A 55,796-nucleotide genomic window follows, 5' to 3' on the forward strand; every position below is an offset into this window, starting at 1 on the left:
CGTTGCGTCCGTACGGTGGGCGGCTATGTCCCGCGAACCGCTGCCGGAGCGTTTCAACGTCGCGCAGCTCCAGGCGATTCACCGCCGCCTGTTCGACGAGATATACCCGTTCGCCGGTCGCCTGCGCGACGTCGACGCGCAGGCGATGGGGACCGGTATCCCGTACAGCCGGCCCGAGTTCATCCCGCCGCAGGCCCGCGCGATCGACGACGGGCTGCGCCGCGACAACTACCTCCGTGGGATGCCGCACGACCAGTTCGTCGACAGGCTCGCATACCACTGGGGCGAACTGACAGCGCTGCATCCCATGAGAGACGGCAACACCCGCAGCCAAAGTGCGTTCGTCACCCAGCTCGCCGCGGCCGCCGGCTACCGGATCGACTGGGAGCGTGTCGACGTCGACGAGCTGCGCACCGTGCGGCTCCAGGCCGTCGCCAGCTCGGAGCGGCCGTTGGCCAGTTACCTCCGCGATCGCGTGCAGAGCTTCACCGAGCACGATCGCGCCGCGCAGCACGACGCGATGTCGGGGCTGTTGTTCGAGCAGACCCCGCAGGGACAGCAGGTGCGCGCATTGATCGAGACGCAGCGACGCGCGTTCGGCCAGGACCCGGCAGGCATCCTCCGCCCGCCATCGGAAGACCGCTCTACACGGCGACGGAGGCCGCCGGAGAGCAGAAGCAGCGAGCGGGGATTGGGACGGCGATGATCGACGCTGACGAGAAGGCGATGCGGGCCAAGGTCGTGGCGGACGCTGCGCACAGCACCGCGATGTCGAGTCTCCGGACGAGCACCGAGTATCTCGCCGATGCAGCTGCCTGCGTGGACGGCCTGATCGACGTCGACGCGCTCGGCCGACGTACACGCCGACGCTACGGCCTGCCCGAGGAGGACGCTTAATGACCGTTGTCGGATATGCCCGGGTGTCCAAGCGTGAGCAGAACCCGAAGGCGCAGGAAGCCGAGCTGCAGGCGGCAGGAGCAGAGCGCGTGTTCGTCGACCACGGCGACTCCAGCCGAGTCAAGGATCGCCCGCAGTGGCTCGCGTGCATGGACTACCTCCGCGCCGGCGACGTGCTGTTGGTGCGCCGCCTGGACCGGCTCGGAGGGACCGAGCGCATCCTCATCGAGACGCTGCATGAGCTGGAGGACAAGGGCGTCGATATCAAGAGCCTCACCGAACCGGTGATCGACACCACGACCCCGATGGGCCGGGCTTTGTTCGGCATCGTCGCTGTGTTCGCGCAGCTGCGCGTGGACACGATCCGGGAGAACACCCGGCTCGGTCTGGAATACGCGCGAGCCCAGGGCCGCGTCGGCGGTCGCCCCACGGTGATGAGCGCCGAGCGGATCGAGGTCGCCCGTCAGATGCGCGCCCAGACCCCGCCGGCAACGTGGGACACGATCGCCAAGACGCTGCACGTCAGCTCCGCGTCCGTTCGTCGCGCATTGGCGCAGTCCGAGAACATCAACGCGGGTCTGCCGCGGCCGCGTTCAGCAGATCATTTGTCGGTGAGATCCACGTAGCCTTCGCGTTCGGGAGTTGCGTGGGCCGTGTTCGTTGGCGGAGCGGGGCGGGGGATTGCCGGTGCAGGGTCGGGGCTGTCGCCGTGCTTGACGACCTCGACTGCGACTGAATCCCACTCGTAGAGCACAGTTCCCGGCGCCGGGTTCTGTCTCACGATGTAGTACAGACCGGGCCATGCCAGACTGCCGATCGGTGGCCCGTCGGGGTCGGGGTTCGCGAGAGCTACGCTCGCCTTGGAGGCCACATCCCTCCCGATATGGAACGGCAACCCGACCACGTTGGGCACGACCACCTGAAGCGCTCTCCGTTCGCCCATGCATCCACGATACGAGGGTCGTCGCGGGCACCGAAGGCTTCCGAGGAAATTGTCGGGCGGATCGGGGTTCGGCTCATAGAGCCGGGCTAGCTGTTGCGGCGTCCAGCACCGAGTCGCGCCTGTATCGGATGAGCCCGCGGCCGAGGTCGTGGAAGGTTGGACCGACGTTCTGTTCGCGCCACCGTCGTAGCTCTGCCGCGTCACGGCCAAGGATCGCTGCCGCCTCATCGGGGGTGAGCAGGACGGGGGCGGGGGAGTGCTCGTGCAGCATCAGTCGTCCTCTTTCGTGAGTGTGTCGATGACGGTCACGAACTCTGTTCCAGCGACCGTCACCGTGTTCGCCAGCCGGTACCCGTGCCGGCCGTAGTCGTGCAGCTGTTGGTCGCGTTCGGCGACCTTCTGCGAGAGCCGGTAGTGGTCCTCGTCGCCGCCGGGGAGCGTGGTCTGGATCGTCGCGAAGCTCACCCTCGTGCTCATCGCTCACGCGCCCTTGACTTGACCAGCTCGTCGATCCGATCGGGGCGGAAACCCGACCATGGATCGCCGGCACCCTCGACAACGGGCGCCTGGAGGAAGCCGGCCTCCTTGACGTGTTCCAACGCCACCGGATCGCCGGCGAGGTCGACCACCCGGTATGCGATGCCGGCGGCATCCAGGGCCCGCAGCGTCGCGGTGCACTGCACACATCCGGCCTTGGAGTACACGGTGAGCGGTTCATCGTTCATGGCACTTCTCCTCCCCAAACCTCATTGCCTTTCGGCAGAAGCCGAATCACAGCGTTGGGGGCGCGGAGGCAAGGGACCGTGGAATACCGGACTGAGCGCAGCGAGGGAGGATATGCCGCGAAAGCCCTTGCCGCAGTGAAACCGGCGCGTATCATCCACAGGCCGAGAGGCAACGTAGTTGCCCCACGCAACGGCCCCCGTCAGCGCGCAGCGTGACGGGGGCCGTTGCGAAGATTAGAGCCGGAGGCTACTCCTCCGAAGAGGCGGAACCAGCACCAGTTGAGGATCGGGTGTTGGCGCTACGAGCACGGCGGGGACGGCTCGTCTGGCCGGGTGCGCGCGCGCCCGTCGCGCGCAGGCCCTTCTCCGACCAGCCCGCATCAATCGCTGCACGTCACGCGCGCTCGTGGGCAGCTGTGGCGTCCTTCCGGCGTCGCTCGGCGTCGTCCGCATCGTTCGTCGCCGCCACGACCTGATGCACGGCCTCGACCCGTGTGTTCACATCCGCTTCGATCAGTTCCCGCGCTCGTTGGGCTGCCTCATCAGGGTTCACGGTTGCGTCGCTCGTGCGACTCATCTGGATCGTGGTCGAGTCTGTCGACGAGAGAGAAAACGGCCCCAACGGGGTAGCCCTTCCGCCACTAGCGTTCTGGTCGGGGCGGAGCCGCTGGTAGAGCAAGCTATAGACTTAGGTACCCTAAGTCTGGACCCGGCGCGGTCGGCGGTGCATACTGGTCGTATGGTCCCCGCAGGAGGCGGGTTCGCTGCGCTGGGCCGATGGGACGGTGAGAACATGGCGGAGCAGAGCGAGCGACGACTGTTCGGCCGTCAGCGGCGCGCGAACTCCGAAACCCCGAGGGACGCCGGCCGGTACGTCGTGAAGACCAACGCCGAGGAAGACGCGCAGCTGCGTGCCCGCGCCATTGTCGCGGGCGTAACGGTGCCGCGGTTCCTGGTCGAGGCCGGCATGAACGCGAACGTCGAAACCAGCACAGAGCAGAAGCAGACGATCGCAGAACTGTTCGCTCTGTCGCGCACGCTCGGCACCGTGGCCAACAACGTCAACCAGCTCGCCCGGTACGCGAACACGGAGGGTCGGTTCCCGGCGGAGGCCGAGAGCGTCGTCGCGGAATACCGCCGGCTGAGCGCGCGCATCGACGAGACGATCCGCAAGCTGGCCGGCGCATGATCCCGAACATCACGCGCGGCACTCGCGTTGTCGGACTGATGACGTACCTGGCGGGGGAGGGGCGCGCCAACGAGCACACCGAGCAGCATCTTGTTGCGGGCGATCACGCGATCATGGCGCGCCACGGGTATGCGGTTCTGGACGCCGCCGCGGCACGCGAAATTGGGATCGCGCTGGACACTCCGCGGCTTGCCTACGGCGTCGATGTGACTCGTCAGGTGCGGTTCGAAGATCCTCAGACCGGCGAGCTGCACACCGGGCGAGTACCCGCGGACGTGTGGCATTGCTCGCTGTCGCTGCACGCCGACGAGGGCCAGCTCAGCGATGAGCAGTGGGGCGCGATCGCGCAGCAGTTCGTCGACCGGATGGGCTTCACCGAGGAGTCAGGAAAGGCGCCGTGCCGGTGGGTCGCGGTGCGACACGGGCTGTCGAAGAACGGCAACGATCACGTGCACATCGCCGTGTCGCTCGTGCGTGAGGACGGCACGAAGGCGAGCACGCACAACGACTTCAAACGCGCCCAGGACGTGTGCCGCGACCTGGAGCGCGAGCACTCCCTGACGCCGTTGGAATCCCGTCAGCTCGGCATGGGTGAGCGCGGTGTCAAGCCGGGCGAACGCGAGAGCGCCGACCGCCGAGGAAGGGTCGAGGTCGACGCGCACCGGCTGGAGCGCACGGTGCGCGCCGCAGCGATCGCGTCGCTGGACGAAGGAGAGTTCGTGCGGCGGATGCGCCGCGGCGGGGTGCTCATCCGCCCCCGCTACGCGGCCGGACGCGATGATGTCGTGGCCGGCTACTCCGTGGCTCTGCGCCCCACTGGGGAGGACCGTCCCGTGTGGTACGGCGGCGGCCGTCTCGCTCGCGATCTGACTCTCCCGCGGCTGCGCGAGGGGTGGCCGGACGGCCCGCAGACCGCGCAGGCCGCGGTCGAGGAGTGGCGCGCCACGAGCAAGAACCCGTGGCAGTACCGACCCGTCGCGCCGGGCCGGGAGGAGGAGACCCCGGACCCGCAACTGTGGGAGCAGTACAGCCGGGAGCTGGGGGAACTGCGCACCCGTTTGCGTGACGTGCCGGCGACCGACCGGGCGACATGGGCGCACGTCGCCCGTGAGACGGCCGGAGCGTTCGCGGCCTGGTCGCAGCGGGTCGAGACGACACCAGGCCCTCTCGCGGAGACAGCCCGCGAGCTGTCCCGCAGCGCACACATCCGCGCTCACCAGTCCGCACCCAAGCCGGTGCGGATGGGCTCGGCATCCGGCGCAGCAATGATCCTGTTGCAGGCGGCCACAGCCGGACGCGGGACCGCCGCGGAGGCGATCCTATTCCGCCAGCTCGGCCGACTGTCGGTCGCGTTGCTCGACGCGCACAAGGCCGCCGGGGACGCGCGACGCGCCGAGCAGATGACCGAATCGCTGCGCGGCAAACTCGCCGCGATTCAGGAGCGGCTACCCGCGATCGCGACGAAGGACACCGCGCAGCCGGCGGAGCCGGCGCTCACCCCGGAAGAGGAAGCGGTGCGCAGGGCGCAGCGCGGCCTCGCCGCTCCCGGCACACGCTCGCCGCTGCCCAACCCGATCACCCCACGCAAACGTTCAACGTCCGACACGTCACGCGATCGTGACGGCAACGGCAGGGGATAGAAGGGACCAACGATCATGGCCGATGAGACAGACGGCGTAGGCGAGACGTTCGATGACTCGCTGCGCATCGCCCTGACAGTGGCCTCGCAGTTCGGGGAACGTATCTCCCGGCTGCGCGAGCAACTTGCCCGCCAGCGGGAGGCGGACGCCCGTCAAGGGGCGCGCGAGCTGCAAGCACGCTTCGACGCCGAGCGCGGCGCCGCCCGTGCCCAGCTCGCCGTCGTGAACCAGCCCGAGTGGTGGACTCGCGCGAGCGTCGAGGACATTGCCGGCGTGCACGAGACAGCGACCGCGTGGCGTGACCACGACGACACCGCGGCCGCCGCGCACGACACCATCCGCCGGGAGGTCCGCGACCGCTACGGCGTCGACGTCGACCGCCCCGGCGCCGACCCCGCCGCCGTCGCTCAGGCGCTCCGAGAAGCGGAGCGCGACCGCGCAGAAGCGCGTGAGGAACGCCGCCGCTCCGGCGAGGAGCTGACCGCCAGTCAGATCCTCCTCGCCACCGCCGAGGGCCGGGACAGGGACGCCGACGACGCACGCGGCCGCGCGTGGGAGGCCGATGATCCCGACATCGCCGCACAGGCCGACAGAGAGGCCGCTGACGCCGCTCAGGACGCCCGGGCAGCCCGTAACGGCAGCACGGTGGCGTATGACAGCGCAGAGCGGCGAGACACCTTCGCGCGGTCGCTGGAAGGCACCGCGTCGGAGCAGGAGGTCCGCGGCCGCGTCCTAGCGGACACCGGCAACGCGAAGCACCCCCGCGAGGCGGTCACCACGCCGACCGGCCGCACCCCCAAGCCCCGCAAAACCCGAGCGGGGCTCACGCAGCAGCGCGACCGCGGCGGCCTCTCCCGATGACGTGTGCAATTCTCCAACAGCCTGTTGGAGAATTGGAGCAGACGACGAACCGGGGGACATGAGCGAGATCGAACCGGCAGGCTACGCCGAAACCCTGGCCCTGCTGAGACGCCAAGTCCGGGAAGCGCGGTTCTCCGTGCAGAGGGCGGCAAACACGGAGTTGCTGCGACTGTACTGGCGGATCGGCAACACGATTCTCGCCCGTCAGCGAGTGGAGAAGTGGGGCACCGGCGTCCTGGGCCGACTCGCAAACGATCTGCGAGCCGAGTTCCCGTCCATGAAGGGCTTCTCGCTCGCAAACCTGGCCTACATGCGTCGGTTCGCGGAGAACTGGACCGAGGATGCAGTTCTCCAACAACCTGTCGGAGAATTGCCGTGGGGCCACATCACACACCTTCTCGACAAGCTCGATACGGCGGATCTGCGTGATTGGTACGCAGCAAAGGACGTGCAGCACGGCTGGAGCCGTGCTGTGCTCGTGCACCAGATCCAGACCCGCCTGCACGAACGCGAGGGAGCCGCGCCGAGCAACTTCGCTGCCGCTCTGGAACCCTCCGACTCCGAACTTGCGCAACAGATCACAAAGGATCCCTTCACGCTGGACTTCCTCGCGATCGACTCGGATGCATCCGAGCGGGACCTCGAGGAACGCCTCACGAACCGGATCGTCGAAACGCTCCGAGAGCTCGGCCGAGGGTTCGCCTTCGTTGGCCGGCAGGTCCACTTCGGAGTGGACGGCGATGACTTTTACGTCGATCTGCTGTTCTTCCATGTCGAGCAGCTGCGCTACGTCGTCATCGAACTTAAGACCACCAAGTTCGACCCTCGCGACGCCGGTCAACTGAGCTTCTACGTCGCACTCGTCGACGATCGACTCCGCATAGACGACGTCCACCGGCCCACGGTGGGGATGCTCCTGGTGGCAGACAAGAACGAGACCGTAGTTCGTTACGCTCTCGCAGGCACGAGCCAGCCCGTGGCGGTGTCTCGGTATGAGCTAAGTTCTGCGGAGGCTGCGGCATTGCCGTCCGAGGAGACCTTGGCTCAGCTGGCTGCCGAGGCCGTTTACGACTCGGAGGCGCGCGAGTGAGGTGGTGTGACCGCGCTGCTCAACGAGCGGGTACAGCGAACGGTCGCAGAAGCTCGCGGAGGAGCTGGCCGAGAAGGCAGCGGGAAACCTCCGGCGCTCCGGCCGCATCGTCGAGCGCAGCGCAGCCACCGACCGTTATGTCGTCAGACGCAAGGGCGACGGTGCGACCATCCACCACGGCTGAACACAGACCTTGAGGGCCGGCGCTGCGACCCTTTCTCACCCCCACCAGGGAGTTGATGATCAGGCCCCCGCACGCGACGCTGGGCGGCCTGGACACCACAGAGGAGCGGCCACACAATCGGGAGGTCGTCGGGTGGGCGAGTAGCAGTACGGGACCAAGGCCGGGATGACGGGGCGCGTTACCGATCGGGGAAGGGCCCGTCGTAGTCCTGCCATGTGCCGGCGAGTCGCTCCATGGCTGATCGTTGGGCATCGGTCGAGACGTTGTTCTTGCCGGTGAAGTCCATGGCGATGTAGTGCACAGCGAATCCGTCGTCGACGGACGCGGCGTAGGAGGCCGCCGCGTCGCGGCTTGTGAAGCGGTAGTAGTTCGCTTCGTCGGTGCTGTATGCCTCAACGCACTTGAGGTCGTCGCCGCAGACTGTGTCGGTGATATCGACGGGGTTGGTGGTCACGTCGACGGTGTAGCCCTCGTCGTCCATCAGCATCGCGATCGTCAGCTGCGAATGGCGATCCAGCAGTGCACAGCCAGTCAGGAGACCGGCTGTGACCACGAGAGTGGTCGTGGCGGTGAGGACTCGCTGCATCGGGGTGGGTCGAGCTGCGCGATTCATCAGCTCGGGGTCGGCAGTGGGTTACCGGACGATGACAGCGCGTCGACCACATTCGAGCGCGGGCCGTGGGAGGGCTTGCCGGGTGTCCAGATGACGAACGCCGCAGCAATGAGAGGGAGACAGAACGCCAGCATCGGCGTGATGAGGATACCGAGGAAAGCCGCGTAGACCACTCCGATGAGTAGCGCGATCGTGACGCGCAATCGCACAGCTCCAGGCAGCCGCGGCGCGGTCCACCATGCGATCGCGACGCCGCCGAGCACAGAACTGACCGCGAATCCCGGTGCCATGCTGTCCCACGCGGGGGAGCCCCGGTAGGCGACAGCGACACCGCCCAGTGCGAGGCTGCTGAGCAGCAGCGGCCCCCAGGTATGCAGCGGCCGGGTACGGCCGCGCGCGACGACGCTGACGCCGATCGCTGCGAGGAGGGGTAGGGCGGCGAGCAGCGCAAGGGTGATGCCCTGTCCCATTGCCTCTGTCTGATCACGCGTACCTCCCCACTGAGATCCGGTGAGGGCGTAGGCGACGCCGATTGCTGACACGACGGCGGAGATTGCGGCGGACGTGCGCGCGACTGCGCGTGTCCGAGCGGGAATCTCGTTCGCTCCCAAGCTTTCCGACCGGTTCGACGACTCTCGAGCCTGCACGGGAGCCCGTTTCGAAACGATGATTGCCAGCGCCATCGCGACGGCAGCTGCGGCGACCGTGTAGGGAGATATCAGGCTCATTCCGATCGGTGGCGCGAGCAGAGTTCCAGCGACGACCGAGATGATGATGCCGGCGCTGGGGCGCACGCGAGTGCGGCGTAGCGCCGCGTTGACCAAGGTCACGATTGCGGCCGCTCCCACCGCCCAGGCTGTGATGAACAGCCAGGGCCAGGCGGCCGCGAGCCCGGTGATTGGCATGCCGCGGTCGGCGGCATCAAACCCCAGCGCCCACGAGAGCTGGGTGAGGGCGGCCGCCGCCAACGCGAGCACAGAGAGGATGAGAGCAAGTATGGCGCGCGGCTCGGTCACCAGGCCGCGCTCTCGGACCAGCGCGATCCCCGCGGCAACAACGAGGGTTGGACCGAGGAACACGGTGAGGGCTGGGAGCACCCAGGCTGCTCCGGTCACAGTAGGGAGGGCCCACACCGAGGCGGCGCCGGCGGCGGCGGTCAAGAGCGCCAGGATCGCCGCGACGATCGCAAACCGCCGATCCAGCCGAACTCCGAGCCCATGCGCGACTACAGAGAACCGCTCGGCGGTCGTGGGTGCGTTCCGGCCCGCCCGTTCGGCCTCGTCGAGCATGGTCGACAGCAGTACGTCGCCATTGCGAACCCGCCATGCTCGTGGGTACCAGCGCAGAAGATCTTTGAACCGCTCCTGTTCCGTCATCGTCACACCACCGCGACTCGTGGCGACACAGAAGCCGCCTGGCCTGCTGCGAGGCGCGAGCGGGTTGCCCGCGCTGATCGCTCGATCAGATCGACCTCGGCTGCCAGGCGAGCGGAGCCTTGCTCCGTGATCCGGAAGTAACGGCGCGCTCTCCCGTTGACCACCTCATCTCCGTCAGAGACCACCAGCCCGTCGCGTTCCAGCCGCTCCAGGGCCGCGTACAGGGTGGTTGCTTTGATGGTCACCTGCTCATTCGAGGCGGCGCTGGTCTCGCGCATGATCTCGTACCCGTGCCGGCGGCCGCCCGCGAGGCTGGCCAGAATCCAGTATGCGGGCTGAGTGAAGGAAGTCATGATTTAGGTATATACCCGATCATGGCATATAGCAAGTGAGGTGAGGTCCCGGCCGGGGCGACTGCATTGCCCCGGCCGGAGTTACCTCAGTAGAGGGTGGGCGTTGTCCAGTTGCAGTGGTGAATAGCGACGCCAGCGCTCCAGTGCACGGTGCGGTTCGGGCGGAACTTTTCCAGGTTCCAGGTGCCCGCGAACGGTGATCCGAGCGAGTGGCACTCGAACTGCTGGCGCTGGCTGTCCTTGTTGAGTCCCGAGCGAACGGTGCTGTTCCAGTTCCAGGCTTCGTCCCACCCCGCGGTATTCATGACGATCTGCCCGCCGATGGAAGCCCACTGCGCTGCGCCCCAGGGGCTGGGCTGCAAGTTGACGCGCGGCTGGCTGTTGTACGAATCGACGGTGATCCAGGAGAACAGGTTGATGCCGAGCCAAGGGTCAGCGACGATCGGATAGGCGTAGGAGTCGGCGTCGTGCGCTACGACCTGCACGAGCGAGGAACCATCGACCTCATACCAGGTCTTCACCGGAGTGCCTTCGGCGTCGTACGCCCACGGGGCAACGACACCGCCGAGGGTGACGCCGGCCGCGTCCTCAATAACCACGCTGCCGTCTTCGAACAGGCGCAGGCTCGTCCCACCCGCGCTACCGATGCCGTACTCGTAAGAGGTGGGGGCGTCGGCATCCTGGATGACCGTCGTAATCTGAACCGAGCCGTCAGACTTCGCGGTCGGCACCGTGCTGGAGCCGTTGCCGTTGTCGTATGCGACCGCGGAGTCCGCGATGTCCACTGCGTCGGCCGCGGTGCCGGCGAAGGGGAGTGCCACCTCAAGCGTCACCCCACGCGTGGAGTTAAGAATGAGGCCGTCGCTGGGGTCGGTGGGAATCTCGGCCGACCCGGCTGGATCTGTTGCAAGATCCTGGAGTACCCCATGCTCGGCGGGAACCGCGGCCAGAGCCGACGCAATCCCATCATCGAGCGCATCGTCCGCGAAGGCGGGCGACGCGACAAGCACGCTCGTCGCAAGCGTGGTGACGGCGAGAGCAGCCGAGATTACTCGGCGGCTGCGTCTCGCATCGGCGGTGATTGGGGGTTGAACCATGGTGATACCAGCTTTCTGTCGTTGATCCGGTCGCCTCACACTTGGGTCGACCGTCTCGTTCCTCGTCTCAGCGGCCGAATCAGCCGCGACCTGTCCAGGCCGCAAAGCGCTCCCCCGACAGACATGATCAGTCTCATACCACACATAAGTAATAGCAATGACTTACTTAAGCTGGCCGCCTGGCGATTTGTGATGTGAATGGGCTTCATGATGGCTGGCGGGCATGCGCACCAGCGGGCGACCGCTCATAGTAGGTAGACTTACTTTCTGCTGACTGCTGGCAGGCAAGCCCTACGGCATAACCCGAGCGGTGAAGGCGAGTGAGCGACATGGCAACGGAAGGCCGCAGGACTGCGCGAGCCGTGCAGGAACGCTCTATTTCGACGCGAGCAGAGCTTCTTGACGGAGCTGCACGGGTCTTCTCCCGACTTACCTACGCAGAGGCGCGCCTCAAAGACGTCGCAGACGAATCCGGTATCAGCGCGGGATCGATGTATTTCCACTTCGGCAACAAGGTCGACTTGGCGCAGGCCATCCTCCAGGTGCAGCAGGAACGCATGACCGCCGCGCTCACCGAGGCCCTGGAGCAGGAACCGACAGGGCTAGACGCCCTGCTGGCCATTGCGGACCGGCTGAGTCAGCTGATCGCCTCAGACACCATCGTTCAGGCTGGTATCAAACTGGGCCTGCAGCCGGGCACAGGCTTGGATGCAGACGTGAACGGCCCGTACTTCGAATGGATCCGGATTGCCGAGTCGCTGATTCGACAAGGTGTTGAAGACGGTTCAATCAAACCGGGCCTGAACACTGCTGCGGCGGCGGAGTACGTGAATGTGCTGTTCGTAGGGGCCCAGCTTCTTTCGGAGATCGAGGACACGTGGGCCTCGTTCCCAAAGCGGTTCCAGCGGATGAGGCCGCACATCATCGACCTCCTCAGCAATCAGCCAGACGAGTAGCCGAGGCGATGGCTGCGCGTGCCCAAAGCTCCTCCGACCCGAGCGCAGCAGCCGGAACTGGGGGCAAGGGCAGCGGTCACCAGGCCCGCAACGCCTCGCCCGTCCGGCAGTGGCGCGTCCGTGCGGAGGAAGCCCACAAGCACGATCAGCAAAACCTATGGTTGGGTACCGCACGGCTCGATGAGCTTGGGCGATTCACCGTGACCTTCTCCATCCCGGAGGGGCAAGCTGCCGTGCGCTTTGTCGACCTGATCGAGATCGAACGACAAGCCGGCATCGTGTTTGCCCACAGCTATCTCGAGGTCGCCGCCGATGCGGTCTTCGTTCTTTCCGAAATCTCTCTGAACGCTGACCCCACCTGGCGCGCCCACTCCGGATTCGCCGGCGAGATCGAGGTCTCCCGTGCCGACCCGGTAGCTCCGCGGCAAGCGTCGTCACGGAAAGTCGCGATGCGTTTCCACTTCAGGATCGACGGGAACTCGTTCGCGCATGGATTCGCCCGGGTGAGCTTCCTGCCCCCAGCGCTCTACGCCCGGGTCCGCACCCGGGCTGGCGCGAACCCCATCTGCGAGTCTCCGGGCGGACACAGGTCTCCTGGCGCGGCGATCATCGATCTCCTCGACCCACTCACTGCAGATCACCGCACAGACCACGTGCCGGGCATGGCGGTCGCGGCCGCAATTGAGAAGGCCGTCACAGGCGAGTCGGGGGGTCGTCCGCTCCGGATGCTGTCGCTCAGGTTCCAGAGCTACATCGAACACGACCCGCCGCCACTACTGCGCGTCGACCCCCTCGACGGTAATGGCATCCGAGGCCACCTCGAGCAAGGCAATGTCGTCAAGGGTACGTTCACCGCAGCATTGACAGAACCGACCTGAGAGGACACCGATGCGAAAGCTCGTCGTGATCACCGGCGCGACCGGCGGTATCGGTGCCGCGATCTGTTGGCGCCTCCACGCCGACGGGTACGGAATCATCGCCCAGTACGGCGTCAGTCACGACCGCGCCCGGATGCTGGGTGAACGCATCCGCAGCGGCGGCGGCTTCTTCGAAGCGATCCCCTGCGATCTCAGCTCGCCCGACGGGCCAGCGATTGTCACGCAGGCCGTGCAGACATTGCTCGAGGCCAACGGTGCCCCCGCTCTGCGCGCGCTGGTGAACAACGCGGCGAAGCTGCTCGGGCCAGGCTTTGGTGATGCCACCGTCGATCAGTTCGACGACTACATGGCCGTGAATGTCCGCGCGCCCTTCTTCCTCTCCCAGGGGCTCGCTCCGCTCATGCCGCCAGGAGGAAGTATCGTGAACATCTCCTCGGCCAGCGCCCACTTCTCTAGTCCTGGCGACATCGTGTACGCGATGACCAAGAGCGCCCTCGAATCCCTGACCCGCAACATGGCCGAAGCGATCGCCCGAGCCGGTCTTCGAGTCAACGCCGTTGTGCCTGGCTTCACCGACAACGGTCACCGCGCCTTCCAGGATCCAGCCGCGTACGATTACATGTCCAGCTTCTCCGTGCTGGGCGGCGTCGCCGATCCGGACGTTGTAGCGGAAGCGGTGAGCTTCCTCATCTCAGACCGAGCGCGCCGCACAACCGGAACCATCCTCGACGTCACCGGAGGGAGCACCCTCGCTGCGCGAAACCGCCGGGCGTCGTCTGTTCGCGCGCTCATTCCCGACAGTTAAGCGCTGCTACGCAGCTGCACCTCGGCTCTTGTGAATTCTCGGGAGGCGGAGCACACTTCGCTTAAGTAAGTAATGGGTATTACTTACATCGATACATGTCGAAGTGGACGATTCGCGCGGGGCGAGTCGAGATTGGGGAGTAGTCATGAAGAACCGAAGACTCGCCGCCACGCTGGCGGTGGCCGTCTTGGCTGGGGTGGGACTCATCGCGCCGACCGCGGCGTCCGCTGCGGAGACCGATGATCAGCCGACTAACACCCGCGTCGAAACGACGATGTACGTCACGGGATACGACGAGGAAGTCGCTCGAGAGAACGGCTACGAGATCATCACTTACGACGACGGGTCGTGGGAATCTGTCGCGGTCACCGAAGAAGCCAAAGCGGAGAACGCTGAGACAGGGATCATGACGCCGCAGCCTGCCGATGGCGCGGCGGCCAGAGGCACCGTGTATGGCCCCTGCGGATCGTCCTTCGTGGACGCCTCTGCGAGCGGCCGTCTCGTCAGCGCTGTGACGGGCTACACCGTGACCGGACCAGTGTCGAACCGCATCTACTGGGACGTCACGTTCTGGACGGGCTACGGTGCGACGACGCTCAGCTGGCCGTCAGGCCCCACGCCGGCAACATGGACGGGCGCGGGAAGTGTGCTCTACGCGAGCTCGACAGGCGGCACGGCAATCGCCGGCGGTGCAGTCATCCTCACCACTGGCACCGTCTGCGGCGCCGGCCTGCCTTCAGACGGCTTCTGATTCACCGGCTGTGGGGAGCCGATCGCACCAGACCGGCTCCCCACACATCACCGCAAAGCGAACTAAGCGTCTACCGTGACGGGCTTGACTTCAGTGAAGCTAGTCCGTGAACTGACGTGGGAGGAGATCTCACAATGGAACTTCTAGGGCAGTCCGTACGGGCGCCGATGGCATCCGATACCGCAGGAACAGGCCCGATGGTGGTCTGGGGGGACGATGTTCCGCATCGGCTTCTCTACCTGCGGAGAATCTGGGACCTCAGGATCACGCCGGAGGATCTGGCGCGCGCCATCGAGACTCCCGAGGGCGAACCTTCCCGGCAAGACCCTCGCGAGCAGACGTGGCTGAAAGCCTGGCAGCAGGCATGGGACTGCAACGAAATGCTCTATACGCACACACCGGTCGAGAACATCGACTTCCCCGACCAGCAACCGGCTGAGTGGTTCACCGCCGCGGGGCCGGGTGGTGTGTGGGATGAAAAGTATCGAAGCTGGCAGGTAGAGGTCGCGCGGAGAGGCAACCTCAGCGACCGGCAGACCGCGCTCGTCCTCCGTGCCGAGGCGGCAGCCGCACGAGGACTCGCATCCATCTACGTGATTCCCGTTGAAGGGCAATGGGCCGCATCAAGCGGGAACATCCTTGCGGTCTCGCCAGACACCTTCGGCTCAGATGCGGCGCTCATCACGCTTCTAGACAGCGTGTAGCGGGACCCCCGAGGGCTACGACCTCATGTGAGCCTGGCGGCCGGCGTTTGCGCGGTCGGGTATATAGCAACCGAGCAGCATGCCGGCCTGGCTGCATCCGCGTTAGCCGCGTCACGATGCGGCGCGCACATCAGGGAACCAGCCCGCGGGAGGCTCTGTGTACGGCAGCGGTTCACCGGGCTCGCAGGTGTCTTTCGATCGGGCGAAGGGGCCATCCGGACTGAGGAGAATCATCATGTGGTGGTCGGCGTGCTCGGCCCACCAGGTGCTAGAGCCCGTCGCCGGGTCGTGCCGCAGGTGCTCCCACGCACGCCACAGCCCCTCAATTCTGGCCACGGCCTCCGGATACCGCCACCATGCGGCGGCCCACCGATAGCGGGCGTTCCCGGGGCCGACCGGGCGGGTGTACATGTGGCGCAGGTACTCGCGCACGAATTCGTCGACGGAGCCGTACACGAGGTCAGGTGCCTCGTCGACGCCTTCCGGGCCGTCCTCCTCGCGGAAGTCGTCGAGCACGTCACTCATGCGCCCGGCTCCGTCCGGGTCGCGTCGTTGATCCACGCATCGGACACGTCGGGCGGGAGGGTCGCGGCGGGCGCCGCGGTGCTGTGAGAGGGATCGTGCGCGGCGATCGAGGCGCGCAGCGCGGCCGCGTGGGGGCCGTTCATCCAGGGAACCGTCTCCACGAGTGTCGCGGGCGCTCCCGAGGCGAACACGACCGCACGGCCACGGGGCAACGCGCCGAGGTCGGCAATGTCCAGGGTGCGCTCACGCTGGATGCCGTGCGAAGTCGACCGGGAGCCGCGGCCAACGCTCGTCGACGTGGTGCGGCGATCGTAATCACCGATCATCTGTGACAGCTCGTTCAGGAACTCCGGCTCCTTCACCCCGCCGCCGTACACGGCGACGTTCGAGGCGCTCCACAGCTTCCGCATGCCGTCACGCCCCCACACCTGCACCCCCTGAGACCAGGACTGCAGGATGGTCATGAGCACGATGCCGCGGGAGCCATAGTGACTGTAAAGGTCGGGGAGGTCATGCCACCGGCACACGTTCGCAGCCTCGTCGAGGACGCCGAGCATCGGCGTCTGGAGACGCCCGCCCGGCTGAGTGGTCGCGTACTCCTCCGCAGCCTCCACCGTCGCCGCGGTAAGCGCGGTGACCAGCGGACCGGCGGTGCCGCGGCCCTCCTTGGACAAGCTGTAGAGCGTGTCCGTACTGCGCACGAAAGCGTGCGGATCGAACTGGGGGCGCGGATCGTACCCGTCGCCCTGAGGAGTGACCCACTGCGCGATCGCGCGGACCTTCAAGCACGACGCCATTTGCGCAGCCGTACCGTACACGCTGTCACGGCGACGGACCTCGCCGTTGACCTGCCCCGACACGGCGTCGGCCATTTGGTCGTACCCGTGCCGGCGGAGGATGCGCACCGGGTCGTCGTCTCCCGGTGCGGTCGTCCAGGTGAACGCCTTGGTGATCGGCAGGTTCTCGAGCGCGGCCGCCAGCAGGAAGCCGGCGAGAAGATCCTGCCCGGCGCTGTCGAAATAGGCGTCTCCGCGGCTGTCGCCCGCGCGCGAGCCGGACGCGAAATGAGCCGCGAGCTTCGCGGCTTTCACGTCGTCAGTGACGTAGCTGAGCGGATTCCACCACCAGGTGGGCGACTCCAAAGCGATGCTCTGAGGATCGAACGCCCACACGCGGCCCTTCGACGCGCGCAGCTCGCGCGTCGCGTCGAGCACGTCGCGCTTGTTCGACGTGGTAAGCACCGCGCCGGGCGCATCCGCGATCGCGGGGATGACGTAGGCGGTGGACTTGCCGACCCTAGGGCCGGCGACGAGCGTCAGCATGTCCTCCGGGGAGGCGTAGATGCGCTGCCGGCCCGCCACGGTGATCCCAACGAGCACACCGACCCAGTTCTGCACGCCGAGCCGCTGCGCGGTCTGACGGGCGCCTGTGGCCGACAGTGAGCGCAGCTGCTTACCCTTGCCCATGTGCATCGCGGCGGAGTCGACGGCGCTGCGACGCCGGCGAGCTCGCGCGATCGAGACGCCGACCAGCACGGCCAAGACCGTGATGACGGCGACAATCCCCACGAGGATCCAGGTGGCGGATGCCGGCCAGGTCACCGTGCCGCGGATGACGCCGAAGAACACCTCGAACGGGTCAGATGTGCGGTCCGCATTCACCCCGTCGAGCTGCGAGCCGAGCGCGACGACCGCCCACACGCTGCCGAGGATCACGAACGCAGCGACGACCGCGATCAGCAGGGCGATCGTCGATCCGTCGATGCCCTGCCCGCGCTTGTTGGTGGCGCTCACGCTGCGCCCTCCTCTGGCTCGACGGGCGCCGCGCCGTCGACTTCGACGGCGAACTCGTGCGCGGCGTGCTCCGCATCGTCGAGGCCGATCATCGGGTTCGACTCGTCCGGGGCAGGGAACGCCGTGGTCGCGTGCCAGAGCTTGTTGGTGTCGTTGATAGCGCGTTCGGCCTCGACCAGCTCGACCTTGATTGGAATGCCGGGGTGGCCGCCGACCTTGATGAGGAACTTTCCGCGGCCTGGCGGTTCTGAGCCCGGTCCCGAATCCCAGGTGCCGGGGTCCTGCCAGGACGTGAGAAGTTCCTGCTCGGCGCGCGAGAGCGGAACAGCGCTGGTCAGCATGTGCATTTCGGCGCCGGGGAGCCCTCCGCAGACGACCATGCCGGCGCGTTCAACGAAGCCGCGCGCCTTCATCCGGTCCTCATCAGAGGGCAGCGCCAAAAGGTCGCTCATCGTGTGCGAAATCATCGCCAGGCCGACGCCGCGCTGACGGTTCAGGCGAGTCAGGGCATCGACGCGATCGACCATGCCACGACCGGCACGGAGCGCCCGCCACAGCTCGTCGAGGATGACGAAGTAGTGCCGGCGGGGCTCCAGGCCGGCATCGGCCAGCGCATTCGCGACGTTCACGGTGCCGAATCCGGCCGACCAGCAGGCCAGCAGGACTGCGGCCTGCATGTCGGTGTCGGAGTCGTCGATCGACGACACGTCGTACACAACCGGGCGGTCGCGCATCATCGGCACGTCGGTGGCGTGCGCGAACGTCTCACCGAGGCGACCGCCGGAGGTGAGGCTGATCAGAGACGCCTCCAGATTCTCGGTGATCGCCTTGTAGCGGGTGTCGTCGCCACGGTCGAGGGCGACGTCGCGGACCTCCTGAGGAGCCTCCTGGATCACGCGCAGCAGGTCCCCGAGCACCGGGACGCCCGTGTGGTGCTCGTCGAGCACCCGCAGGGCGCGGTCGATGATCGACTCTTCCCGGTCGGTCGGAGGCTCCTTGCGGAGGATCGTCAGCAGCGCCGACACCATCGTGTGCCGGCGGCCGTGAGCGTCCGCGAGGACCTGGGCGCGCTCCTTCTCCTTCCCGGCCTGGCGCAGCCGCTCGGCCGCTTCGAACGCCTCGCCGGGGTCGAGGATGTTCAGGTGCCCGCGGCCGCGGCCGAGGGTGATCACCTGGCCACCGAGCGCGCGGATCATGTCCACGTAGTCGGGTTTCAGATCACCCAGCACCAGCGGGAGGGTACCGAGGCCTGCCAGACCCGCCGCGGTGCGGCGGGTGTAGGTTGACTTCCCCAGGCCGGGCAGGCCGAGGATGAACACCGAGGGATTCGAGATGAGGTCGGCGTCCTGGAACCAGCTGATCGGGTCGGCGCACACCGTCGCGCCGGTGAACAGCTGGAGGCCCATCGGCACGCCGACCATGGGCGTGCCGGTACCGACCGAGAACGGATGCAGCCCACAGACCTGAACGGTGGTGCCACGCCACTCGTCGACGGGCTGGACCACGCTGGCCTCACCGCGGCCGCGACCGAGCCACCCGCGAGGGCCTGGCCGGCGAATCTCGGGCTTCTTCTCCTTCTCCGGGCGCGCGGCCTTCTCGGTAGGCAGTTCGCGCGGCTTGCGCTTCTGTGACCGGCGGCGCCGGTGGCTCTCGTCGATCGCGGGCATTACAGCTGCTCCCTCACCTCGCCAGGCACCCGCAGATGCTTGGGCAGAACCAGGCCCAGCGGGAGCGCCGCAGCGAACGCGGAATCCTGTGAGCCGTGCACCAGCCGCAGCCGGAGCCGCGCCGTCGCGGACAGGTTGTCGATCGCCGCTTTCGCGTCCGCCTCCTGAGAGGCATCGAGCACCGTGGCGGTGATGAGCATGCCGAACTGCACCAGGCCGGCGCCGCCGGCTTCCTCCGCCGCGGTGGCCAAAGCGGCCCGGGCCGCGGTCATGTTGCGGGCGGTCGGCTTGTTCGACGTCGTGAGGTTGAAGCTCGCCGCGCGCACATCAGACTCGACGATTGCGGCCGCCTTCGCCGCGTCGATCGGACGGTACAGCAGTGTGATCCGCTTGCGGGCGACGTCGCGGTGCGGTGCCAGCAGCCGTGACAGGACGCTGGAGGGCACGTTCCCGCGGGGCGCGCCGCTCATCATCCACGTCACGGACAGAGCCGAGTCGTGCCGGTAGGTGTCCCACCCGGCCTGATGCGCGGTCGGGCCCACTTCCGGCCAGTACAGCTCCGGCGGCTCGCCGGCGGCGTTCGCCTCGTCGATCAGCCGCGCGGCCGCCGGGTCGTAGGCAATGCGGATGACCTCGCACAGCTGTTGTGCGCTCAGCGGGCGAGACGTACCCGCCCCGGTCGCGGTGAGGCCCTGCGTGATGCCGGGCAGCCGGGATGCCAGCTCGCGCCCCATCTCATCCGGGGTGCGCTTGCGACCCCCGGTGCGGGCCGCGGCGTGGAAGGTGATCGCGACGTAGGCCTTGATCGTCGCGGACCCCGCCGGGTAACGGTCCACCAGGTCGCCCAGGAGCCGCTTGGCGAACTCCGGGGCGTTGTCGTCGATGCGGCTCGTGACCTCGCGACGCAGCCGCGTGCCGGTGTCAGGAGCCGTCTCGATCGTGACCGACACGGCCTCGATGCCGGGCTCATCGCCCAAGCGGGCCAACCACATCCCCCACTCGGCCACCCAGGCGTCGATCTGCTCGCGGTCGACGAGCGCCGCGCCGTCCGGTTCCGTGCCGATGACGACCGTGTAGTGCGACGTCGCCGGAACCTGGACCAGCGCAAACGGGCGATTGTAGGAGTCCCGCCACTCCGTGAGCCGGGAGCCGGCCGCCAACCCCGGCAGCTGCACCGTTCCCCACTCCGCCCGGCCCAGCGGGCCGGAGCGGTAGATGTGCGTGCCCTTCGCTTTGGTGGACATCCATCCCGCCCTCGTTGTGGCCCGCATCAGCAGGCTTTGTCCGTGCTTGTCTTTGGCCGCCACCGTCAGCAGGAACAAGCCGAAGATGACGCCCGTGATGACGCCGTTGACGATGTTCGAGAACATCGTCACCAGCACCGCGAATCCGGCGCCGACGAACAGGACCGCGGTGCCGAGCGCGCTCAGGCCCAGCAAGCCGGCGGTCTTCGGTTTCGTCCAGTTGCCGTAGCTGCGCGGCGCGTTGTCGTTCGTCTCGGTTGCCGTCGTGATCGTCATGAGAACCCTCCCCGCCTACTGCGACCCGCTCGGGCCGCCAGCGGAGTCATCAGTCGCGGACTGCACAGCCCCCTTGGCCGTGTTCGCGGCACCCTTGGCCACGTCCGCGGCGAGCTTCGCGCCGAGAACCACTGGAGCCGCCGGGCCTGCCGCGGCAGCACCACCCGCGGCAGCTGCGCCGCCACCAGCGGCCGCGCCGCCCGCAGCGGCACCACCACCGGCAGCAGCAGCGCCCCCGGCGCCTGCTCCCGCCCCGGCAGGGGCCGCGCGGCGCGCGGTCGCGGCCGCACCGCCGCCGGCAGAGCTGGCGCCGCTGGGCGCCGACGACGCGCCCCCACCACTACCACCGCCCGCGTAGGAGGCTCCGCCGCCCGAGCCGGAAGAACGCCGGATCGCGCCGTTAGCCATTTCGCCGCCGACCGCACCTGCCGCGCCCGCAACAGCCATGCCCGACATGCCGCCGCCGGCAACGGCACTCGTCATCGGAGCGACGAAGCGCAGCAGGGCCGGGAGGGCGATGAGAGCCATGAGCATCAGCGCGAGGCCGGTCAGGATGGACCACAGCCCGCCGCCGTCGTCCAGGAAGGCATCGGTGCCGACCAGCTGGAACGCCGCCGCGTAGATCAGCGCAGCGGCGGGCTTGTAAAGAATGAACGCGATCGTCCAGCCGACGATGCGACCGAACCACTGCTTGCCCATCTGCGTGTTAGTGAAGCTCGCGGCCAGCGGCAGAACCCCGGCGAGGATCACGAGGAGCCCGCCGCGCACCACCATGAGCGCGACCTGGACGAACACCATCAGCAACGCGATCGCACCGAGGATCAGCACGCCGATCAGCCCGATAGGCGAGGACGTGCTGAGCGCGATCATGGCCGCGACGTTCGTCCCGAAGCACTGCGATTCACCGCCCGCGGACACGTCGCAGCCGGTCGCGTTGTTCAGCACCCACACGGAGAACGAATCCGCCGCAGTCACCGCGAGAGTGAGGATCGCCAGACCCGCACCCGAGACGACGATGAGGGTCAGGAGCGACTGAATGAGATCCTTGCCCGGCTGCGCGCGCTGCTCCCACGCCATGCGGATGCCGCCGACGATCACGGAGAGCACCGCGAGGCCGCCGACGTAGAACCACAGCGAGTTCTGCAGGAAGCCGACCGCCGACGATGAGCCACCAGGTGCGCTCGAGCTGAGGATGCCGCCGACGAGCGCGGAGGCACCCGAAATCAGCATGACGGCGATGAACACGACACCGAGCGCGCCCAGGTTCCGCATCCCCTCACCGCGCCGCATCCGCAGCGCGATCAGCGCGCCGAGAGCGATGAGCGAGAGAACCGCGATCGCCAGACCGATGTAGGTGACGTAGTTGAGGATCGTCGTGAACGCCTCGCTACCGGGCGGCGTTCCCCCACCTGTCGTCGACCCGTCACCGGCCGTCAGAATCGGCGTCGGCACCGCGACCCACATGCTGCCCAGACTCGCGATCGCCTTGCCGAATCCCTCCATAACCCGGTTCGTCAGCTCTTGAATCGCATCGTTCGACGCCTGCGACACAACGTCGCCAACCCCTTGCTGGATGCACCCAAAGGGATCGGTGAGCCAGTTGCAGCTCTCGTCGGCGGCAGCCATTTTCAGACCCCCGCCCAGGGAATGTACCCGCCCAGATTCTCAAGCGGTGAGGCGGCAAATGGAGGTTGCCCGTTGTCGTCGAGCACGATCTTCCAATCGCCGTCGACCCAGTGCAGAACGACCGGCATGCTTACGAGGGCACTACCCGACGACGTGACAGTCCAAGCGATGTCGACGACCGCCTCATCTGCGCTGTACGAGTTGATCTTGAAGCCGGCGACCTGGACTCTCGTGCTCGACGACCCTCCGCCGCCGGCGGCTGGCGCCGCGTCGCGGCCCGGACCGGGCTCGACCAGCTCGGGGAGACGAGGAACGTTCCGGCTGTCGGAGGCGAGAGCCACATAGTTGACCGCGGCGAACAGTGAGCCCTCTGCCGTGTGCGCGTAGCAAGAACGGAAACCGTCGTCGACGGTACCTGGCCCTGCGCCGTTTGCGTCGGTGGGCGCGGCCACGGTGCCCACCAGCTCCCATTCGTTGTCGGGAGCGGTGTTGAGAGAGCTTGTCTTCTCGAACCCTTCCAGGCCGCACACGCTCGGGTCGGCCGAGCCCGGATCGGTCGACGCCGACGTTGTGGGCGCGGGTGTGGGGTCGGCGTTGTTGTTCCCTCCGCCGAGGAGGGACGTGACGAGTACGACGATCGCGGCCAGGACAATCACCCCGACCACGATCGCGGCGGCGATGAACCCTCTACTTCGGAAAGGGTTTTGCGAGTCAGCGGTGCTCATATGTCAGTCCCTCCTCAGTGGTTAGGAGCCGGAGATGAAGCCGACGAGAGCGGTGGCGGCGCCGATGACCATGACGCCGACGAGGATCGCCACGAACGTCTTGACGTGCTCGCCGCCCTCGCCGCGGCGGGAGTTGAACATGAACATCACCGCCACCGCGATCAGAGCGAGGATCGCGGCGATGAGCCCGACCCACTTGGCCCAGCCCAGGATCGTGCCGACCGCCTCGAATCCGGGAGGGGCGACCGGATCGGGGTCGGGCAGGGCGGCGATGACGTTGACGACGTCGGCTGCAAGAAGCTGGAGCGACATGGTTCTTCCTTTCAGTTGTGAACGGGGCCGGTCGGCGACAGTTGCAGATCCGCCAGGAGGGCACGGAACTCTTTGGGGACAGGGGCAGAAGGATCGACGGGGCCGAGCCGCCAGGCGTCGACCCACGGCAACGTCCACACGCGCGGGACGCCGCCCGCAATGACGTGCTGGAGGTCACGCAGCGGCTTCGGGAGGCGGCCGGGCACGTCCGGGATCAGCACCAGGCCGACCAGCTGCACCGAGTTGCCCAACACGCCCGACGCCCACTCGGTCGCGGCGCGCTGCGCGGCCGTCAGACCACTCCAGCTCGTTCGCGCGACGAGAGCTACCTGACTCGGTGTGCCGGGAGTATCGGCCATCGGCCAGCCGTGCTGCGCGGGCCGGCTCCCGGCGGCCAGGGCCGCGAGAGTCGATTCACCAGCACCGCCGTGCACGCCCAGCCACCACATGGTCGCAGGCCACGCCTGCGACCATCTCGGTAGTCGGTCAGCTGTGTCCGGCGTCGGAACGCCGGCCTGAGGCATCGACGGTCCGGTGCGGGCCTGTCGCCGTGTCGCGGCGGGAGCTGCCTCTAGCTCGGACTCTGGTGCCTGCTCGGGGCCAGTGAGCCAGGGATTCGCGTTTGTCATGCCCGCTCCGCTCTACGTTCCGACACAAGCCCGACAATCCAGCTGAATAGTAAGCGAGGGTACTGACTTATGTAGTCTGTACGTAATCCTACCTAGAAGATGCTGAGGCGACCGGCCTACGTGAAAGAAGGGCGAGACATGTCTGACACTGTGGCCACCTACCCCCGGATCGTCGCTGTCGTGGAGACACAGACCGGCGGGACCGTCAGCATCGACGGGCGGACGACACCTGTGGCTGGGCCGGACGAACAGGGCGTGCGCAAGGAGATCCACGCGCTTGTCACCGCGACCGCGATGGAGCTGCACAGACCGGTGCGCCTGACCACGCGGGATGCGCTGGGCGAACAGCAATTTGCCGTGCACCCGGACGGCCGGATGGAACCCCTCTCCCTCCTCGACGAAACCGCCGCGGTGCCGCCCACGGCCGTCGAGGAGCCCACGGGCGCTGCGCCTGCATCGGCCAAACCGACCCCCGCCGCTCCGCAGCCGATGACGCGCGCGGAGGCCAGGCGGCCCACGCTCGACGACCTCCTGCAGTCGCGCCCGCCCGCACCGCTTGGGCCGGCAACGATGGGTTGGCAAGGAACCGTCCGCCGCCTCACCGGCGGGCTCGTGTCGCCACGACCGAGCGAGTTCGAGCTGTCCCACCGCTCCGCGATCGAGCGCGTACAGCGCTCCCTCCGTGGGCCGCGGACCGTCGTCGTGATCAACCCGAAGGGCGGCGCGCACAAGACGACCGCCACGCTTCTCCTGGCCGCGACGTTCGGCACCCATCGGGGCGGCTCCACGCTCGCCTGGGACAACAACGAGACCCGCGGCACGCTCGGCTGGCGAGCCCAGCCCGCACGGCATCAGAACACCGCCGTCGATCTACTCCGCGACCTCGATCGCTTCAACGACGTCCGCAACGCGAAGGTTGGCGACCTGGACAACTACACCAGGTCGCAGGGGTCGACCCAGTTCGACGTCCTGGCCTCCGACGAGGACGCGGCCGCCTCGAGCACCATCGACGCACGCGCGTTCAACGAGCTGCACGCCGCGCTGAGCCGCTTCTACCGCGTGATCGTCGTCGACACCGGCAACAACATGCGCGCCTCGAACTGGGAGGCCGCAGTGGCCGCCGCCGACCAGCTCGTAATCGTCTCGACCCTCCGCGAGGACACCGCAGCGTCAGCGGCATGGCTCGTCGACGGACTCTACGAGAAGGGCCACGAGGCGAAGATCCGCGAGGCGGTCACCGTCCTCGCGTCACCCACGAAGGTCCCCGACCCGCAGCTACACACTCGACTGCACAGCCACTTCAACAGCCTCACCCGTGCCGTGCTGGACGTGCCGCACGACCCCGCGCTGGTCGACGGCGGCACGCTCAACTTCGACGCGCTGACCGCCGAGACGCGGGAGGCATGGCTCCAGGTAACGGCCACCGTGGCGGACGGACTATGAACCGCGCAGCCGCGGCCGCGATCCCCCTCGTGGCGGCCCTCGCCCTGGCCGGGTGCGTCAACAGCAACGATCCCGGCCCGTCCCCCCCGCCCAGCAGCTCGCCCACCGTCACGTCGACGAGCCCCGCCAACCCCACACCGCCCGTCGACATGGGCGCCACCGCTGATCCCGTCCCCGAAGCGGGCACAGATAGCCAGACCGCCGCGATCGACACCGCAGAGAAGGCCGTCACGGCGTTCGCGCGCCCTGACCTGAGCTACGAGGAGTGGATCAACGGCCTCTACCCGTATCTCACCCAGGCCGGCGCCGCCGCCTATGAGGACACCGACCCGGCGCTCGTCCCCGTGCGCCAGGTGACCGGCGCGGGGACCATCCTTCCGGCGTCGACAGAAGTCGCGCTCACCGTGCAGGTCCCCACCGACGCGGGCCCCTACAACGTGAGCCTGAGTCGCCCGAGCCCTGACACGCCGTGGCTGGCCGATCGGATCCGCCCGGCAGAGGGATAGCCGCATGCCAGAAGGAAAGTCCGCAGCAGGCGCGCTCATGCTGGCCACGCCGCTCGTCGTCGTGGCCAGCATCTTCGTCCTCGTGCTCCTGTTCATGACGGGCGGCGGGTCCGCGGCCGCCTGCGCCGGCGGCGCGGGCACCGTCGACCCCGAGAGGGTACCCGCCGAGCCCGTCGCCGGCTACTCCGGCGAACAGCTGACTAACGCCGCGCTGATCATGAACGCCGCGGTCCCGCTGGGCCTTGATCGCCAGGCGCAAGTCATCGGCGTCATGACGGCGATGGGCGAAAGCTCGCTCCGCAACATCGGCTACGGCGACGACATCAATGGCGTCACCAACCCGGACGGCACGCCCACGTGCTCGCTCGGCCTGTTCCAGCAGCAGTGGTGCTTGGGCAGCTGGGGCACCCGCGACCAGGTGATGGACCCCACCTACGCGGCCACGCAGTTCTTCACCCGCCTCGCCGCCGTGCCCGACTGGCAGAGCCTCGAACCGACGATCGCCGCTCACAAGGTGCAGCGCAACGCCGACCCGTACCACTACGAGAAGTTCTTCGACACCGCCAACCAGGTCGTCACCGCAATCGCCGGCGACGGCGCGAGTGGCGGCGGTTGCACCGGCAACGGAAAGATCGTGTACCCGCTTGGCACCGGCTTCAACATGACCGACGACTACGGTCCCCGTGTCATCGACATTCCCGGCGCCTCAGCATGGCACCCCGCCGTCGACCTCCAGCACTGGCCGAACAACTGCCTCGACCAGATCTACTCCATCAGCGACGGCACCGTGACCTACGTCGGCGGCATCCAACTCACGATCAAATCACCGGACGGGTGGAGCGCCTCATACCTGCACATGAAGCTCTCCGATATCTCCGTCGCCGTAGGCGACACCGTGACCGCCGGGCAGCCGATCGCGCTCACCGGCAACGAAGGCCCATCGGGCGGATGCCACCTGGACCTCCGCATCAACAAAGACGGCACCACCGACCCCGCGATCGCCAGCCTGAAAGCCGGCGAGGACCTGGGCGGCCCGTCCAGCTCCTACGGCTTCGTCAACCCGGAAGAGTTCTACCAGGCGTTCGGTATGGAGCTGTGCCAGCCGGATTCGTGCCGGAGGCCCTGAATGAGCACCGCCCCCATCCCCGCCTACCCCGTCGTCTACGTTGACGTCGCCGGCGACGGCAGCGCACACGTGAACGTCGCAGGACGGCACGAGCACTTCGATCCTGCACCGAGCGACGTCACCCGCCGCGCAGTGACGGCATACGCGGCCGCGGTGGCCGCCGAGCTGCACCGACCCGTGCGCACACGGATCACCGACCCAGACGGGCAGTGGCTTGTCGCCGTTCACCCCACCGGCACGGTCACTGACCTCGCGGAAGCCCCGCAGAAAGCAGCTCGACCCCGCCGGCAAACGGCCACCGTTCCCGCCGCGGAGGCGCCGCAGCGCCTCGCGGCTAGCTCGGAGTACCCGCCGCCGGGCACAGCATCGGCGCCGATGCTCTATCGGCCGCCCGCGCGCGTTGCTGCACCGATCGCACCCCCGCCGGCACCCGAGCCCGTGGCAGCACTCGACGCCGAGCTGGACGACATGCGCCTCGCTCAACGATCGGCGCAGCGTCCGCGGCCGACCGCCACGCTCAAATTCAGCACAGGTGACGTCGCCCACGTCGTCAGCTCCGCGCTGATCGGCCGCAGACCCGCCGGTGACCCCGGCGAGGATGTCGACCTCACCGTGACCGTTGACGACGAGTCCCGCAAGCTCTCCCGTACCCATCTGCGCATCGAATGGCACGACGGGGCACTCTGGGCCACCGATCGCGCCACCTCGAACGGCACCACGATCGAACGCCCGGGCGCTGCGCCCGTCGAGCTGACTCCCTGGCAGCCGTTCCAGCTGCACGACCAGGACGTCGCCGTGCTGGGCGATGTCCGCCTCACCGTCTCCGTCGACGAACTGGCGGGAGGGTGAACCTGTGATGACCGGGGACCCGCGGGATACTGAGAACGCCCGTGGAGCCGTCTCTGACGGCTCGCGCGGCGATTCCTCAGGTGCACAACACTCCGAACCCGAACGGAGCACACATGAAATCCCCGAACCGGTGAGCGAAGAGGACTACTGGTCACAGTTCCCGGACACGCTGACCACCGCGGATGTGGCCAAGATTATTCGCACAGGTGCGCCGGCGGTCCGAGCGCGCCTTCGTGACGGAACGATCCCCGGCCACCGCATCGCTGATTCCTGGATCATCTTCAAGGGCGAGATACGCGCTTGGCTCGCCGCCACCAGCAACCGGCCCCGCCCGAGCGAGCCCGTCGACGTGCTCGCGGCCTACCCTGACGAACTGAGCTACCGCGACCTCATGCAACTGTTCCGCGTGAAGTACAAGGGCACCATCTACATCTGGCTCGAACAGGGCCACATCCCCGGCTCCTTCGTCGGCGGCCGCTGGATCGTCCACAGATGGCAGCTCCGAGAGCGTCTCGCTGAGACGAGCAACCAGCCCGGTCCCCCAGACGTCGAATAGTCGACACGCCGCCAGGCATCAGCCATGAATGCATACTGTCCGGGAAGCTAAACCCCATGAGTGCAATGAAGAGACGGGCCCGCCGCGCAGACGGGGCCCCGACCGTCCTTCTGCAAGGCCGCGTTTCCCCGGAGGCGCGCGCCGAAGTCCAGGAGGCCGCGGAACGCAGTGGCGTGTCGATCGCCTACTACCTGGAAGCCCTCATCGACCAACTTGTCGAGGACAACGGGCGGCTGCCGATCATCGCGTCACCGCGTCCTCAGCGGGAGGAGCTGCCCATCCCAGCCGCTTAAACGAAAGAGCCCGCCATCACGGCGGGCCCCTCAAGTTTCGTAGCTCTAAGTCCCAGGTCGCCAAACTTACGACTTCGAGCTAATCACCACTCCGAAACCGGTTGATAACCGGCCCTTCGTTGTACCCACATCCTCGAAAGGTGTTGGTGACGCCATAGTAGCTCAACGAGCCTGGAAACGGGCAACCCTCGTCGACCGTGCTTTGAGCGTGTCGGAGCCTGACCCGAAATCCGCGTGGGTGCTCACACGCGCCCTCAGCCCCCGGGAGCACGTCCGCGCGGCCGCGCAGCTGGCATCCGGTGAGGTACTGAACGAGTACGACCACCAATGCTCGGTAAACGAGCTGCCCCCCCGCACCCCGTGGGCGATGTACCTCGCCGGCGAAGACCGCCGCTACGCCTATCTCTGCTTCGACTTCGACAGCTCCCGCGGCAACGCCCCCTACGACGCCGGACGGCTCTCCCACTGGCTCGACGAGCTGAACGTCCCCCACCTGGTCTGCGCCTCCGGCCCCACCGGCGGCCGCCACGTCTGGATCGGCATGGCCGAATCCGTCGACGCCGACCTCGTGCGAGATCTCGCACTCCTCACCACGCAGCTGCTCCCCTCCCTCGACCCCACTCCCCTGACCAACCCCGCCACCGGCTGTGTGCGGCCGCCCGGAGCCCCCCACCGCCTCGGCGGTGTATCCGTGGCCCAAGGGCCGCTCACAGCCCTCACCAGCTGCACCGTCCCCCTCGACGCGATCACCGACCTCACCGCGTTCCTCGTCGACGCCGGCGCCGAGCTGCCGTCGCCCACAACGGGCCTGCTGCGCGGCATGGCCGTCGACGACGACGGCCACCCGTACATCGCCGGCCCCAGACGCCCGCTCACGGCCCGCGTCGACGCGATGCTCAACGGCTCCCCCGGCGAGGACACGTCCTACACCCTCGCCGCCGTCCTCGCCGGCTGTGCACACTCCCGCTGGCGCTACGCGGACGTCCTGGCCGTCGTCGACGCGCCCGCGTTCGAGCACGTCCGCACCCTCCGCGGCCGCACCGGCCGCGATCGCATCCCCCGTACCGAGCGGGGCCGCATCCGCGCCCTCAACGCCGCGTGGAACAACGCCGTCCGCTACGTCGCCGCTCACCCGCTCAACGGCACCGGCGACGACACCAACTACCTCGCCCGCGCGAATACCGCCCTAGCGGCCGTAGAACGCGCTCAGGAGCGCGCAGACGCCATGCCGGGCCTCTGGGGCGCGGACCGGGCATCGTCAGCCGCACGCCGCAGCACAGGGACGCACAGCACCCGCGCCGTCCTCGATGCCCTCTGCCTCTACATCGCCCAGTCCGCGCAGCTGATCGTCGAAGCCGACATACGCCGACTGTCGGCCGACACCGGCTACGGCCGCACCACCGTCCACACCGCCCTCCAGGTCCTCACCCGCCCGCTCGTCGACGACGACCCGGAGTCCGCATGGATCGTCCGCGTCGGAGAGCCCGAGGCCCCTCACGGGCAGCGGTACCGACTCTCCCAACGGTTCTCCACAGACCCGGAGGGCCATAACCGGACACAAGTGCCTGCACGCCCCACCCCCACCCGGCCCCCCCTCAACGCCGGCTACTGGACCACCCGACTGAACGCTGAGCTCCACCCGCTCACGCACGATACATTCGCCGCCCCCCGCAGCCTGGGCCGCACCGCAGGCCTGGTGTTCAAGCATCTCCCGGAAGCGGCCGCGACCACCATCGACGACCTGGTGCACCGGACCGGCTTGGACGCCGAACGCATCCGCACCGCGCTGCACCGCCTCCGGTTCCACCGTCTGGCACGCCGCGGCGGTGCTGGCTGGAGCCGCGGCGACACCACGGCGCTCGATACCGCCGCCGACGCCCTCGATGTCGCCGGCTACCTGGAGGCCCGCCGAGCCCGCTACGGCGTCGAGCGCGGCCGGTGGGAATGGTGGAACGCCGAGCTGACCTGGATGCGCAAGCCGAACAAGAAGCGCCGAGGCCGGCGAGCCCCTTCCGGCGTCGCTCTGTTCGCCCAGAACGATCGCCCCGACTACTCGCGCTACCCGCGAGGCCCAGACGGTCGTGCCGACCACAAAGAAGCGCTCCGACTCGTCGACGCCGGCATCCTCTCCCCCGCCACAGCTCTCGCCGCGGCGTAGAACCACGCTCGAGCGCGATCGGCGCACGAGCTGCACCGATAGGCGGAGCCGCTACGCGGCCGCAGCTTGTCTGTTGTCCGTCTGCCTGGCCGCCGAATCGTAGTTCGCTCCACGGCTGCCGTGCCGGGCTTTCGCGGCATATCCTCCCTCGCTGCGCTCAGTCCGGTATTCCACGACCCGCCACTCTCGCCGCTCCGCTCTCAAACGATCCTCTTGCCAGACAGGCGAACAAAACAGTTGATCGGGAGAGAGAACAGATCATGGCTGACACCACTACCCAGACCGGAACCGTCGAGCACATCGACCCGCAGTCCCTCGTCATCGAGGCCAACGTCAGGCCCAGCGCACCGCTGACGGCCGCGTTCGTGCAGAGCGTCCGAGAAAACGGGGTACTCACCCCCGTCCTGGCACGCCGCGACGAGCAGGGCAACGTCCTCGTGCGAGCCGGACAGCGCCGCACCCTCGCAGCCCGAGAGGCAGCCGTCACGACGATTCCCGTGTACATCGTCGACGCCGACGAGGCCACGGCGGAGCGCATCATTCAGCAGATGGTCGAGAACGACCAGCGCGAAGCCCTCACCGACGGCGCCCGCGCGGCCGCGTTCCAGCAACTCGCGTTCGAGGGCATGAGCGTGACCGCGATCGCCAAGCGCACCGGCACCAAGCTCAAAGAGGTCAAGACCGCCCTCGTCGTGGCCGAGAACGCCACCGCCGCATCCGCGATCCACGAGCACTTGCTGACCCTCGACCAGGCCGCCGTGCTGATCGAATTCGACGACGACGCCGAGGCCCGCGCCCAGCTGATCGACGTGGCCACCCACGACCCGGCACAGTTCGCCCACGCGGCACAGCGCGCCAGAGACGACCGGGCACGCGCGAAGGTCAAGGCCGACACCGAGGCAGACCTGACCGCCCGCGGCTTCGAAATCCTCGACCGCGACCGTGGCTACTACGAAACCGACTACACCCGGCTCAGCGAACTCGTCACCGCCGAAGGCGAGCAGGCCACCGTCGAGCACATCGAGAACGCCGAAGGCCGCGCCGCGTTCGTGCGGGTCTACATCACCGGCAACGCCGACGTGACCTACTACCTCCGCGACCCCAAAGCCGCCGGATTCCGCAAGGCCACCGGCTCCGGCAGCACCAGCGGACCGATGACCGACGAGCAGAAGGCCGAACGCCGAACCCTCATCGCCAACAACAAGGCGTGGGCATCGGCCGAGGTCGTCCGACGCGAATGGATCACCACGCTCCTGTCCCGCAAAACGCTCCCCAAAGACGCCGCCGCAGTGATCGCCACCGGCCTCACCCTGCACCGTCAGGCCGTGAGCCTGGCCACCCGGGACGGCAACACCCTCGCCCACGAACTGCTGAGCATCGAGCGCGGCGGCTACTGGGAGGCCGACAAGCTCGCCGCGGTCGTCGAGCAGACCCCCGCCAAGGCCCAGCACGTCGCCCTCGCCGTGGTGCTGGGCGCCGTGGAGAACGTCACCAGCAAGCAGACCTGGCGGCACCCCTCCCCCACCGACCGGGCCTACTTCACGCAGCTCGCCGCATGGGGCTACGGCCTCAGCGAGGTCGAGCAGATCGTCACCACCGTCACCGACGCCGCCACGAGCGACTACGCCGAGGACTACGACGGCGGCGACGAGGAGTAACCAACCGGAGGGGGCCGACCCGGCCCCCTCCCCGGCTCCCCCGGAGACACCCATGCTGACCATGACCACCCCCGAAGGGCGCACCTTCACCGCCGACACCGACGTGCGCCTCGCGTCGCTCTGGGCCGACGCACAGTTCGGAGCGCACTGGGACGACGGTCTGCCGCCGTCCGACCAGCACGACGTGATGAACGACATGATCGACGAGGTTCACGCGATGCAAGACGGCAGATCCCCGGCTACACCGTCACCGAATCCAGCCCATAGCCGTCATCGACGGCCCCGCTCCGCGATCGCCGACGAGGGGCCCGTCCCCCTCGCGCTCCCCACCGCATGAATGCACACTGATATCACAATGCAGGCAGATCGCCAGCACACCAGCTCGACGCGTCAAACGGACCGGCCGCAGGCCGGGCAGCACGGCCCTGACGGGCCCACTTTCTTGCCGTGAAGCCTTCGGCAGCATACGGTCGGCCGACCTCCGCGCAAGCGGCTCCGCCGCCGGCTCCCCCAACAACTTCGGCACGCGGTCGCTGCGCTCCCTCCCATCGCGCCGAACTTCTCTCCTCCACCGCCCTCACGGGTTGCACTCCACCCGGCACTCCCTAGCGGCGACAAGTCGCCTTCACGGCAAGAAAACGTGAGGGGTTGTTGGAAGGAGAGAGCCATGACCCGCAAAGTCACCACCCGCAAGAGCACCGAGGAACGACGCGCCGAGGCCGAAGCCCTACAGGCGACGATCGCTGAGCAGATCGAAGCGCTCCGCGACTCCGAGACGTGGACGCGGTTCCTCGCGTTCGCTCAGGCATTCCACCGCTACAGCCTGGGAAACCTGCTGCTGATCTTCGCGCAGAGCCCCGAGGCCACCCACGTCGCCGGATACCGGACATGGCAGAGCCTCAACCGCCAGGTGCGCAAGGGTGAACGCGGAATCCGCGTCTTCGGCGGCCGCGACATCCGCGAGATGGTCGAGAACGAGCAGACCGGCGAAGAAGAAGAACAGCGCCGCGTGCGGTTCTTCCCCGTGTCCGTGTTCGACATGAGCCAGACCGACCTCATCGACCCCGAGGCAGGCGACCCCAGCGACATCGCGCACCAGCTCACCGGAGAGGACCCCGCAGGCATCTACGACGCCGTCGTCGACTACCTCACCGGCAAGGGATGGACCGTCGAACGCGAGAGCATCCCCGGCGCCGCGAACGGCTACACCACCACCGACGATAGCCACCGCGTCGTCATCGACGCTGACCTCTCCGCCGCCCAGGCCGCCAAGACCGCGCTGCACGAGGCCGCGCACGTCATCCTGCACGCCGAGGAAGATCACGCCCAGTACGTCGAGCACCGCGGCGTCAAGGAAACCGAAGCCGAGAGCGTCGCCTACATCGTCGCCGGGATTCTCGGCCTGGACACTACCGCCTACAGCGTCGGCTACGTCGCCGGATGGAGCAACTGCGACACCGACACCATCAAGGCCACCGCGGCCAACGTCCTCCGCACCGCGCACGCCCTCGCGGACGCGATCACCACCGACACTCCTGCACCCGTCGAGGCCTGAGAACGAACGGACAAGACCCGTGAGCCAGAGCATCCACGTCATCGAGAACGGTGTCACCAAGAGCGACGCCGACACCGTGGCCAAGAGGCCGCCAGATCGGATACCGGGCGCAGGAAATCGCGGACTGCGCCCGCGCAGGCTACGCCCTCGCCCACACCGCCGGCGGTCGACGGGTCCGAGTACGTGACATTCGTCGACACTCTCACCCGAACCCGCGACGACTGATCGGCGGAATCGGAGGGCCCCCTCCCCCATGCGGGCGAGGGGGCACCCTTCGCGCTCCCCGACGAGCAACGTAAAGCCATACATACAGCCATATATTACGCGGTAACGTGAGCGGGATGTACTACCAGATGACACGCTGCATGACACGTTCAGCGACACGCCCCACGCAACACCTGACATCACGCGACTAATCCCACAGTATTTACAGCGGTAGTCCTCACAGGGAACACCGCAGGAGGAGCCCATGAGCATCCACAGAACCGTCACCGTCGCCCAAGGCAAGGGCGGCGTCGGCAAGACCAGCCTCGTCAGCAACATCGGCGGACTCACCGCCGCCGCTGGCAACCGCGTCCTCATCCTCGACTTCGACCAGCAAGGCAACGTCGCACGCGACCTCGGCTACACCCCCAACAGCGGTGACGACCTCCTCACCGCGCTCATCACCGCAGCGCCACTGCCCATCCTGCGCAACGTGCGCGATCGCCTCGACGTCGTGCCCGGAGGCCCCGCCCTCGGCGACGTCGCCGCCGTCATGGCCAGTCGCGCACAACGCGGGGGAGAGGACTTGGCCGACGTCCTCGAAGCCAAGCTCAGCGCGATCGCTGACGACTACGACCTGATCCTCATCGACACCCCGCCCGGCGACCGCATCATCGTCACCGCGGCGCTCACCGTCTCCCGCGCCGTCATCATCCCCACCCGCCCTGACGAGGCCAGCATTGACGGCGTAACCCGCATCGCGGAACGCTTCGTCGATGTCCGAGAACGCAATCCCAGCCTGCGCCTAGCGGGCGTGGTCCTGTTCGCGATCGCCTCCCGCACCACCCGCCTGGAACGCGACGTGCGCGCCAGCCTCGCCCAGGTACTCGGAGACGCCGCCCCCGTGTTCACCACCCGCATCCGCCACCTCGACAGCGCCGCCGCCGACGCCCGGCGACGCGGCCTCCTCGTCCACGAGCTGGAGGAGGCCTCGATCACCGACCGCGCCGCACGCATCAGCGCCCTCCGCAGCGGCACGACCCCAACCGGCGGCCTGTACGCCCGCGACGCATCAGGACTCGCCACCGACTACGAGAACATCGCCCGCGAGCTACTAACCCGCGTCGCGGAAATCGAGCAGGAGGTGACCGTCGCATCATGAGCGAGCCGCAGATCGACCGCCCCAGCCTCGCAGACGCCTTCAAAGGCTCCGGCAGCGGCCGTGCCGCCAGCCTCGGCGGCCTCCTGCCGAAGACCACCCGGCCGACCGGCATGGTCGCCACCGGGCCGGCCGCTGCTCGGCAGAAGCCGACAACACCGAAGCCGCCCAACGAACGCCCCGCGACACCCCGCCGTGCGGCGGCCCAGCACGAGGGCGTACAGAACGTGGCCGTCTACCTCGAGCCCGACATCCTCACCCTCGTGCGCGCCGCCAAGACCCGCACCGCGGCCGCGGGGGAGCCAGACAAGACCTACGACGAACTCCTCGTCGACGCGCTCGACCACATCCCGGCCGAGCAGCTGCGCGCAGCGTTCGCCGGCACCCCGGCCGAGCGCAGCGGGGGCCCGCTGCAACGCCGCACCCGCCGCCCCCGAGGCAGCGGCGGCATCCAGATCCAGCTTCGCCTCGACGGCGACCAGCGGCGCGCGCTCGACGAGCTCACAGCGGACGCCGGTGCTCCCTCGCGCAGCGCGCTCGTCGCCACCGCCTACCGACTCCACCTCGCCCCGCACGATCGAGAGAGCTGACCCGAGCACTAGAAGCGATCATGCAACGGCAGCACAACCCACCGATCCGGCACAGAGGTCGGCCCGCCAGGGGAGCCGCTGCGCGGCGCAGCGATTCTCACGCATTCTTTGACCTGTCCGGCTGTCGAGGATACGACGGCTCCGCTGCGAGCCAACGGCTTTCGCGGCATATCCTCCCAAGGCAAAGATCAACAAGGCCACCACCGGCAACCAGATCCGCTGCCACATGGTCGGTGGAGCACTCAAGTCGCCGTGGAACCTCGAGACGAGCGCCGCAGACAAGGGTTTGCTCGGGTTCATCGCCTCCGCCTGCAAATAGAGTTGGCGCTCTTGCGCAAGGTGCAACAACGCAGCCTCGAATATCACCACTCTCCGCCAGTCACCCGGCAGTCGTGTGTTTTGGGGCTACGGCCGGCGGGTGGAGTAGAGCCGCAGCACTGCATCCCGCAGTTGCGGGTTCCGCTCGAGGGGCCGATGCAGAGCAACGGGATCCGGTGATCCCGGTTCTGGCCCCGATCGCACGACGCCGGACGCGATCGCCCAGCGCGCGAGCCCTTCGAGTTCGACGTCGCCGGCACCACACGTGCGACGAGTGTTGATGCGTTCGGGTATGGCGAGCACGTTGTCCGCTCGCGCGCCGATGAGGACTCCCACCAAGACCGTCACAACGGTGCTCAGGCCTCTTGGGAGACACACCCCAGACGGCGAAATAGGGTTATCCAATGGGTGTCAGAATGGAATCTGACTCGCATCACATATGAGCAGAGTCACTATTGGGTGACTGCGGCAATGAAGAGTTGTTGTCTGGCGAGTGCCAAACCCCGGCCCGCTCTGTTAGACAGGGAGGGAGGATATGCCGGCGATGTTGACTGACTTGAGTGAACGCACACGATTCGCGATCTACACTCATCTTGCTCGCCACGGAGCTCTGCCCGATCCGGAGCAACTCGCGCGTAACGTGGGGATCACCGGGGATGAGTACCAGCAGGTGCTGGTAGAGCTGGCTGAGACCCGCAACGTTGTTCTCTCAGACGGCGACATTGAGATGGCGCATCCCTTCGCGACCCGTTCCTTCGGGTTCTCGGTGATGGGACCCGACACTCTCTGGTGGGGTGGGTGTGCGTGGGACGCCTTTGCCATCCCGAACCTTGTTCCTACTTCACCGTCCGTACTCGTTGCTACGACTTGCCCCGCGTGCGCCACTGCGCACGCCTGGACTGTTACAAACCAGGGCCCACCAGCGGGTGATCAGGTGGCGCACTTCCTTACTCCAGTCGACCGAATCTGGCCCAACGCCGCCCATGCCTGCGAGAACCAGCTGATTTTCTGCAACGAGTCCTGCGTCAACGGCTGGTTGAATCGAACCGGCAACAACCTCGGTTACGTGATGAGTCTGGAGACCCTATGGCGGCTCGCCACGCACTGGTACGACGGTCGCCTGGACACCCCCTACATCCGCCGGGAACCAGCCGCGGCCGCGGACTACTTCTATAGCGTCGGGCTCCGCGGGAGCTTCTGGGGGCTCGCCGATGAGCGCCCCTCGGTTCAGGGCCGCTCATAGCCATCCCCCTTGCTTGCTGAAGCGGTCGCTCTGGCCACTGGCGCCAGCCTGGAGATCAGGAATGTCCATCCTGCGCCCGGTTGACGGCTGACACAGGCCCGGCCACCGCTCACGGTTGTGTTAACAATCGCGAGAGCAGGGGAGTCGCGTCCGCCGTTGCTGACATTCGCGGGTAGCGGTGGCCGTCGCCTCGCCGCCGCCTTGAGTACCCGCGTCTGGGTGACGCCCAAATGAGTCATCGGGTCATCGGCGCCCCATTGCAGCGGACGGCAAGCTGCCCGACGAGGGTGTCAGACCGGTGGCAGTAGACGGCAAGCTACCCGACGAGCGTGTCAGACCGGTGGTAGTCGGTGGTCGTGTGTGAGTCACCTGCGTGAAGCTCCTCGCCACATTCCGAGCAGACGACCTTTGCGTGAAAGATCCGACCGCAGTCGTGCACAAAATCGGATGCATACTCTGGGTCGTTGCGGAGGTGGATGTCGCCCCATGTCCGGATTGACTGCACGACGCCGTAGAGATCTTTGCCGGTCGCGGTGAGGCGGTACTCGTAGCGGGCTGGGCGGTCAGAATAGCGCTCACGCATGAGCAAACCGCTCACTTCGAGGTCGCGGAGGCGGCTGCTCAAGATGTCGCGAGGAATGCCCGTTTCATAGACGATGTCGTCGAACCGAGTGGTCTCGTTCAGGAGAAGCTCGCGGAGGATGACCACGACCCATTTCCGGCCCACGATCGCCATCGCATCATTGATTGAGCAGATACGTGGGTTTGAAACGCGGGGGCTTCTCATGGCACCAGGCTAGCGTCTCCGCGCGCGAGGCGGGGCAGCAACGATCAGTTGTAGTTGAGACCGCCGTCCATGATGACCGTCTGTCCGGTCATGTAGTTCGAGTCCGGAGAGGCGAAGTACGACACCAGCGCGGCAACGTCTTCTGGCTCTTGCGCGCGGCCGAGAGGAATCTTGGCCGCCTCGCGGGCGAACCCTTCCGGATCTCCAGCCCAGAGGGGGGTGTTCACGACGCCTGGTGCATAGGCGTTCGCGGTGATGCCGTATTCGGCCCACTGCATTGCGGCGACCTGCGTCAGGCCGCGCACCGCGAATTTGCTGGCCGAGTAGGCGGGAAGGAAACTCGCAGCGCGATGTGAAGCGTTCGAGCCGGCAGCGATCAGCTTGCCGCCTCCTCGTTGAGAGATGAACTGACGGGCCGCGGCTTGCCAGGTGAGAAAAACACCTCGGACGTTGATCGCGAACATCAGGTCCCATTCATCCGCGGTGGTCTCCAGGAGTGCCTGGGCCTGCGCAATCCCGGCGTTCGCAACGGCGACGTCGAGCCGTCCCAGGGCCGACACGGTTGTCGCGACCATGGTGGCCACGTCATCGGGGTTGCTGACGTCGGCGGTGACGGCGATAGCGCGACGACCGAGCCCGCGAATTTCATCTGCGACGGCTTCGGCCTTGTCGTTCGAGCGGTGGATGTCATTGACGGCGACGTCGAAGCCGTCGACAGCGAGCCGCAGCGCAATGCCGCGACCGATTCCCTGACCCGCCCCGGTGACCAGTGCGACTCGTTGAGTGGGTGAGTGCTGATTCATACGGTGATGCCTTTCCTTGGTCGTGCCATGTAGCGGTGCCCCGGTCACCTGCGAATGCCCGGGGCACCTGCGGGCTATTCGAAAGCGTCCAGATTGTCCTTGGTGATGGTCTGGATGCCGGTGTTGGTGAACTCGGGAAGAGGGGAGATGCCGAAGTCGCTGCCGTTGGGGAACGGGTTGACCAGGTCGTGCTTGAGGGCATAGAGGTTGATCAGCGACCAGTAGCCCATGCTCCACGGTGCCTGTGAGATGGCGAAGTCGGTCACGCCCGAACGGATCGAGTCAATCGTCGGTTCCACTGCGTCAAAGGTGTTGACCTTGATCGACAGGTTCGCCTCTTTCACCGCTTGCAGGGCCCCGACCAGGGACGACGTCGTGCCGGCCACGATGACATCGATCTCGGGGTTGGCTTGCAGCATGCTCTGCGTCGCTGCGGCAGAGGAGTTGGCGTCCGGGCCGCCGTTCGCCGTCGCGATGACATTCAGGTTCGGGTAGTCGCTGTCGATCTTGTCCTGCATGCCCCGGAATCGAGTCTCGAAGTTCGTCGATCCCAGGAGCGTCACTATTCCGATGTTGGCGCCATCGGGGTAAAACTGCGCCAGAGCATCTGCAGCGGCCACACCTCCCGCGTACGAGTCGGTCCCGATGTAGCTCGAGCGCTTGCTTTCCGGCGCGTCAGAATCGAACGTGACAACGGGAACTCCGCCATCTATGACGGCGTCGATCGGGCCGGTGAAGGCTTGAGCATCGAACGGCGACACTGCGATTCCGGCGGGTTTCTTCGCTGCCATCTGTTCGAATGCGGTGACCTGCACGCCGACGTCGAGCTGCTGTCCTCCGCCGTGCTCGACGGAAACGCCGAGTTGATCGGCGGCCGCCTGGAAGCCGGCGTAGACGTCGACGAAGAACGCATAGCTGGGAGCGAAGTCAACCAGTTGGTACACCTCCGACTTGTCACCCACCCAGGGGTTCTCGGAGTCGCCGGAGGGGGATGTCGAGGTGCCGTCGGCCGTGCAGGCCGAGAGCAACCCGACGATGGCGATTGCTGCGGTGGCTGTGATCGCCGATCGCAAGATCTTCTTCTTGTTGCGCACTGCGTACTCCTTCGAGGGTTGGCCGGTGGATCACCGTGAGGTCTTGGCAGCCCCGACTGGTTCCGGTCTGTGGGACGCCGGCCGAGTGGTCCGGCGACGTCGGGAGAGCTGGTCGATCGACACCGCGAGCAGAAGGATGCCGCCGAAGACGACGTTCTGCCAGTTCACGGAAACACCGAGGAGCACGAGAGAGTTGTTGATAAGGCTCAGGAGGACTACTCCCAGTACAGAGCCGAAGATCGATCCCGACCCGCCGCCGATCGCAGCCCCACCGATCACCGCGGCGGCGATCACCTGCAGTTCGATGCCGACGCCCATCTGGGGTGTAGCCACGCCGAATCGGGCGAGCGACAGAATGCCCGCGAATGCGGCGAGCAGGGATGCGGTGATGTAGACGGCGATCTGCACTCGCGTGACAGAGATGCCCGACAGGCGTGCGGCCTTCTGATTGCTGCCGACATAGATCACCCGGCGCAGCGCGGCGGCCCGGCGCATCAGGATGTCCGCGATCACCGCGACGATCACGAACAGCACCACGATGATCGGAATCACGCCGAAGATTCGCCCGACTCCGAGGTTCAGGAACTCCGCAGGGGCGGAAATGATGGAGATTTGTGCGCCGTTGGTGAGGACGTAGATCGCTCCGCTACCGACCGTGAGCGTGCCCAGCGTGGCGATCAGCGGATCGATCTTCACCTGGCTGATGAGCAGCCCGTTGACGAGGCCGACGAAGGCGCCGGTGGCCAGCCCGCCGATCACGGCGACCCAGATGCTCGCTCCGGTGCTGAACACCATCGCCGTGACCACGGCACTGAGACCGAGCACGGCGCCGACCGAGAGGTCGATTCCGCCGGACGCGAGCACGATCGTCATGCCCACGACCACGATCCCCTGTGCGGAGAGGCCGATCAGCAGAGTGGTCAGATTCGTTGCGGTCAGGAACGCGGGCGAGGTGATGGACATCGCAACGATGATGACGACGATGATCAGGAGCACCGGGATCTCGTTGCGACCGGCCAGTCGTCGGAAGATCTTGCGGGTTCCGCCGCTGAGGGGCACGACGTCCTCGGGTGTCGCCTGATCTGGAACGGTCGAGATCGCCATGTTTCACTCCTTGGAATCGGTGGTGCGGGGTGTGCCGGAGGCGCCGGCGGCCAGCGTGATCACGTCTGCCTCATCGATGGCTCCGGTGAGCGTGCCGGCTAGCCGGCCCTCGCGCATGACAAGGACGCGATCGCTCAGACCGACCACCTCGTCGAGTTCGCTTGAGATGAGGATGAGAGCCATCCCGTTGTCGGCGAGGTGGCGCAGGTGCTTGTGGATCTCGAATTTCGCGCCCACGTCGATGCCCCGGGTGGGCTCGTCGAGAATGAGCACTTTGGGCCCGGCGACGAGCCACTTCGCGATCATGGCCTTCTGCTGGTTGCCGCCGCTGAGTGCGGAGATCGGCTGTTCGAGGTCGGCCATCTTCGTCCCGAGCTCGTGCGCAGCCACCGTCGCACGCTTGCGCGCGATGCTGCCCGTGATCATTCCGAGGCGTGAGACCTGGTGCAGGATCGTGACGATGACGTTGTTCTGGACCGACAGATTGAGGAAGAGGCCATCGTCCTTGCGATCTTCCGACATGTAGGACAGGCCCGCGCGGATCGCCGATCGGAAGGATCCGTTGAGTGGTTTCCCGCCCAGCGAAACCCTCCCGCTGCGCCGGTCGATCCCGGCGACTCCACGCATCAGCTCGGTGCGGCCGGAGCCGATCAGTCCACTGACGCCGAGGATCTCGCCGGCGTGGGCGACGAAGGAAACGCTGTCGAACCGTGCGCCGGTGAGGTCCTCCACGGCGAGGATCGGAACGCCTGGCTCGGTCGCTTTCGGCGGATAGAGGTGCTCGACCGATCGCCCGACCATGCGTTCGACCAGGGCATCGGGCGTTGTCTGCGTGACCGCAATGGTGGTGACCCAAGCGCCGTCTCGCATGACCGTCACTCGGTCGGCGAGTTCGAACACCTCACTCAGGCGGTGACTGATGTAGATGGAGGCGATGCCGCGACGGCTGAGATCGCGGATGAGGGCGTGCAGCACGAGAGTCTCGGGCTCGGTAAGACTCGAAGTCGGCTCGTCGAAGATGACGACGCGGCAGTCGTGGGCGAGCGCGTGCGCGATCTCGACGACTTGCTGGTCGGCGAGGGGGAGATCTCCGGTTCGTGCGCGTGGACTGATCTGCGCGCGGAACGGTGCGAGAAGCTCGCGTGTCCGGCGATTGATGTCGCCGAACCGCACGAATCCTGCTCGCGTGGGTATCGCGTCCAGGAAGACGTTCTCGGCCACCGATACGTCAGGACAGAGCGCGAGTTCTTGGTGCACGATCGCGATGCCTGATCGTGCTGCGTCGCGGGGGCCGGAGAAGGTGACCTGCTCGCCATTGACCAGGATCGTGCCGGCGTCCGGGGCCGTCGCCCCCGAGACGATGTTCATCAGGGTTGATTTGCCGGCACCGTTTTCGCCGACGATCGCGTGGATCTCGCCAGGATGCACGGTGAGATTCCCGTCGCGCAGTGCACGCGTGGCGCCGTAGGACTTCTCGATTCCGGTGAGGTGCAGGGCGGGCGTGAGCGTGTCGTTAGTCATGCCTGTTCTCTCGTCGACGTTGACGTTCTGCTGCCACGGTCGATGGATGCTCGAGAGTGGGTTTGACTTTCGGACTTACCATAGATCGAAATCGGCCCGACGCCAAGAGTCAATTTCTCGGACCGGGTCGAGGGCTTCTGGTTGGGGCGGATCGGCCGTGCTTGACGAAGGACGCCGCACCGGCCTATCGTCGTCAACAATGCGGGTTGGACTTTCCAATCCACCCGATTGGATCCGCTCAAGGAGGAGTTTGAACGTGGCAACCTACATCTCAGAAACGATCGAGGCTGAGTACATCGATGGTGCGCAGGCTCGATACGGGTACCGGCAGTTCGGGCCCCGCAGGGGGGTTCCGCTCCTGCTGCTTCATCGCTATCGAGGAACACTCGATGACTGGGACCCCAAGCTGTTGGACCTGTTGTCGGCGGACCGGCACGTGATCGCTTTCGACAACGTGGGGATCGGCTACTCCACGGGCGAAGCGCCCGACAATGTCGCGGCGATGGCCGACGGAGTCGCCGACTTTCTCGGGTCCACGGGCCTGGAGGAGGTGGATGTGCTGGGCTGGTCGATGGGTGGGTTCGTCGCCCAGATGGTGGCGCTGAATTACCCCACCCTGGTCCGCCGGTTGGTTGTTGCCGGCTCCGGACCCGGGGAGCCGAGCATTCGTCCCCCGGAGAACCCGCGATCGCTCGAGATCCGGCCGAAGGTCGCGCCGACGCTGGAAGAGACGCTCTTCCTGTTCTACCCCGACGATGACGAAGGCCGCCGCGTCGGACGTGAGGCGACCGGGCGCTTCTACCACCATCAGTCCGGCGAGGTGAAGACCACCAAGGAGTCGTCTTGGCGCAATCAGGCCATCGCGATCGATGCGTGGAACGCGGGCGAGAACTCCGCGTGGAACCGACTAGAGACCCTCACTCAACCCACGTTCGTGGCCAACGGTTCGGACGACATCATGGAGGACTCCGTGCAGTCGTTCGAGATGGTGCGCAAGCTCCCCAACTCCATCACGACACTGTTCAGTCGGTCCGGCCACGCGTTCCTGTTCCAGTATCCCGAGCTGTTCGCAAACCTCACGCTCCAGTTCCTTGAGGAAGACTCCCTGTTCGCGTAGCCGCGCGAGCCACCCCGCCCATGGCGTGCGAGCCGGTGGAGGCCCGCACGCCATGCACGTCTGGCGTCGGCTCGCCGCGCGGGCCTCGTCTCAGGCGGGCCGGGGTGCGATCTCGCTGTCTAACCAGCGGGACGCGAGGAGGGATCCGGCGCGGCGGGCGATCGCTCGTGCATCGATGAACGAGTCTTCGCCGGGGGTGGACAGTGCGCTGAGCTGGTAGATGACGGGGAAGAGCTCTGTGATACCGGGCAGCTCGGTCGCCGCGATGCCTGCGACCGCGACGACAGGGATGCCGAGGTCGCGGGCGCGGCGAGCTACCTCGGCCGGAGCCTTGCCGTCGATGGTCTGCGCGTCGAGGGACCCCTCGCCGGTGACGACAAGGTCAGCCCGCTGCATCGCTTCGTCCATGCCCAACAGATCGAGCACGATCGTGGCACCCGATCGGACGCGCGCTCCGAGTAGGGCTACCAGCGGGGCCGCGATCCCGCCTGCCGCACCCGCACCTGGTAGGCCTGCCGTGCTCACCGAGGTACTGCGCTCGAGTGCGACCGACCATCGGGTCAGCCGCTCTTCGATCACCGCGACGTCCTCTACCGTCGCGCCCTTCTGTGGCGCGAAGACGGCGGCGGCACCGCTCGGGCCGAGCAGCGGATTGGTCACGTCGCTGGCGACCTGGAAACCGATCTGACGCAGTCGGATGGTGGCTGTGGTGTGCCGGACCTCCGCGATGTCCATCAGATCGGCGGGGGTGCCGCTCAGCAGGGTGCCGTTGCGTGCGATCAGCTCGAATCCGAGCGCGGCGATCATTCCGATGCCGCCGTCGCTGGTCGCCGTGCCCCCCAGAGCGACGATGACCTCGCCGGCGCCGTCAGTGATGGCCGCCCGAATGGCCTCACCCAATCCGTAGCTCGAGGCGTGCACCGCGACGCCCGGAGCTGCACCCTCGACGAGATGGATCCCGATCGCTTCGGATGCCTCGATCAGCGCCGCATCGGCGTGTACCCCGTACTCCGCGAGAGTGGCCGTACCGAGTGGTCCGCGCACCAGCACGACACGCCGCTCTCCGCCGGCGTGGGTGAACGCGTCGAGGGTGCCCTCGCCGCCGTCCGCGATGGGCATCAGTATCAGTCTGCTCTCGGGGAGCACGTCCCGGATGCCGTCCCCGAGCGCCTGTGCGGCGTCGAGCGCCGTCATGCTGCCACGGAACTTGTCAGGGGCGATCACAATCACCGGCGCCGAGCGGGAACGGCGGTCCGTGGCGGTCATGGTGCAGAGACCACGTTGAGCGCGGCTCTCCCCGAATCAAGCCGCTGGATCTGGTCGCGCACGAGCGCGACCATTCGCGGCAGCATGGCCGACGAGGCGCCCCCAACATGTGGCGTGATCAGCACGTTGTCCTGTTCGAAGAGCTCGTGGCCGCGAGGCAGCGGCTCGGGATCGGTGACATCCAGCGCCGCACGCAGCCTTCCTGCGCGCACTTCATCCAGCAGCGCTCTCGTATCGATCACGGCGCCGCGCGCGACGTTGACAACCAGGGCGCCGTCCGGCAGCTGCCCGAGAACGCCCTCGTCGACGAGCCCCCTGGTCTCGGTGCTGAGCGGAACGGCGAGGATGAGCACGTCGGCGTGGGTGGCCAGATCCCGCAGGGCCGATACCGCATGAACGACACCCGACTCGGTCTCGCGGTGGGTGCGCCCGATTCGGGTGATCTGCACCCCGAACGGGGTGAGTCGCGATTCGATGGCGCGCCCCACGCCCCCCGTCCCCACGAGGAGAACGCGCTTGTCGATCAGGCTGTCGGTGAAGACGGGTCGCCAGGAACCTCGGCGGGCGTCGTCACGGAACTCCGGGATCCGTCGAAGCGAGGCGAGCACGAGAGCTAGCGCGTGCTCTGCCGTTGAAGCTTCATGAACGCCAGCCGCGTTGGCGACGGGAAAGGCATCGGCTGCGCCAGCGAGAAGGTCATCGACGCCGATCGTCTGTGTCTGAACGAGTCGAGGGGCGGCGGATGCGAGAAAGTGCAGCCGCGTGTCGGGGTTCATATACGGGAGCACGACCAGGTCGAACTGGGTGGGGGCGGGCGAATCGACATCCCAGACGGTCACGGTCGCGCGATCGGAATTCTCCAACGCTGACTGGAGGGGGCCGGTCGGCACGCTTACCTGAACAGTGCTCGTCGTACGGGATGTCATGGTCACGTCGGCACATCTCCCGGTGCGGCCGCACGCAAACGACGTGCATCAACGCCGTCGTCGTGCGGAAGAAATAGTGGATAGGATTATCCAATCCACCTGTTAGCCTTTTGTCAATCGCGCGCCATACCGCCGGACCGAGGGTCGACCGGCCTCGGTGCCCAGTCAAAGGAGACGATGATGTCAGAGCCACGTCCATTTCGGTCCTTCGTCAGCCCGTCGAGGTACGTGCAGGGCGCGGGGGCCATATCGCTTCTCGGTGAACTGATCGCACCTTTGTGCGCGTCGCCGGTCATCCTCGCCGACAACAATGTCTGGGGATTCTCCGGCGATGCCGTAACCGAGTCGCTGCGGAAAGCAGGTCTCGACGAGGTGCGCATCAGCTTCGGTGGTCGAGCGACCGATCGCGAGATCGCGTCAGTGTCGTCACAGCTCACGGAGAGGGGAGCTGATCTTGTCGTCGGCCTCGGCGGCGGTTCGACCTTGGACACCGCCAAAGCGGCAGGATCGGACGCCGGTATCCCATGGGTCACCGTGCCCACGACCGCCTCTACCGATGCCCCGGGTACGGGGGTTGCCGTCATCTACACGGACGAAGGCGTGCTGGACCACTTCCGAATCCTGGGGAGGAACCCGGCACTGGTCCTGGTCGATTCGCAGTACGTCGCCAACGCTCCGGTGTCCTTCCTGATCGCCGGCATCGGCGACGCTCTGTCGACGTGGCTGGAGGCCAGAGCTTCCGGCGGTGCGGGTCGCGCGCTCGTCTCAGGCTTCCAAGCTCCTGCAACGGGTCTCGCAGCGGCAGAGTTGTCGTGGACGATCCTGCGGGAAAACGCACTCCAGGCGATCGCCGATGTGAAAGAACACAAAGTCACTCCTGCTCTCGATAACGTCATCGAGGCGAACATCCTTCTGTCGGGCCTGGGCTTCGAGGCCGGGGGACTCTCGGTGGCGCACTCGGTTCACAATGGCCTCACCGTCGCCGAGCAGACGCATGGTCTTCAACACGGCGAGAAGGTCAACATCGGGTCAATCGTTCAGCTGATCCTCGACGGCGCCCCCGACTCGGAAATCAACGACTTCATCTCGTTCACGACCCGCGTCGGACTGCCGACATCGCTCACCGAGCTCGGTCTGAGCATCCAAGACACCGAGACTCTGAACGCGGTGGCCAGGAGGACCACCCTGGAAGACGAGTTCGTCCACACAATGCCGTTCACGGTCACCCCGCAGATCATCGTCGACGCGCTGACAGAAGTCGAGACACGTTCACGGGCGGTGCGGGAGCGCGAAGGTCTGCCGGCCCCTGTGAAGTACGAGCATCGTCGCTGATGGCCGTCTCGATGATCGCCGAGCCGCGCGCCCTTCCGCGGCGGCGCGACAATGACGAGCTGACAGAAATCGCGACGCGCATCCGCGTGCGGATCGTGGACATGCTGGAAGCTGCCGGAAGCGGCCACAGCGCCGGCCCGTTGGGGATGGCCGATATCCTCACCGCGCTGTACTTCTCGATCCTCAGACACGACCCGACCGATCCAGAGTGGGATGAACGAGACGTGTTCTTCCTCAGCAACGGGCACACTGTTCCGGTGCTCTACGCCGCACTCGCCGAGAGCGGGTACTTCCCCGTGGACGAGCTATCGTCGCTGCGCCGCCTCGGATCGCGTCTGCAAGGGCATCCCGAACGTAAGGCGCTGCCCGGTCTGGAGAGCACGAGCGGTCCGCTCGGCTCCGGCCTCTCGCAGGCAGCCGGATACGCCTACGCGATGCGCTACCTCACGCGTCAGCCGCATCGGTTCGTGTACACCGTCATGGGTGACGGCGAAATCAACGAGGGGAATGTCTGGGAGGCGGCCATGTTCGCCTCCAAATATCGCCTCGGTCAGCTGATCGCCTTCATCGATCGCAACAACATCCAAATCGATGGGACCACGGACGAGGTCATGCCGTTAGGCGACCTCGTCGCGAAGTGGCAGAGCTTCGGCTGGCATGTGCTGGAGATCGACGGAAACGACCCGGGCGCAGTCGTCAAGGCGGCCGCTCTCGGCCGTGCCGTGAGCGGTCAGCCCACCATGATCCTCGCCAACACCGTCCCGGGAAAGGGCGTGGACTTCATGGAGTACGACCACCGGTGGCACGGCATGCCCCCCAACGCCGACCAGGCTGAGGCTGCGCGACGGATACTCTCCCGTTCGCGCGGGGAGCGGTGATCATGCGACTTGCCGATGTCGACACCAGCGACTTCGCCACGATCCGGCAGGAGACGATCCGGAGCGGATTCGGGAAGGGCTTGCTGGCGGCGGGCCGGGAGTCCGATCGTGTGGTCGCGCTGTGCGCCGATCTGACCGAGAGCACCCAGATGCATCTGTTCCGCGACGCCTTCCCGGACCGTTTCATCCAGGTCGGGGTGGCCGAGCAGAATCTCGTGACCGTCGCCGCGGGGCTGGCCCACGCTGGCTTCATCCCGTTCACGACCAGCTACGCGGCCTTCAGCCCCGGTCGCAACTGGGAGCAGATCAAGACGACGGCCGCATTGAACGACCAGCCGGTCAAGATCGTCGGCGCCCACACGGGCATCAACGTCGGCCCCGACGGTGCGACGCATCAGATGCTCGAAGACATCGCGTTGATGAGGGTGTTACCGAACATGGTGGTCGTCGCGCCGGCCGACAGCATCGAGGCCGAGAAGGCGACCCGCAAGATCGCCGTGAACGACGCCCCCAGCTATCTGCGCCTGGCGCGAGACAAAACGCCGGTCTTTACACGTCCCGACACGCCGTTCGAGATCGGGAAAGCCTTGCACCTGCAAAGGGGTAACGACGTCACGATCGTCGCGACGGGAACGATGACCTACGAGGCGCTGGCCGCCGCGCGCATTCTTTCCGAGCGGGGGATCAACGCCGACGTGCTCCACCTCGCGACGATCAAGCCGCTCGACGAGGACGCCATACTCGCGAGTGCCGCTCTCACGAGGCGGGTGGTCACTGTCGAGGAGGCGCAGATCGCCGGCGGTTTGGGCGGGGCCGTCGCGGAGGTGCTCAGCGAGCACCTCCCCACCATCATGATGCGGATCGGCATCCGCGATCGCTTCGGTGAGAGCGGTGGCCCTCGCGAGCTGCTGGACCATTTCGGCCTGACCGCACCGCATATCGCGCGATCGGTTTCCGCGTGGCTCGAGGCCCTCCCGAGCAGCGGCGACACACAACGCGGATGACCGCTCGTCTCGGAACGAGACGGCTTCCTCCAATGAAAGGTGACCCCACGCCATGGTGCAACGCCAGCTCCCACGACCACACGATCTTCTTCCCCTGCTGCAGTTCAAGACGCCCACGCTCAGCGCCAAGACACGCCGATTGCAGTCCGCGCTCACGGTCGAGGACCTCCGCGGAATCGCGAAGTCGCGCACTCCTCGCGCGGCATTCGACTACACCGAGGGCGCCGCGGAGGCGGAGATCTCGCTCGGTCGTGCACGGCAGGCGTTCCGCGATATCGAATTCCATCCACACGTCCTGCGCGACGTCTCCCATGTCGACACGGGATGGGATGTGCTCGGTCGACGCGTGAGTCTTCCCTTCGGGATCGCTCCGACAGGGTTCACCCGCATGATGCAGACCGAAGGAGAACGAGCCGGATCCTCGGCCGCCTCGGCCGCGGGGATTCCGTTCGCCCTCTCCACGATGGGCACAACTGCGATCGAAGACGTGGCCGAAGCCGCGGGCCCGCACGGACGCAACTGGTTCCAGCTGTACATGTGGAAGGATCGCGATCGATCAATGGCTCTAGTGGATCGGGCGGCGAAAGCCGGATTCGACACCCTGCTCGTCACCGTCGATGTTCCGGTCGCGGGCGCGCGACTGCGCGACAAACGCAACGGATTCTCCATTCCACCCCAGCTGACGCTCGGAACAGTGATCAACGCGATCCCGAGGCCCGCATGGTGGATCAACTTCCTCACGACCGAACCCCTGGCGTTCGCTTCGCTGTCCAAATGGTCGGGCACAGTCGGTGAGCTGCTGGATTCGATGTTCGACCCCACAGTCACCTACGACGATCTGAAGTGGGTCAAAGAACAGTGGCCGGGCAAGCTCGTCGTCAAGGGTATTCAGACTGTCGAGGACGCACGCCGCCTGGCTCACCTCGGAGTGGATGGCATCACCCTCTCCAACCACGGCGGACGCCAACTCGACCGCGCCCCGGTACCGTTCCACCTGCTTCCCGACGTCGTCAGAGAGGTCGGGAAGCATATGGAGGTCCATCTCGACACCGGCATCACGACCGGTGCCGACATCGTCGCCTCGATCGCGCTCGGTGCCCGGTTCACGATGGTCGGCCGCGCCTACCTCTACGGCCTGATGGCCGGCGGGCGAGAAGGCGTCGACCGGATGATCCAGATCCTCGGCTCGGAAGTCGAGCGCACGATGCGGCTCCTGGGCGTCACCAGCCTCGAAGAGCTCACACCTGCCCATGTCACACAACTCGACCGGCTCCCGCCGCTGCGCTCGCGAGTGACCACTGCCGTCCAGCAGTGATCATCCGATGAACCGACGCCAAACGGACCTCACACGAGGCAGAGCCGCCACAAACGGATTGAAGTTCGAGTACTTGCAGATGGGGGAGTGACCCTCGACGACGGTTTCGCCGTCCATTTCATCGTCCTGGACTTCGGTGGTAAGAATGCCGCTTCAGCAGATGCGCACAGTCCGCGATGGAACGACTCGCCGGCACCTGGCAGGACTACGACGGCACGCTCCCCGATCGGTCGTAGAGCCCGGGGTGTCCGGGATGCGTCAGTTCTGGGAACACCGCAGAACGGCGGAAGACCCTCTTCGGACATTGGGTGGGTTCACGTGGCGGAAACATTCCGAATTGTCCCCTGCAACAGTCCGCCCCTAGCTTGGGGACGTGTCAGGGAACCCGCGGTGAGTGCGCTTCGCGACGCGATCGCGGGCCATCGATACCCTTCTGGACTCGAGCGCCGCTCACCATTGAATGGTTTGCGGCGCGGTTCGGTCGGCACTGTCGACCTGGTTGCTCAGTCGGTCGCGGCTGTTGCGCCTGCAGGTGTCTTGCTGGCTCAGACAGGCGGCCTGGTCTCGCGGGGCGGGTCGTTCGCGTACTTCGATCTCTTGCTGACGGCGACGATCGTCGTGATGGTTGCGTTGTCGATAGCGATTTTCGGGCGCCGTATCTCGGCGGCGGGCGGCGTCTATACGTTCGTGACGCGCGGGGCAGGACCTCTGCTCGGCATCGCCGCAGGATCCGCCATCGCGCTTGGGTACGGAGGCATGGCCGTCGATACACTGCTTAGCGGTGTGCGACGGATCGTCGCACTTCTCTTCTTTGGCGAATTTGGCGAACGTGCCTCTGCTCAACTGCTCACCGTCATCCTGCTCGTCGTCGTCGTCGCTGTCATCACTCTCGTGATTGCCCTCGGCGCGAGGACCTCGACCCGCATCATGCTCGCGATCGAGGTCGTCGCCGTAGCGGCGATCCTGACCGTGTCCGTGATCGTATTCGCCAGGGCCGGATGGAACGTGAGCGGTCTGGTTCCGGATCTGGCAGCCGCGCCTTCACTCGGCTCGTTTGCCGCCGGGATCGGCCTCGCGATGACCGGCTTCGTCGGGTTCGAAAGCGGTGCCGCCCTCGGACCGGAGAGTCGACGACCGCTGGCCAGTGTGCCCAGGGCGCTCGGTTGGACCGCAGGCGCCTTGGCCGCTGTGTACCTGTTTGGAGTAGCGGCTCAGCTTTCCGCTGCCCCCACCTCTCCCGGGGGAGCCACGAACACGCTTCTCGCGAGCACCGAGTTCGCGCAGACAGCGCCATGGATCGCTCCAGCGATCGAAGGGGTTATCGCAGCGTCCTGGATCGTCTGCGCGCTCGCATGCACGAACGCGCTGGTCCGCCTGGTCTTCTCGCTGGCGCGCGAAGGCGTGCTCCCGCCAGCGCTGAGCGGAACCTCGCTTCGATCCGCCACCCCGCACCGCGCGGCAATCGCCGTAGGCGCAGTCATCCTCGTCGCAACGCTGCTCCGCGAGGTGACGGGCTGGGACTCGCTCTTCGCTCGAGTCCTCACCTTGTCTTCGAGCATGGGGTTCATTGTGGCCTACCTTCTTGTTAGCGTCGGAGCGGTCGCGTACTTGATTCGGCTGCGGGAATTCAGCAGCCGGGAAGCCTGGCCGGCGGTCCTGGCCGCAGTTGCGCTGGTCGGGGTGATCCTCGCCGAGGTGCTGAGCGCCGACGACGGACGGCGCACAGCCCTGATGGTGTTCACCACCATCCTGATTGCAGCATGCGTTGTTCACATGGTCCGCGTCCGTCGCGATCCAGCCTTGCGCGCGCGCCTCGGTGTCTATGACACTCCGATCGCCTCCGATGCGCTGGACGGTCTCCGCGAGGAGGAGGCTGCGAGGTCGGGCGATGGGCGCCCGACCCGATGAGGCCTCAGGGTGCTCTAAGTGGAGTCGCCCTCGCTCTCGGCGTATTAGAGGAGGTCGCCCGCTCGGGCCCAACGCTGACGGCGAATGGCATCGCCCGCACGCTCGAGGTGCCACGCGCCAGCGCGTACCGGATGATCAACTCACTGGTGGCGGAGGAGTATCTGCTCCGGCATCCGACGCTGGGTGGATTCGTGCTGGGCGCCCGCGTCCAAGAACTCGCCCATCTGGTCGCACCGCCCACCGACTCTCCCACCGCCGAGATCCTCGACAGCCTCCGCCAGCGGACCGGCGAGGCAGTGCACTTGGTGCGGTATTCCCGAGGCCGAGTGGTGATCGCGGACGAAGATGAACTGCTCCCACTTTCGTCGATTGACCGTACGCGTCGTCAGCTCGGATCGACGGCGATCGGTCGGCTGCTTCTGGCTTCGGTGCCTTCGCGCCCGGGGACTTTGAACGCCGACCCGGTCGTCGAGACGGTCGCGCGCACCGCGCGCTCGTCAGGGATCTCCTTGCACGAGCACCGTCTGATCGTGGAGGAGGTGGAAACCAACGGCTTCGCCCAGCACATCGACCTGGGCGCGGAGGGTCGGGCCTGCGTGGCAGTACCGATCAAGGCCCCGCAGGGTGAATTGCTCGCATGCATCGCGTTGGCGGTGCGCGGCCCGGAGCCGGAATCCGCTTTGAGGCATGTACCGACGCTGCTCGGCGCGGCGCACAAACTCGCTCACGCGACGTCCACAGGGACGGTGTCAGCGATCCGCTGAGGCAGAGCTGAGGCTGCTTCAGGGCAGGGGAATGACGACCTGCTGCGTGGCAACGATGTCGTCCACGTGCACCGGCCCGAGGTAGCGCGAGTCCACCGACGTCGAGCGTCCATCGCCTAGCACGAAGACCGAGTCGTCGGGAACGATCACATCGAAAGACAGGATGCTTGCGAGCGCGGACGGGTCCGCTCGATAGACCTCGGCCATCGGCCGGCCGTCCACGCGAATGAGCCCATCGGCGTCGCAACACGTGACGCGTTCACCTGGAAGACCGACGACGCGCTTGACGAATGTCGACGCGACGTGTTCCGAACTCGACAGTGTGGCGATGCGGTCTGCCCACCCGCCGGGGTCGACGAAAATCACGACGGAGCCCCGCTCCGGCACGCCGCCGCGATAGTACTGAGCGATCACAAGATCGCCCGAGCGCACCGTCGGACTCATCGAGGCCGATTCCGCACGAAAAACGATCTCGTGCTGTGCAACCATCAGCACGACCAATGCAACCACGAGCGCGCCGGCTGTCGCGACGACTGATCCTCGGCTGATCACAGGGTGTCCCGCCGCGCTTGCATGGCCTCGATCTCACGCTCCTGCTCAGCAGCGACGTGCTTGGCAAGCGCGCGGATATAGCTGTTGTTTCCCGCCGCGAGAGCCTGTCGCGTCATGACCAGGGCGCCTTCGTGGTGGACGATCATCAGGTCCAGAAACAGCTGCTCGGCGTGAACGCCCTCCGCGGCAGCCAGCTCAGCGACCTGATCGGCATTCGCCATGCCCGCCATCGCGCCATCGCTGTGGTGATGGCGCATGATGCCGGTACGTCGCCAAGCATCCAGCCAGGCCTGCATGTCGGTGATCTCGCGACCTTGGTCGCGCTCAATGAACGCGGCCAGGGCAACGGAGATATCGTCGATGCCCGCCGTGTCTGCGAGGATCCGGGAGAGTTCGACGGCCTGCTGGTGGTGCGGGATCATCATCGTCGCGAACATCATGTCCGCATCGTTCGGGCGATCATCGCCATCGTCTTGTGCGGTGTGCGCAGCCTCAGGCGAGAGGGTCGTGCTCGGGACAAGTTGGACGCCAACCATGACAGCGGCGATGAGGATAGACACCGCAAACGAGCTGGCGGCTGCGAGAGGACGACGCATGGACTTCCTTCCTGTTACTGAGGTGGCGGCCCGGCTCCCGAACCGCCACCTCGTGGTGAAGGGTGACGCTATGCATGAACGGCCGCGCGCCGGCGCTTCACCAGCAGCAGTGCACCGACCACCAGCAGGAGGATTCCGCCGAGGATCGAGCCGCCCACAATCGTCCCGCCGGTGTTCGCCAGCGCGCCGGCACCCGACGCGCCGCTGACGGTGACGGCGGCCTCTGCGCTCCGCCCCGAGTCAGACCCGACCGCCCGGAGTGTGTGCGCTCCGAGCGGAGCCGTTGCGGGCAAGGTGAGAGTGCCGGAGAGTTCTCCGACGCCATCAGCTTTCAGCGTTCCCACGGAGATCGGGTCGGAATGCAGCGTGACCGCCACATCCTCGCCCGCCGCAAAGCCTCCACCCGAGAGCGTGAACGATTCTCCACGTATCAGTTTCGTCGAACCGAGTGCGAGCGTCGCGCCCTCTCCACCTCCTGCGGGCGGGCTACTGGGCTCAGCGCTCGGGCTCGGCTCGACTGTCGGCTCGGTGCTCGGCTCCGGCTCGGGTTCTGGACCAACAACCTCGCACGGCGACTCATCTGTGTGGATTTCGCCGCCCGGGTCACCGTTGATGCAGGACCGACCGTCGGGTGTGCTCATCGACTGCGAAGTCCAGTCGCGGGGCATGATCGAGAACGACTGCCAATGGGTCTGCATGGGGCTTTGATCCTCGTCGCGAACGACGTGGTGGAAGCCGCTGTTCACCCATGCCACTGGGTCAGTGAGTGCTTGGTCGGCGCTCGAGGCGACGTACTGGATCACATTCCTATCTGCGCACGCGGGGTTGAGGTTGCTGGTTGCATACTCCTGGCAGGCGTTGTAGTTCGTGAACGTCAGCAAGGGCTGCGTCACCGGGTCACCTTGATACAGCTGTGACCCTGGGAAGACGAACTCGTAGGAGCGCGCGTGACCGTCAGCGTTCAGACTGTCCGGGGCGACGACCCGCCACCAGGTCAGGTCGTTCACGGGGGCGAGGTTCGCCGGGTTGGAGATCGTCTTGGGGCTGGTGTGCATGAGTTTGACTCGCGTGCCCTGCTCGCCGAGCCCGGAGTCGTACTGCTCGACGGCCTGGTTGCCCTGACCATCGAGGCCGAAGTCCAGGCGCCAGATGGCGTTGTGCCAGTGCGAGGCCGCGTAGGCGGTTTGACCCTCGCCGATGGGCCAGCCAGTGGTCGAGTCAGCGTCCATGTCCTCGTAGGAGACGTCACCCGTGGCACCGAGATCGAACGTGATCGCACCTTCGTCTGTGAACTCCACCTTTGTCGCGTACT

At 66.9% G+C, this 55,796-nt stretch carries 58 protein-coding genes (1 of these 58 running past the window's edge); 32 read left to right on the top strand and 26 right to left on the bottom strand.

Translation table 11 applies throughout. The features are described 5' to 3' along the window. The 3 genes from BLW00_RS21670 to BLW00_RS21680 all read left to right on the top strand — a co-directional run. The coding region (locus tag BLW00_RS21670; RefSeq protein ID WP_217634473.1) for a Fic/DOC family protein at positions 1-706 on the top strand (706 nt) is incomplete at its 5' end. Next, positions 703-897: an antitoxin VbhA family protein gene (locus BLW00_RS21675; protein ID WP_092558213.1), complete on the top strand. Its 195-nt coding sequence runs from the start codon at positions 703-705 to the stop codon at positions 895-897. The genes BLW00_RS21670 and BLW00_RS21675, both read left to right, overlap by 4 nt. Then, positions 897-1,523 carry a recombinase family protein gene (locus tag BLW00_RS21680; RefSeq protein ID WP_092558215.1) on the top strand — a complete coding sequence of 209 codons (627 nt, stop codon included), beginning with the start codon at positions 897-899 and terminating at the stop codon, positions 1,521-1,523. The genes BLW00_RS21675 and BLW00_RS21680 overlap by 1 nt, the downstream gene beginning before the upstream one ends. Here the strand turns inward: BLW00_RS21680 and BLW00_RS23160 are convergent. The 4 genes from BLW00_RS23160 to nrdH all read right to left on the bottom strand — a co-directional run bounded on the left by BLW00_RS23160 (position 1,499) and on the right by nrdH (position 2,565). Then, entirely contained in the window at positions 1,499-1,840 is a 342-nt protein-coding gene (locus BLW00_RS23160; RefSeq protein WP_139256840.1) for a hypothetical protein, read from the bottom strand. The two genes, BLW00_RS21680 and BLW00_RS23160, sit on opposite strands and share 25 nt — an antisense overlap. A gap of 73 nt (positions 1,841-1,913) precedes the next feature. Further along, positions 1,914-2,111, bottom strand: coding sequence for a helix-turn-helix domain-containing protein (locus BLW00_RS24475; RefSeq protein WP_092558217.1), 198 nt, complete (start codon positions 2,109-2,111; stop codon positions 1,914-1,916). Beyond that, positions 2,111-2,317: a hypothetical protein gene (locus tag BLW00_RS21690; protein ID WP_092558219.1), complete on the bottom strand. Its 207-nt coding sequence runs from the start codon at positions 2,315-2,317 to the stop codon at positions 2,111-2,113. The genes BLW00_RS24475 and BLW00_RS21690 overlap by 1 nt, the downstream gene beginning before the upstream one ends. Continuing rightward, complete coding sequence (nrdH, locus tag BLW00_RS21695) at positions 2,314-2,565, bottom strand: glutaredoxin-like protein NrdH (RefSeq protein WP_092558221.1); 252 nt, start codon at positions 2,563-2,565, stop codon at positions 2,314-2,316. The genes BLW00_RS21690 and nrdH overlap by 4 nt, the downstream gene beginning before the upstream one ends. Positions 2,566-3,304: 739 nt before the next feature. Here nrdH and BLW00_RS23665 point away from each other — a divergent pair. From BLW00_RS23665 to BLW00_RS21715, 4 genes are read left to right on the top strand one after another with little or no spacing between them, the layout of a single operon-like run. After that, positions 3,305-3,754: a MobC family plasmid mobilization relaxosome protein gene (locus BLW00_RS23665; protein WP_175494535.1), complete on the top strand. Its 450-nt coding sequence runs from the start codon at positions 3,305-3,307 to the stop codon at positions 3,752-3,754. After that, positions 3,751-5,394 carry a relaxase/mobilization nuclease domain-containing protein gene (locus BLW00_RS21705; RefSeq protein ID WP_092558225.1) on the top strand — a complete coding sequence of 548 codons (1,644 nt, stop codon included), beginning with the start codon at positions 3,751-3,753 and terminating at the stop codon, positions 5,392-5,394. The genes BLW00_RS23665 and BLW00_RS21705 overlap by 4 nt, the downstream gene beginning before the upstream one ends. Before the next feature lie 15 nt (positions 5,395-5,409). Continuing rightward, the gene (locus BLW00_RS21710) at positions 5,410-6,255 is read left to right on the top strand and encodes a hypothetical protein (protein WP_092558227.1); all 846 of its coding nucleotides are present in this window, start codon (positions 5,410-5,412) and stop codon (positions 6,253-6,255) included. 58 nt (positions 6,256-6,313) lie between these two features. Beyond that, positions 6,314-7,345, top strand: a complete 1,032-nt coding sequence (locus BLW00_RS21715) for a PDDEXK nuclease domain-containing protein (protein ID WP_092558229.1) — start codon at positions 6,314-6,316, stop codon at positions 7,343-7,345. Between the two features lie 362 nt (positions 7,346-7,707). Here BLW00_RS21715 and BLW00_RS21720 read toward each other — a convergent pair whose 3' ends face one another. From BLW00_RS21720 to BLW00_RS21735, 4 genes are all read right to left on the bottom strand, one after another. Further along, complete coding sequence (locus BLW00_RS21720) at positions 7,708-8,115, bottom strand: hypothetical protein (protein ID WP_092558231.1); 408 nt, start codon at positions 8,113-8,115, stop codon at positions 7,708-7,710. Between the two features lie 26 nt (positions 8,116-8,141). Beyond that, entirely contained in the window at positions 8,142-9,518 is a 1,377-nt protein-coding gene (locus BLW00_RS21725) for a hypothetical protein (protein ID WP_092558233.1), read from the bottom strand. Between the two features lie 2 nt (positions 9,519-9,520). Continuing rightward, the gene (locus BLW00_RS21730; RefSeq protein ID WP_092558235.1) at positions 9,521-9,871 is read right to left on the bottom strand and encodes a PadR family transcriptional regulator; all 351 of its coding nucleotides are present in this window, start codon (positions 9,869-9,871) and stop codon (positions 9,521-9,523) included. Positions 9,872-9,957: 86 nt separating this feature from the next. After that, a complete protein-coding gene (locus BLW00_RS21735; protein WP_092558237.1) occupies positions 9,958-10,968 on the bottom strand; it encodes a hypothetical protein in 1,011 nt (336 codons plus the stop codon). 329 nt (positions 10,969-11,297) lie between these two features. Between BLW00_RS21735 and BLW00_RS21740 the strand changes: the two genes are divergently transcribed. The 5 genes from BLW00_RS21740 (at position 11,298) to BLW00_RS21760 (ending at position 15,062) form a co-directional block, all read left to right on the top strand. After that, the gene (locus tag BLW00_RS21740) at positions 11,298-11,924 is read left to right on the top strand and encodes a TetR/AcrR family transcriptional regulator (RefSeq protein WP_139256842.1); all 627 of its coding nucleotides are present in this window, start codon (positions 11,298-11,300) and stop codon (positions 11,922-11,924) included. An 8-nt stretch (positions 11,925-11,932) separates the two neighbouring features. Next, the gene (locus tag BLW00_RS21745) at positions 11,933-12,802 is read left to right on the top strand and encodes a hotdog family protein (protein ID WP_092558241.1); all 870 of its coding nucleotides are present in this window, start codon (positions 11,933-11,935) and stop codon (positions 12,800-12,802) included. A 25-nt stretch (positions 12,803-12,827) separates the two neighbouring features. Continuing rightward, positions 12,828-13,607, top strand: a complete 780-nt coding sequence (locus tag BLW00_RS21750) for an SDR family NAD(P)-dependent oxidoreductase (protein WP_175494537.1) — start codon at positions 12,828-12,830, stop codon at positions 13,605-13,607. A gap of 145 nt (positions 13,608-13,752) precedes the next feature. After that, the gene (locus tag BLW00_RS21755) at positions 13,753-14,358 is read left to right on the top strand and encodes a hypothetical protein (RefSeq protein WP_092558245.1); all 606 of its coding nucleotides are present in this window, start codon (positions 13,753-13,755) and stop codon (positions 14,356-14,358) included. A gap of 167 nt (positions 14,359-14,525) precedes the next feature. Beyond that, positions 14,526-15,062 carry a hypothetical protein gene (locus BLW00_RS21760; protein WP_139256843.1) on the top strand — a complete coding sequence of 179 codons (537 nt, stop codon included), beginning with the start codon at positions 14,526-14,528 and terminating at the stop codon, positions 15,060-15,062. Positions 15,063-15,173: 111 nt separating this feature from the next. Here the strand turns inward: BLW00_RS21760 and BLW00_RS21765 are convergent, their stop codons facing one another. The 8 genes from BLW00_RS21765 to BLW00_RS21800 are packed head-to-tail and all read right to left on the bottom strand — an operon-like array spanning position 15,174 to position 23,679. Further along, on the bottom strand, positions 15,174-15,587 hold the full coding sequence (locus tag BLW00_RS21765) for a DUF4913 domain-containing protein (protein ID WP_092558249.1): 414 nt from the start codon (positions 15,585-15,587) through the stop codon (positions 15,174-15,176). Beyond that, positions 15,584-17,380 (bottom strand): type IV secretory system conjugative DNA transfer family protein, encoded by a 1,797-nt coding sequence (locus BLW00_RS21770; protein ID WP_092558251.1) that lies wholly within the window; start codon positions 17,378-17,380, stop codon positions 15,584-15,586. Before BLW00_RS21770 ends, BLW00_RS21765 begins: the two co-directional genes overlap by 4 nt. Next, entirely contained in the window at positions 17,377-19,047 is a 1,671-nt protein-coding gene (locus BLW00_RS21775) for an ATP/GTP-binding protein (RefSeq protein ID WP_245741736.1), read from the bottom strand. The genes BLW00_RS21770 and BLW00_RS21775 overlap by 4 nt, the downstream gene beginning before the upstream one ends. Beyond that, the gene (locus BLW00_RS21780) at positions 19,047-20,567 is read right to left on the bottom strand and encodes an SCO6880 family protein (RefSeq protein WP_175494539.1); all 1,521 of its coding nucleotides are present in this window, start codon (positions 20,565-20,567) and stop codon (positions 19,047-19,049) included. Before BLW00_RS21780 ends, BLW00_RS21775 begins: the two co-directional genes overlap by 1 nt. 15 nt (positions 20,568-20,582) lie before the next feature. Further along, positions 20,583-22,193, bottom strand: a complete 1,611-nt coding sequence (locus BLW00_RS21785; RefSeq protein WP_092558253.1) for a hypothetical protein — start codon at positions 22,191-22,193, stop codon at positions 20,583-20,585. Between the two features lie 2 nt (positions 22,194-22,195). Then, positions 22,196-22,918 (bottom strand): hypothetical protein, encoded by a 723-nt coding sequence (locus tag BLW00_RS21790; RefSeq protein ID WP_139256844.1) that lies wholly within the window; start codon positions 22,916-22,918, stop codon positions 22,196-22,198. Between the two features lie 21 nt (positions 22,919-22,939). Then, on the bottom strand, positions 22,940-23,230 hold the full coding sequence (locus BLW00_RS21795) for a hypothetical protein (RefSeq protein WP_092558257.1): 291 nt from the start codon (positions 23,228-23,230) through the stop codon (positions 22,940-22,942). Between the two features lie 11 nt (positions 23,231-23,241). Then, positions 23,242-23,679, bottom strand: a complete 438-nt coding sequence (locus BLW00_RS21800; protein ID WP_217634474.1) for a DUF6668 family protein — start codon at positions 23,677-23,679, stop codon at positions 23,242-23,244. A 318-nt stretch (positions 23,680-23,997) separates the two neighbouring features. Between BLW00_RS21800 and BLW00_RS21805 the strand changes: the two genes are divergently transcribed. From BLW00_RS21805 to merB, 13 genes are all read left to right on the top strand, one after another. Beyond that, positions 23,998-25,302, top strand: a complete 1,305-nt coding sequence (locus BLW00_RS21805; protein ID WP_092558261.1) for a cobalamin biosynthesis protein CobQ — start codon at positions 23,998-24,000, stop codon at positions 25,300-25,302. Further along, positions 25,299-25,808, top strand: a complete 510-nt coding sequence (locus tag BLW00_RS21810) for a hypothetical protein (protein ID WP_092558263.1) — start codon at positions 25,299-25,301, stop codon at positions 25,806-25,808. The genes BLW00_RS21805 and BLW00_RS21810 overlap by 4 nt, the downstream gene beginning before the upstream one ends. A 37-nt stretch (positions 25,809-25,845) precedes the next feature. Continuing rightward, a complete protein-coding gene (locus BLW00_RS21815) occupies positions 25,846-26,934 on the top strand; it encodes a M23 family metallopeptidase (protein WP_245741737.1) in 1,089 nt (362 codons plus the stop codon). Further along, positions 26,935-27,783 carry an FHA domain-containing protein gene (locus tag BLW00_RS21820; RefSeq protein WP_092558267.1) on the top strand — a complete coding sequence of 283 codons (849 nt, stop codon included), beginning with the start codon at positions 26,935-26,937 and terminating at the stop codon, positions 27,781-27,783. Positions 27,784-27,790: 7 nt separating this feature from the next. Beyond that, the gene (locus BLW00_RS21825) at positions 27,791-28,339 is read left to right on the top strand and encodes a helix-turn-helix domain-containing protein (RefSeq protein ID WP_139256845.1); all 549 of its coding nucleotides are present in this window, start codon (positions 27,791-27,793) and stop codon (positions 28,337-28,339) included. Positions 28,340-28,395: 56 nt separating this feature from the next. Further along, positions 28,396-28,632, top strand: a complete 237-nt coding sequence (locus BLW00_RS21830; protein WP_092558271.1) for a hypothetical protein — start codon at positions 28,396-28,398, stop codon at positions 28,630-28,632. 208 nt (positions 28,633-28,840) lie between these two features. Then, on the top strand, positions 28,841-30,790 hold the full coding sequence (locus tag BLW00_RS23670) for a hypothetical protein (protein ID WP_175494541.1): 1,950 nt from the start codon (positions 28,841-28,843) through the stop codon (positions 30,788-30,790). 260 nt (positions 30,791-31,050) lie between these two features. Continuing rightward, positions 31,051-32,448: a ParB/RepB/Spo0J family partition protein gene (locus BLW00_RS21845; protein ID WP_175494543.1), complete on the top strand. Its 1,398-nt coding sequence runs from the start codon at positions 31,051-31,053 to the stop codon at positions 32,446-32,448. 52 nt (positions 32,449-32,500) lie between these two features. Continuing rightward, a complete protein-coding gene (locus tag BLW00_RS21850; RefSeq protein WP_092558279.1) occupies positions 32,501-32,785 on the top strand; it encodes a hypothetical protein in 285 nt (94 codons plus the stop codon). A 330-nt stretch (positions 32,786-33,115) separates the two neighbouring features. Further along, the gene (locus BLW00_RS21855) at positions 33,116-34,003 is read left to right on the top strand and encodes an ArdC-like ssDNA-binding domain-containing protein (RefSeq protein WP_092558281.1); all 888 of its coding nucleotides are present in this window, start codon (positions 33,116-33,118) and stop codon (positions 34,001-34,003) included. 469 nt (positions 34,004-34,472) lie between these two features. Next, positions 34,473-35,369, top strand: coding sequence for a ParA family protein (locus BLW00_RS21860; RefSeq protein ID WP_092558283.1), 897 nt, complete (start codon positions 34,473-34,475; stop codon positions 35,367-35,369). Next, complete coding sequence (locus tag BLW00_RS21865) at positions 35,366-35,956, top strand: hypothetical protein (protein ID WP_092558285.1); 591 nt, start codon at positions 35,366-35,368, stop codon at positions 35,954-35,956. Before BLW00_RS21860 ends, BLW00_RS21865 begins: the two co-directional genes overlap by 4 nt. An 862-nt stretch (positions 35,957-36,818) precedes the next feature. Beyond that, positions 36,819-37,517, top strand: coding sequence for an organomercurial lyase (gene merB / locus BLW00_RS21880; protein ID WP_092558341.1), 699 nt, complete (start codon positions 36,819-36,821; stop codon positions 37,515-37,517). 316 nt (positions 37,518-37,833) lie between these two features. Here the strand turns inward: merB and BLW00_RS21885 are convergent, their stop codons facing one another. The 5 genes from BLW00_RS21885 to BLW00_RS21905 all read right to left on the bottom strand — a co-directional run bounded on the left by BLW00_RS21885 (position 37,834) and on the right by BLW00_RS21905 (position 42,826). Continuing rightward, positions 37,834-38,304, bottom strand: coding sequence for a winged helix-turn-helix transcriptional regulator (locus BLW00_RS21885; protein WP_092558291.1), 471 nt, complete (start codon positions 38,302-38,304; stop codon positions 37,834-37,836). Between the two features lie 44 nt (positions 38,305-38,348). Beyond that, entirely contained in the window at positions 38,349-39,107 is a 759-nt protein-coding gene (locus BLW00_RS21890; protein WP_092558293.1) for an SDR family oxidoreductase, read from the bottom strand. Positions 39,108-39,181: 74 nt separating this feature from the next. Next, positions 39,182-40,201, bottom strand: a complete 1,020-nt coding sequence (locus BLW00_RS21895) for a substrate-binding domain-containing protein (RefSeq protein WP_092558295.1) — start codon at positions 40,199-40,201, stop codon at positions 39,182-39,184. A gap of 30 nt (positions 40,202-40,231) precedes the next feature. After that, entirely contained in the window at positions 40,232-41,305 is a 1,074-nt protein-coding gene (locus tag BLW00_RS21900) for an ABC transporter permease (protein WP_092558297.1), read from the bottom strand. Between the two features lie 3 nt (positions 41,306-41,308). Beyond that, complete coding sequence (locus BLW00_RS21905) at positions 41,309-42,826, bottom strand: sugar ABC transporter ATP-binding protein (protein WP_092558299.1); 1,518 nt, start codon at positions 42,824-42,826, stop codon at positions 41,309-41,311. Positions 42,827-43,082: 256 nt separating this feature from the next. Here BLW00_RS21905 and BLW00_RS21910 point away from each other — a divergent pair, with 256 nt between their 5' ends. Then, positions 43,083-43,943, top strand: coding sequence for an alpha/beta fold hydrolase (locus tag BLW00_RS21910; RefSeq protein WP_175494545.1), 861 nt, complete (start codon positions 43,083-43,085; stop codon positions 43,941-43,943). 90 nt (positions 43,944-44,033) lie between these two features. On the opposite strand, the gene BLW00_RS21915 is transcribed toward BLW00_RS21910, so the two are convergent. Both BLW00_RS21915 and BLW00_RS21920 read right to left on the bottom strand, forming a co-directional pair. Then, entirely contained in the window at positions 44,034-45,209 is a 1,176-nt protein-coding gene (locus BLW00_RS21915) for a glycerate kinase family protein (protein WP_092558303.1), read from the bottom strand. After that, positions 45,206-46,048, bottom strand: a complete 843-nt coding sequence (locus tag BLW00_RS21920) for an NAD(P)-dependent oxidoreductase (RefSeq protein WP_245741738.1) — start codon at positions 46,046-46,048, stop codon at positions 45,206-45,208. Before BLW00_RS21920 ends, BLW00_RS21915 begins: the two co-directional genes overlap by 4 nt. A 267-nt stretch (positions 46,049-46,315) precedes the next feature. Here BLW00_RS21920 and BLW00_RS21925 point away from each other — a divergent pair, with 267 nt between their 5' ends. The 6 genes from BLW00_RS21925 to BLW00_RS21950 all read left to right on the top strand — a co-directional run bounded on the left by BLW00_RS21925 (position 46,316) and on the right by BLW00_RS21950 (position 53,336). Next, positions 46,316-47,467, top strand: a complete 1,152-nt coding sequence (locus BLW00_RS21925) for a glycerol dehydrogenase (RefSeq protein WP_322788354.1) — start codon at positions 46,316-46,318, stop codon at positions 47,465-47,467. Beyond that, the gene (locus tag BLW00_RS21930) at positions 47,467-48,345 is read left to right on the top strand and encodes a transketolase (protein WP_217634475.1); all 879 of its coding nucleotides are present in this window, start codon (positions 47,467-47,469) and stop codon (positions 48,343-48,345) included. Before BLW00_RS21925 ends, BLW00_RS21930 begins: the two co-directional genes overlap by 1 nt. Before the next feature lie 2 nt (positions 48,346-48,347). Continuing rightward, the gene (locus BLW00_RS21935; protein ID WP_092558345.1) at positions 48,348-49,349 is read left to right on the top strand and encodes a transketolase family protein; all 1,002 of its coding nucleotides are present in this window, start codon (positions 48,348-48,350) and stop codon (positions 49,347-49,349) included. 52 nt (positions 49,350-49,401) lie between these two features. Then, entirely contained in the window at positions 49,402-50,664 is a 1,263-nt protein-coding gene (locus tag BLW00_RS21940) for an alpha-hydroxy acid oxidase (RefSeq protein WP_092558309.1), read from the top strand. 390 nt (positions 50,665-51,054) lie between these two features. Continuing rightward, entirely contained in the window at positions 51,055-52,572 is a 1,518-nt protein-coding gene (locus BLW00_RS21945; protein WP_175494547.1) for an APC family permease, read from the top strand. Beyond that, positions 52,569-53,336 carry an IclR family transcriptional regulator gene (locus tag BLW00_RS21950; protein ID WP_092558313.1) on the top strand — a complete coding sequence of 256 codons (768 nt, stop codon included), beginning with the start codon at positions 52,569-52,571 and terminating at the stop codon, positions 53,334-53,336. The genes BLW00_RS21945 and BLW00_RS21950 overlap by 4 nt, the downstream gene beginning before the upstream one ends. An 18-nt stretch (positions 53,337-53,354) precedes the next feature. Here the strand turns inward: BLW00_RS21950 and lepB are convergent, their stop codons facing one another. From lepB to BLW00_RS21965, 3 genes are all read right to left on the bottom strand, one after another. Continuing rightward, on the bottom strand, positions 53,355-53,888 hold the full coding sequence (lepB, locus tag BLW00_RS21955) for a signal peptidase I (protein WP_092558315.1): 534 nt from the start codon (positions 53,886-53,888) through the stop codon (positions 53,355-53,357). After that, entirely contained in the window at positions 53,885-54,484 is a 600-nt protein-coding gene (locus BLW00_RS21960) for a DUF305 domain-containing protein (RefSeq protein ID WP_092558317.1), read from the bottom strand. The genes lepB and BLW00_RS21960 overlap by 4 nt, the downstream gene beginning before the upstream one ends. Positions 54,485-54,552: 68 nt before the next feature. Continuing rightward, positions 54,553-55,796, bottom strand: partial view of a copper amine oxidase gene (locus BLW00_RS21965; protein WP_092558319.1) — the 3' portion only. Its footprint extends 598 nt past the window's final position; only the last 1,244 of its 1,842 coding nucleotides appear in the window; its start codon lies beyond the right edge, outside the window — the gene reads right to left on this strand; it ends in the stop codon at positions 54,553-54,555.

It is taken from the genome of Herbiconiux ginsengi (assembly GCF_900107435.1).
Taxonomy (GTDB): Bacteria; Actinomycetota; Actinomycetes; order Actinomycetales; family Microbacteriaceae; genus Herbiconiux; species Herbiconiux ginsengi.

What these genes read in the sequence shown, in the direction of transcription:
- BLW00_RS21960 (WP_092558317.1), bottom strand. Translation starts at nt 54,484, where the DNA reads ATGCGTCGTCCTCTCGCAGCCGCCAGCTCGTTTGCGGTGTCTATCCTC.
- BLW00_RS21935 (WP_092558345.1), top strand. Translation starts at nt 48,348, where the DNA reads ATGCGACTTGCCGATGTCGACACCAGCGACTTCGCCACGATCCGGCAG.
- BLW00_RS21710 (WP_092558227.1), top strand. Translation starts at nt 5,410, where the DNA reads ATGGCCGATGAGACAGACGGCGTAGGCGAGACGTTCGATGACTCGCTG.
- BLW00_RS21780 (WP_175494539.1), bottom strand. Translation starts at nt 20,567, where the DNA reads ATGACGATCACGACGGCAACCGAGACGAACGACAACGCGCCGCGCAGC.
- BLW00_RS23160 (WP_139256840.1), bottom strand. Translation starts at nt 1,840, where the DNA reads ATGGGCGAACGGAGAGCGCTTCAGGTGGTCGTGCCCAACGTGGTCGGG.
- BLW00_RS21815 (WP_245741737.1), top strand. Translation starts at nt 25,846, where the DNA reads ATGCTGGCCACGCCGCTCGTCGTCGTGGCCAGCATCTTCGTCCTCGTG.
- BLW00_RS21680 (WP_092558215.1), top strand. Translation starts at nt 897, where the DNA reads ATGACCGTTGTCGGATATGCCCGGGTGTCCAAGCGTGAGCAGAACCCG.
- BLW00_RS21775 (WP_245741736.1), bottom strand. Translation starts at nt 19,047, where the DNA reads ATGCCCGCGATCGACGAGAGCCACCGGCGCCGCCGGTCACAGAAGCGC.
- BLW00_RS21925 (WP_322788354.1), top strand. Translation starts at nt 46,316, where the DNA reads ATGTCAGAGCCACGTCCATTTCGGTCCTTCGTCAGCCCGTCGAGGTAC.
- BLW00_RS21915 (WP_092558303.1), bottom strand. Translation starts at nt 45,209, where the DNA reads ATGACCGCCACGGACCGCCGTTCCCGCTCGGCGCCGGTGATTGTGATC.
- BLW00_RS21720 (WP_092558231.1), bottom strand. Translation starts at nt 8,115, where the DNA reads ATGCAGCGAGTCCTCACCGCCACGACCACTCTCGTGGTCACAGCCGGT.
- BLW00_RS21890 (WP_092558293.1), bottom strand. Translation starts at nt 39,107, where the DNA reads ATGAATCAGCACTCACCCACTCAACGAGTCGCACTGGTCACCGGGGCG.
- BLW00_RS21800 (WP_217634474.1), bottom strand. Translation starts at nt 23,679, where the DNA reads ATGTGGTGGCTGGGCGTGCACGGCGGTGCTGGTGAATCGACTCTCGCG.
- BLW00_RS21930 (WP_217634475.1), top strand. Translation starts at nt 47,467, where the DNA reads ATGGCCGTCTCGATGATCGCCGAGCCGCGCGCCCTTCCGCGGCGGCGC.
- merB (WP_092558341.1), top strand. Translation starts at nt 36,819, where the DNA reads ATGTTGACTGACTTGAGTGAACGCACACGATTCGCGATCTACACTCAT.
- BLW00_RS21810 (WP_092558263.1), top strand. Translation starts at nt 25,299, where the DNA reads ATGAACCGCGCAGCCGCGGCCGCGATCCCCCTCGTGGCGGCCCTCGCC.
- BLW00_RS21795 (WP_092558257.1), bottom strand. Translation starts at nt 23,230, where the DNA reads ATGTCGCTCCAGCTTCTTGCAGCCGACGTCGTCAACGTCATCGCCGCC.
- BLW00_RS21940 (WP_092558309.1), top strand. Translation starts at nt 49,402, where the DNA reads ATGGTGCAACGCCAGCTCCCACGACCACACGATCTTCTTCCCCTGCTG.
- BLW00_RS21820 (WP_092558267.1), top strand. Translation starts at nt 26,935, where the DNA reads ATGAGCACCGCCCCCATCCCCGCCTACCCCGTCGTCTACGTTGACGTC.
- BLW00_RS21785 (WP_092558253.1), bottom strand. Translation starts at nt 22,193, where the DNA reads ATGGCTGCCGCCGACGAGAGCTGCAACTGGCTCACCGATCCCTTTGGG.
- BLW00_RS21690 (WP_092558219.1), bottom strand. Translation starts at nt 2,317, where the DNA reads ATGAGCACGAGGGTGAGCTTCGCGACGATCCAGACCACGCTCCCCGGC.
- BLW00_RS21755 (WP_092558245.1), top strand. Translation starts at nt 13,753, where the DNA reads ATGAAGAACCGAAGACTCGCCGCCACGCTGGCGGTGGCCGTCTTGGCT.
- BLW00_RS21860 (WP_092558283.1), top strand. Translation starts at nt 34,473, where the DNA reads ATGAGCATCCACAGAACCGTCACCGTCGCCCAAGGCAAGGGCGGCGTC.
- BLW00_RS21850 (WP_092558279.1), top strand. Translation starts at nt 32,501, where the DNA reads ATGCTGACCATGACCACCCCCGAAGGGCGCACCTTCACCGCCGACACC.
- BLW00_RS21735 (WP_092558237.1), bottom strand. Translation starts at nt 10,968, where the DNA reads ATGGTTCAACCCCCAATCACCGCCGATGCGAGACGCAGCCGCCGAGTA.
- BLW00_RS21830 (WP_092558271.1), top strand. Translation starts at nt 28,396, where the DNA reads ATGAGTGCAATGAAGAGACGGGCCCGCCGCGCAGACGGGGCCCCGACC.
- BLW00_RS21805 (WP_092558261.1), top strand. Translation starts at nt 23,998, where the DNA reads ATGTCTGACACTGTGGCCACCTACCCCCGGATCGTCGCTGTCGTGGAG.
- BLW00_RS23665 (WP_175494535.1), top strand. Translation starts at nt 3,305, where the DNA reads ATGGTCCCCGCAGGAGGCGGGTTCGCTGCGCTGGGCCGATGGGACGGT.
- BLW00_RS21675 (WP_092558213.1), top strand. Translation starts at nt 703, where the DNA reads ATGATCGACGCTGACGAGAAGGCGATGCGGGCCAAGGTCGTGGCGGAC.
- BLW00_RS21730 (WP_092558235.1), bottom strand. Translation starts at nt 9,871, where the DNA reads ATGACTTCCTTCACTCAGCCCGCATACTGGATTCTGGCCAGCCTCGCG.
- BLW00_RS21765 (WP_092558249.1), bottom strand. Translation starts at nt 15,587, where the DNA reads ATGAGTGACGTGCTCGACGACTTCCGCGAGGAGGACGGCCCGGAAGGC.
- BLW00_RS21705 (WP_092558225.1), top strand. Translation starts at nt 3,751, where the DNA reads ATGATCCCGAACATCACGCGCGGCACTCGCGTTGTCGGACTGATGACG.
- BLW00_RS21865 (WP_092558285.1), top strand. Translation starts at nt 35,366, where the DNA reads ATGAGCGAGCCGCAGATCGACCGCCCCAGCCTCGCAGACGCCTTCAAA.
- BLW00_RS21905 (WP_092558299.1), bottom strand. Translation starts at nt 42,826, where the DNA reads ATGACTAACGACACGCTCACGCCCGCCCTGCACCTCACCGGAATCGAG.
- BLW00_RS21900 (WP_092558297.1), bottom strand. Translation starts at nt 41,305, where the DNA reads ATGGCGATCTCGACCGTTCCAGATCAGGCGACACCCGAGGACGTCGTG.
- BLW00_RS21855 (WP_092558281.1), top strand. Translation starts at nt 33,116, where the DNA reads ATGACCCGCAAAGTCACCACCCGCAAGAGCACCGAGGAACGACGCGCC.
- BLW00_RS21790 (WP_139256844.1), bottom strand. Translation starts at nt 22,918, where the DNA reads ATGAGCACCGCTGACTCGCAAAACCCTTTCCGAAGTAGAGGGTTCATC.
- BLW00_RS21885 (WP_092558291.1), bottom strand. Translation starts at nt 38,304, where the DNA reads ATGAGAAGCCCCCGCGTTTCAAACCCACGTATCTGCTCAATCAATGAT.
- BLW00_RS21725 (WP_092558233.1), bottom strand. Translation starts at nt 9,518, where the DNA reads ATGACGGAACAGGAGCGGTTCAAAGATCTTCTGCGCTGGTACCCACGA.
- nrdH (WP_092558221.1), bottom strand. Translation starts at nt 2,565, where the DNA reads ATGAACGATGAACCGCTCACCGTGTACTCCAAGGCCGGATGTGTGCAG.
- BLW00_RS21745 (WP_092558241.1), top strand. Translation starts at nt 11,933, where the DNA reads ATGGCTGCGCGTGCCCAAAGCTCCTCCGACCCGAGCGCAGCAGCCGGA.
- BLW00_RS21950 (WP_092558313.1), top strand. Translation starts at nt 52,569, where the DNA reads ATGAGGCCTCAGGGTGCTCTAAGTGGAGTCGCCCTCGCTCTCGGCGTA.
- BLW00_RS21740 (WP_139256842.1), top strand. Translation starts at nt 11,298, where the DNA reads ATGGCAACGGAAGGCCGCAGGACTGCGCGAGCCGTGCAGGAACGCTCT.
- BLW00_RS24475 (WP_092558217.1), bottom strand. Translation starts at nt 2,111, where the DNA reads ATGCTGCACGAGCACTCCCCCGCCCCCGTCCTGCTCACCCCCGATGAG.
- BLW00_RS21760 (WP_139256843.1), top strand. Translation starts at nt 14,526, where the DNA reads ATGGCATCCGATACCGCAGGAACAGGCCCGATGGTGGTCTGGGGGGAC.
- BLW00_RS21825 (WP_139256845.1), top strand. Translation starts at nt 27,791, where the DNA reads ATGACCGGGGACCCGCGGGATACTGAGAACGCCCGTGGAGCCGTCTCT.
- BLW00_RS21715 (WP_092558229.1), top strand. Translation starts at nt 6,314, where the DNA reads ATGAGCGAGATCGAACCGGCAGGCTACGCCGAAACCCTGGCCCTGCTG.
- BLW00_RS21845 (WP_175494543.1), top strand. Translation starts at nt 31,051, where the DNA reads ATGGCTGACACCACTACCCAGACCGGAACCGTCGAGCACATCGACCCG.